Consider the following 57,671-nt stretch of genomic DNA (forward strand, 5'->3'; position numbering starts at 1 on the left):
GCCCCGCCGGATGGCCGCACCGGGTGCGGTTCACACCGCTGCGGGCGGCTGGGCCGCCCAGGGGGCGGCACGGGCGGGCGCAGCGGCCCCGCACCCAAGAGGCCCCCGGGACCACGGCGGCGGGCGGCGAGCGTGGGCACCGCCGTGCGGGCGGGACACGGGCGAGGCAGGTGGCCCCTGCCAAGGGGCGGTGGGGCCAGCGCACGCCCGGGGGCGGGCCCGGGCGGCCGAGGCGCCGACCGGCCTACGCGCCGCCCCCCGGCGCCCGCCCCGCCGCGGCCGGCGCCTCCGCCGGACCGAGGCTCAGCATCTGCCGCAAAAGGTCCGCGCGCCGCAGCAGCCACCGCACCACGGCCTCAGGGTCGCCATCGCCGTCCTGGCGGGGGAGACACCCTCCGTCACTACGCGTCATCGGACGCCACCTGGTCCCTTCCGGACTTCTCTCCCATTCCCCCGCGACCACGTGGACTCACCGCCCCCACGGAAGGTTGTACGCACTGGGCCGAACGAGACCCACCCGACACACCGCCACGGGCCTGGGCAAACGGCAAACGGCAAACGGCAAACGGCCTCAGGGCTCGAAGCGGTACCCCATCCCCGGCTCCGTGACGAAGTGCCGGGGATGGGCGGGATCGCCCTCCAGCTTCCGGCGCAACTGCGCCACGTACACCCGCAGGTAGTTCGTCTCCGTCCCGTACGACGGCCCCCAGACCTCCTGGAGCAGCTGCTTCTGGCTGACCAGCCGCCCCGAGTTGCGGACGAGCACCTCCAGCAGATGCCACTCCGTCGGCGTCAGCCGCACGTCCGCCCCGTTGCGCCGCACCTTCTTCGCGGCGAGGTCGACCGTGAAGCTCTCCGTCTCGACCGTGACCGCCCCCTCCGCCGCGGACACGGGCTCCGCCCGCCGCACCGCGGCCCGCAGCCGCGCCAGCAGCTCGTCCATCCCGAAGGGTTTGGTGACGTAGTCGTCCGCCCCCGCGTCCAGCGCCGCCACCTTCTCGTCGGAGGAGTGCCGCGCCGACAGCACCAGGATCGGCACCCGGGTCCAGCCGCGGATGCCGCGGATCACGTCCACGCCGTCCATGTCCGGCAGTCCGAGGTCCAGGACCACCACGTCGGGATGGCGCTCGGCCGCCAGCCGCAGCGCGGTCGCGCCGTCGTACGCGGAGTCCACCTCGTACTTCCGCGCCTTCAGGTTGATGACCAGCGCCCGCACGATCTGCGGCTCGTCGTCGACCACCAGCACCCGGTGCATCGCACCCGCCTTCCGTCGCTCAGCCCGCCACCCGCGCGGGCACGTCGCTGTCCGCCGCCTCGAGAGTGAGCACCATCGTCAGTCCCCCGCCGGGGGTGTCCTCCGCCGCCAGTGTCCCGCCCATGGCCTCGGTGAAGCCACGCGCCACGGCGAGCCCCAGCCCGACCCCGGCGCCGCGCGGCGCGTCGCCGTACCGCTGGAACGGCTCGAAGATCCGGTCCTTCCCGGCGTCCGGGACGCCCGGCCCCTGGTCCAGCACCCGCAGCTCCACCCGGTCCGCCAGCGCGCTGGCCTTGACCAGCACCTTCTCTCCGGCCGGACTGTACTTGACGGCGTTCTCCACCACGTTGGCGACCGCCCGTTCCAGCAGCCCGGGGTCGACCCGGACCAGCGGCAGGCTCTCGGGGACGTCCAGCACCACACTGTCCTCCGGCACTCCGGCCAGCGCCATCGGCACGACCTCGTCGAGCGCGGCGGGACGCAGCAGCGGCGCGAGGGTGCCGGTCTGCAGCCGGGACATGTCGAGCAGGTTCCCGATCAGCGCGTCGAGCCGGTCGGCACCCGCCTCGATGCTCTCCAGCAGCTCGGCCTCGTCCTCGTCCGACCACTCCACGTCGTCGGAGCGCAGGGAGCTGACGGACGCCTTGATCGCGGCGAGCGGGGTGCGCAGATCGTGGCTGACGGCGGCGAGCAGCGCGGTGCGGATCTGGTTGCCCTCGGCGAGCTTGCGCGCCTCGGCCGCCTCCGCCTCCAGCCGCTGCCGGTCCAGCACGGTGGCCGCCTGCGCGGCGAACGCGCCGAGGACGCGCCGGTCCGCGGCCGGCAGTTTGCGGCCGGTCAGGGTGAGGGTGAGGCCGTCGCCGACGGGCAGGTCCACGTCCGCCTCGTCGGGGGAGCGCGGCGGCGCCTCGCCGGCCTTCCCCACGCAGACCCAGCCGTCGGGGTCCCCGCCGCGCTCCAGCAGGGCGGCGGAGTCCATGGAGAAGGTCACCCGCATCTGCTCCAGCAGCGCCTCCACGCTCGTCTCGCCCCGCAGCACCGTGCCGGCGAGGAACGACATCACCTGGGCCTCGGCCTGCAGCCGGGCCGCCTGGTCGGTACGGCGGGCCGCCAGGTGCACCACGGAGGCGACGGCGGCGGCCACGGCGAAGAAGACGGCGATGGCGACGATGTTGTGGGGGTCGTCGACCGTGAGCGTGTGCGTGGGTTCGGTGAAGTAGTAGTTCAGCAGCAGCGAGCCGAACGCCGCCGAGGCCAGCGCGGGCAGCATCCCGCCCAGCAGCGCGGCGCCGACCGTGGCGACGAGGAACGCCAGCACGGTGTTGGCGAACCCGAAGTCGCCGCCCGCGCCGAGCAGCAGCGGGGTGAGCAGCGCGGGCCCGGCGAGCCCGGTCAGCCAGCCGGCGACGATCCGCCCCCGGCCCAGCCGCGCACCCCGGGCCACCGGCAGGCCGCGCCCCTTGGCCACCTCGTCGTGCGTGACGATGTGCACGTCCAGGTCCGCGCCCGAGTCCCGGGCCACGGTGGCCCCCACGCCCGGCCCGAGGACGTACTGCCAGGGCCTGCGCCGGCTGGAACCCAGCACGATCTGCGTCGCGTTCACCCCGCGCGCGAACTCCAGCAGCGCGGTCGGTACGTCGTCACCGATCACATGGTGGTAGGTCCCGCCCAGGTCCTCCACCAGCGTCCGCTGCACCGCCAGCTCCTTCGGCGAGGCGGCCGCGGCCGACAGCCCGTCGCCGCGCGACACGTGCACGGCCATCACCTCGCCCCCGGACCCCTTGGTGGCGAGGCGTTTGGCCCGGCGGATGAGCGTGCCGCCCTCCGGGCCGCCGGTCAGGCCGACGACGATCCGCTCGCGGGCCTGCCAGGTGGTGCGGATGTCGTGCTCGCTGCGGTACTCGCGCAGGTACTCGTCCACCCGGTCGGCCACCCACAGCAGCGCCAGCTCCCGCAGCGCGGTCAGGTTCCCCGGCCGGAAGTAGTTCGACAGGGCGGCGTCCACCCGGTCCGGCGCGTAGATGTTGCCGTGCGCCATCCGCCGCCGCAGCGCCTGCGGCGACATGTCGACCAGCTCGATCTGGTCCGCCCTGCGCACGACCTCGTCGGGCACGGTCTCGCGCTGCCGCACCCCGGTGATGTTCTCCACCACGTCGCCCAGCGACTCCAGATGCTGGATGTTGACGGTGGAGATCACGTCGATGCCCGCGGCCAGCAGCTCCTCGACGTCCTGCCACCGCTTCCCGTTCCGCGAACCGGGCACGTTGGTGTGCGCCAGCTCGTCGACCAACGCCACCTCCGGCCGCCGTGCCAGCACGGCGTCCACGTCCATCTCCGTGAAGGAACTCCCCCGGTACGCCAGCTCCCGCCGCGGCACCTGCTCCAGCCCGTGCAGCATCACCTCGGTCCGCGGCCGCCCGTGGCACTCCACGAACCCGACCACCACGTCCGTACCCCGCTCCAGCCGCCGGTGCCCCTCGGAGAGCATCGCGTACGTCTTGCCCACGCCGGGAGCGGACCCGAGGTGGATCCGCAGTGTGCCTCGTCCCATGAGGCCATTGTGCGTCGCGCCGAGGAGCTTCGAGGCGGCCCGCCGCGCACTGCCGCGACCTGCGGTTTCACCTGCTCCCGGGGGCTGAAACCGCGCTGAAACCCCGCTGAGCCCGGTGCGCCGCAGGCTTCGGGGCATGACAACGACGACGCACACCGCACCCGCCATCGCGGCCACCGGGCTGCGCAAGGCCTACGGGGACAAGACGGTCCTCGACGGAATCGAACTGCACGTGCCGGCCGGCAGCATCTTCTCGCTGCTCGGGCCGAACGGGGCCGGCAAGACCACGGCCGTGAACATCCTGTCCACCCTGATCCCCGCCGACGCCGGCGACCTCCGCGTCGGCGGCCACGACGTCGCCGCCCGGGCGCAGGCGGTCCGCTCCGTCATCGGCGTCACGGGGCAGTTCTCCGCCGTCGACGGTCTGATCACCGGCGAGGAGAACATGCTCCTCATGGCGGACCTGAACCACCTCTCCCGCGCGGAGGGCCGCCGGGTGACCGCGGAGCTGCTGGAGCGCTTCGACCTCGTCGAGGCCGCGAAGAAGCCCGCCTCCACCTACTCCGGCGGTATGAAGCGCCGCCTCGACATCGCGATGACGCTGGTCGGCAGCCCGTCGATCATCTTCCTCGACGAGCCGACCACGGGTCTGGACCCGCGCAGCCGGCACAACATGTGGCAGATCATCCGCGAGCTGGTCTCGGGCGGCACCACCGTCTTCCTCACCACCCAGTACCTGGAGGAGGCGGACCAGCTCGCCGACCGGATCGCCGTCCTGCACGACGGGAAGATCGCCGCCGAGGGTTCGGCCGCCGAGCTGAAGCGCCTCGTTCCCGGCGGCCACATCCGGCTGCGCTTCGACGACCCCCAGGCGTACGAAGCGGCCGCAGGCGCCCTGCGCGAGGTGACGCGGGACGACGAGTCCCTGGTCCTGCAGCTGCCCTCCGGCGGCTCGCAGCGCGAGCTGCGCGCCGTACTGGACTGGCTGGAGGCCGCCGAGATCGAGGCGGACGAGCTGAGCGTCCACACCCCCGACCTCGACGACGTGTTCTTCGCCCTGACCGCCCGTCCCGCCGCCCCCGCCTCCCCGGCCGCCCAGAAGGAGAACGCCCGATGAGCACGACGCAGCTTTCCACCGGCCCGTCCCGGATCTCCCTCGCCGTACGCGACTCGAACACGATGCTGCGCCGCAACCTGCTGCACGCCCGGCGCTACCCGTCGCTGACCCTGAACCTGCTGCTCACCCCGATCATGCTGCTGCTGCTCTTCGTGTACGTCTTCGGCGACACGATGAGCGCGGGCATCACCGGCGGCGCCCCGGACCGCTCCGCCTACATCGCGTACCTCGTCCCGGGCCTGCTGCTGATGACGATCGGATCCACGGTGATCGGCACCGCGGTCTCCGTCTCCAACGACATGACCGAGGGCATCATCGCCCGCTTCCGCACCATGGCGATCCACCGTCCGTCGGTGCTGATCGGGCACGTGGTCGGCAGCGTGCTGCAGTCGGTCGCCAGCGTGGTCCTCGTCGGCGCGGTCGCCGTGGCCATCGGCTTCCGCTCCACCGACGCCACCGTCCTGGAGTGGCTCGCGGCGTTCGGGCTGCTCGCCCTCTTCGCCCTGGCGCTCACCTGGATCGCGGTCGGCATGGGTCTGGTCAGCCCGAGCGCCGAGGCCGCCAGCAACAACGCGATGCCGCTGATCCTGCTGCCGCTGCTGTCCAGCGCGTTCGTCCCGCTGGACGCGATGCCGGGCTGGTTCCAGCCGATCGCGGAGTACCAGCCCTTCACCCCGGCGATCGAGACCCTGCGCGGTCTGCTGCTCGGCACGGAGATCGGCCACAACGGCTGGCTCGCCGTCGCCTGGTGCCTGGGGCTGGCGGTGCTCGGCTACTACTGGTCCACCTCGAAGTTCAACCAGGGGCCGCGGAGCTGACCGTGGAGCGGTGGGTCAGCCCCGCTCCCGCAGCAGCTCCAGCGCAGAGCCGCGCAGGACCTCCATGTCCAGGCCGGCGTACGAGGAGAGCGCCTCCTCGTACGCCGGCCCGTCGGCGTCCCGGGCGGCCTCGCGGGCGCGGGCCGAGGACATGGTGGGCTGGAAGCTGTGCAGGAAGCGCAGCCGTTCGGCCAGGGCGATCATCCGCGCGGCGCGGGTGCGTACGGCCGCGTCGGCCGGCGCTGTACCGTCCGGCGCCGCCGCCAGGTCCGTGAAGGCGACGGCGAGCAGCAGGGCGCCGCACACCGGCAGGTCCATCACCGACGGGGGCCGCACGCCGGGGGCCAGCGTGCCCTCCAGCGCGCCGGGGAGGGCCTCGACCAGCTCCGGCACCAGGTCGAGCCGCCCGTGCTGGGCGTGCGCGATCACGGCGGCGGCCCGCAGCTCCAGGGCCCAGGGCTCTAGGTGCGCGCGGAGTTCGGCGAGGTCCACGCCCGGCTCCTCGACGCGCCGCACCGCCTCGCGCCACAGGCCGAGGCCCGCCGCGACGGAGCCGCGGGCCAGATGGATCTCGGCCTGCGCGCCCAGGTCGGGCACCAGCGCGGCGAGGGCCTCGTCCGTCTGCGGCAGCGACCGGGCCTGCTCCAGCCAGTACTCCGCCTGGTCGATCTCGCCCAGCTGCAGGCTGGTGAGGACCATCGCCCAGCGGATGCCGATCTCGTCGGCGCCGAAGCCGATGTCGTCCAGGATGCGCAGCGAGGCGAGCAGATGCCGCTGCGCCTCGTCGCCGCGTTCCAGCAGCATGCACAGCTCGCTCATCCGCGCGTGCGCGATGCCCAGCAGCCACGGGAAGCGGCCGCCCTCGAACGCCTCCAGGGTGCGCTGCGCGGTCTTCAGCGCGCGGTCCATGTCGTTGCGGCTCTGCCAGTAGAAGGTGGCGGCGCCGTTGGCGATGCCCGCCACCAGCCGGTCCGTACTGGCGCACAGCTCGTCGAGTACGGAGTCGTCCTGGCCCGCGGAGAGCTGGACGAGCACGACGGCCATGGCGCGCAGCGGGGTGTCGGGCGGCGCGGCCGGCAGCCGGCGCAGGGCCAGCAGATGGCGGGAGGCGAGCGGGCCGCGGACGTTGAAGAGGGTGGCGGTGCACAGGGCGGCGGCGCTGCGGGTCGCCTCGGTCAGCTCGTCGTCCGGGCGGTAGTGCGACAGCGGCCAGGCCGTGTCGCGTACGAGCCCCACCATGCGGCTGAAGTCGGACTCCACCGTCCACAGCGCGGCCAGCACACCCGATACGGCGGCGACCGTGGCGCGCTCGTCGCCGGCGATAGCCAGGCGCAGGGCGTGGGCCAGGTTGTCCTGGTCGGCCCGGATGAGCGTCAGGGCCGGCGCGGGGTCGGGGCCGAACAGCGCGTCGTGGTACGCGGCGCCGAAGTCCCGCGCCCAGGCCAGGAACCGGACCTGGGCGGGCAGGTCCTCCCCGGTCTCGGCGCGCTGGACCGCGCTGAACTCCCGTACGGTCTCCAGCATCCGGAAGCGCACCCCGGCCGGGGTGTCGGCGACCTGCAGCAGCGACTGCCCGGCCAACTGCTCGAGGACCAGCAGCACATCGGGGATGCCGCTGTCCGCCAGCACGTGTTCGGCGGCGTCCGCGCCGAAGCCGCCGGGGAAGAAGGCGAGCCGCCGCATCGCGCGCCGGCCGTCGTCGTCGAGCATGCTCCAGCTCCAGTCGACGACCGCGTGCAGCGTACGGTGGCGCTGCGGGGCGTCGCGGGAGCCGCCGCGGAGCAGGGCGAAGCGGTCCCGCAGCCGTCGGCTGACCTCGGCCACGGACATCACCCGCACCCGGGCGGCGGCCAGTTCCACCGCGAGGGGCAGTCCGTCGAGATGGGCGCACAGCTCGCGTACGGCGTCCTCGGGCAGCTCGATCCCCGGACGGGCGGCGCGGGCGCGCTGTGCGAACAGCTCGGCGGCGGTGGACGCGCTCAGCTCCGGCAGCCGGTAGACGGACTCGGAGCTGAGGTCGAGCGGGGAGCGGCTGGTGGTGAGGACGCGCAGCTCGCGGGTCGCGGAGACCAGGGCCTGTACGAGGTCGGCGGCGCCGCGCAGGACCTGCTCGCAGTTGTCGAGGACCAGCAGCGCGCCCTGGCCGCCGAGGGCGGCCGCGATGGCGCTGACGTGGTCCATCCCCGCCAACTGCCGGTTCTCGCTGACCCCGAGGACGGAGGCGACCTCCGCGGCCACGTCGTCGTCGGAGGTGACGGAGGCGAGCGGGACGACGTGTACGACGCGCTGCTCGGCGGCGCGGGCCACGGCGTACGCGAGCCGGGTCTTGCCCAGTCCGCCCGGGCCGACGATCGACACCACGCGCGCGGTGTTCAGCAGTCCGATGACGGCGGCCAGGTCCTCCTCGCGTCCGAGCAGCGGATTCGGCTCGTGCGGGACACCCTGCCGTATCGCCGGGGTCTCGGGGCGCAGCAGCTCCTGGTGGACGGCGCGCACGGCCGGGCCCGGGTCGGCGCCCAGCTCGTCGCGCAGCCTTCTGCGGTACGCGTCGTAGCGGGCCAGTGCGGCCGCGGGACCCTTGGCGGCGGCCTCGCAGCGCAGCAGCTCGGCCAGCACCTCCTCGTCGCGCGGCAGTTCGGCGGCCAGCTCCGCGAGCGGACCGGCGGCCTCGGCCCGTCGGCCGGTACGGGCGAGCGCGAGCGCGTGGGCCCGGACGAGGGCGCCGCGCGCGCTGATCCGCTCCGCGCGCAGCGCGGCCACGGGGTCGTACAGCTCGTCCCCGCCCGCCCCGCCCCCGTCCCACAACTCCAGCCCCTGTTCGGCCTCGCGCAGCGCCGCGGCGTGGTCGCCCTCGTGTGCGCGCCGGTCGCTCGCCTCGGCGTGCAGCAGCAGCGCGGCGCTGTCGACCTCGTCGGCGCCGAGCGTGAGCCGGTACCCGCTGGGGGTCGCCTCGACGACGTCGGCGCCGAGTTGCGCCCGGAGCCGGGAGACGAGGATCCGCAGCGCCCGCACGGGATTCTCGGGCTGCTCGTCGGGCCACAGCCCGTCCACGAGCGCGCCGGTGCCGCATCCGGCCCGCAACTCCCCGCCCAGCAGGGCCAGCAGCCCCCGCAGCCGCGGCGCGGTGATCTCCTGCCCCCGAAAGGACACCCCGGTGAGCAAACGCAGCTGGATGGTCACCCCCGCACCCTATCGGGGCTCCCCCACCATCCGGTTGGCCCGGTCACCGCCCTGGTAGCCGCGGCACTCCGTGTAGTTGATGCGTACTTGCCAAGTTTCTCGGGGCGTCGGTACCGTTTCCCCTCCCGGTCGACGCGACCTCCGCAACGGCCACCGCTGACGCCCCACCGCACCGCAGACCTCCCCGCGGCCAGGCCCGGGGAGAGACGGCAGGGTCGGCCCCACACGGCCCTGCCGTCCGGTGGAGCGACCGGCCCAACCCTCATCGCACCCCCCGGCACGGCGTGCCGCAGCACAGCGCCGGACTACGAGCGCCCCGGGGAAGCGGCCGCGCCTCAGCGGCGGCGGGCGCACGCCGCCTGCGCCTCGGCGACCAGCTCCCGGATCGCCTCGGCCGCCGAGGCGCGATCCCGCGCCGCCCGCGCGAACGGCAACCGCACGTCCTCGTACGTCCGCGACCGCTCGAGCCTCAGCACCAGCCCCCGCGCGTCCAGCGCGACGGGCACGACCCGCGCGACCCCCCGCCGCGCCCGCGGCCCGCACAGCGCCGTGAGGGTGCCGACCAGATCCGCGTGCGCGTCGGCGAGGTGCAGCAGCAGCGACGCCTCCACCGCGGCGAGCGGATCGGGGGCGACCCCCTCGAGGTCCTCCGGATCGAGTTCCACCTCCACCGAGGCCGTCGAGAGGACCGCCATCGCGAGATCGAAGTCGAGGAGGACCACGTCCTCCTCGCCCTGCCGCTCGGCCGGCGCCAGCCACCCGGAGAGCGCGACCCGCGCCCGCACCCGGTCCCGCACGGCCGTCGGCGCCACGTCCGTGAAGTCGAGCACCGCCGCCAGATCGCCGTCCGGCGCGCAGACCACCCGCGCGGCGAGCGCGCTGTCCGCGGGCACCCGCAGGGCGATCCGCCCCGAGTCGGAGACGTCGTGCAGGCCGACCAGATCGCAGCCGAAGCCGTCCAGGGTGAGGCGGAGCGAATCCGCCGTGGTGATCACCGAGCGGACACGTTCCGCGACGGTCGGGCCGGCCATGAGCACGCACCTCCAAAGAGTTAGGTAAGCCTTACCTTAGCTCACAAGACTCTCGTCGAGCAGCCCCTCCACCAGCTCACGCGGCAGCCCGTGCGTGTCGTGCAGGTAGAGGAAGTCCTCCGGCGTCAGCGACCGCCCCGAGAACCGAGGCCGCGAGAGCACGCTCCGCCCCCGCGTCAGCAGCCCCCGGAAGCGCCGCTCCTCGTCGAGCAGCACCCCGCGCACGTCGACCTCGCCGTCCTCCTGCCGGAAGTGCTGCCGCGTGTGCTCGACCAGCTCCCGCGGCAGATCGCCCAGCGTCCGCGAGGGGTCCTCACGCCACAGGACGGTCAGCAGCCGCCGTACCAGCCGCCGCAGCACATAGCCGCGGCCGGTGTTGGACGGCAGTACACCGTCGCCGATGACGACGATCGAGGAGCGCAGATGGTCGCTGACGATCCGCCGCGGCTCCTCCCCGCTCAGCCCCCACACGCCGGGGACCAGCCGCATCCACGGTTCGAAGAGGTCGGAGTCGTACACCGACCGCTTCCCCTGCAGCAGGGGGACCAGCCGCTCCAGCCCCATGCCCGTGTCGACGCTCGGCCGGGGCAGCGGGGTGAGGCTGCCGTCCTCGTGCCGGCGGTAGCCCATGAGCACGTGGTTCCAGATCTCGACCCAGCGCTCGTCGCCGGTCGGTGTCGATACGGGCGGACCGTCGCCGGTCCACACGAAGATCTCCGAGTCGGGACCGCAGGGCCCGGTGGGGCCGTTGGACCACCAGTTCTCGTCGCGGGTGAGCTCCACCGGTACGCCCAGCTCCTGCCACGTCCGCAGCGACGAGGTGTCCGGCCCGAGCCGTTCGTCGCCGCCGAAGACCGTGACGTACAGCCGCCCCGGGTCGAACCCGTAGCCGTCGGTGAGGAGTTCGTACCCCCAGCGCAGGCTCTGCGAGTGGCTGTAGTCGCCGAGCGACCAGGACCCCAGCATCTCGAAGACCGTCAGATGCGTGCCGTCGCCGACCTCGTCGAGGTCCGTCGTCCGCAGACATCGCTGGACGTTGGTCAGCCGGCCGCCCAGCGGATGCGGGCGGGTGCCCTCCAGATACGGCGTGAGCGGATGCATGCCGGAGGTGGTGAAGAGCACCGGGTCACCCGGCGGCGGGAGCAGGGTGCTGCCCGTGACGGGACGGTGCCCGCGCTCCCGGTAGAAGGAGGTGAAAGTGGAGAGGATCTGCTCGGAGTTCATGGTCTCGGCCCTTTCGGTTCGGGTTCGAAAGCGGCTCGCCGCCGGAGGAAAGGCGGGGGCCGCGGATACGACGAACCGGAAAAGGGGCCGGAGAAGGAGTGGTGGAACACAAAAAACCGGCGAACCGTTTCCGGTCGCCGGCGGATGGATGAGTGCGTCAGGCAGCGGCAACCGGGGAGCTGGTCGCTCGCGCGGTCACGGTACGGGTACAGGGCCTGACGTTCATGTTCCCCACCGTAGCAGCGGACGCCGCGCACACGCTCGATGTTTTCTGCGAGAGGTGCCCCGGAAGGGTTGTCTGCGGTCTGACTAAAACCCGCCCGGCACGTCTCGCGACGGCGACGGACCCGCTTACGGACACAGTGGCCCTTTGTCCGATTTCCGTTCGCGTGAGGAACGAGCTGTACATGAACCGCATTTCAGGTCTCCTGCACCGGCCCGTGCAGATGATGTGCGTGACCGTGGCCTTCGCCGGCCTCGGCGCGGTGCCCGGCTGGGCGGCCGAGGCGGGGCACCCGTCGTCCGTGGGCCCGGCGTCCGTCGGGGCCGTCGCCCCGGAGGTCCTCCCCGCCCAGGACCTCGACGAGCCGGTGGCCGGTTCGGGTGCGGGGAGCGGTGACTCGGCGGAGTCCGACGACGGGCCCGGCGCGGGTACGCGCGGCTCGGCCGAGGGCGAGGACGGCCCGGGCGAGGGCGCGGGGATCGGCATCTCGGCCGAGTCCGACGACGGCCCGGGCGCCCAGGCGGGCACCGGCGACGAGGTCGACGAGGTACCCACGCCGGCTGCCACGACGCCCGTGCCCGCGCCTCCGGTCGACGAGCCCGGCCCGCGACCGTCGTCGCCCGCCCCCAGCACCGTTCCCCCGGCGGCGGACCGCGGAGCCGTCGTCCCGCCGCAGAAGGACCTGGCGGACACGGGCAGCGACGCGGACACGGCGGTGGCCCTGGGCGCGGCGGGCTCGGGAGTCCTGCTGCTCGGCGTGGCGGCGCTCATGCACGCCCGCCGCAGGCGCGGCTGACCAGGTCCGGCCGCGCCACCGGGTCCGTGCGCTCCGCGCGACACGGGGGACGCGCGGGGCGCACGCGGCGGGAGGCGTACGTGGGGCGGCCGCATGCGCCCCGCGTGCATCGCGCGCCCCCCGCCAGCCCTTCGCCAGGGCCATTCGGCCCCATGCGCGCCGCCCTCGGGCGGGGGCATGCTGGGCGGGCCTCGGCGATCCGTGGCACTGGGGGGAAGACGGGCCGGTCCGGGCTCAGCTGGGGGGTGTGAGTCCGGACCGGCCCGAGCCATGCCCGCCTCCGGCGGCACGGCAGGCCCCCGGGCATGGGGCCGTTCGGCCCCAGGTGCGTACCCGCCCGGCCCTGGGCCCCCGTCCCCGTACCGCGGCAGAATGCACCGCGGGTGGCCGTGGCGGCCGGCAGACTCCCGCCGGATGACCTGGCCGACGGGCACTGCGTCCCGAACGGTCGCTACGGGCCCCCCGAACAGGAATCAGGGCGGCCGATGGCCGCCCTTTCGCCGTGGCGGGCTGCGCGCACCCCGGCAGGATCCGAAGGACAGGCCCTACGTCATCCCGTGCTTGCGCCGCCACTCGGGCCCGACCCGGGTCCACTCGTACTCCCAGGTCCGCAGGCGCGACCGGTCCAGCCGGCGCCCGACCAGGCACCGGGCCAGCCAGGTCAGCCCGGCGACGGTCACCGCCACCGACACACCCGTGAGCGTCGCCTGCAGCAGGGCGTCCGTGTCGCCGGGCGGGGGCGGGGTGACGCGCTCGCGGGCGGCGTCCGTCCACACCGTCGCCTTGTCACCGGCCTGGAGCCCCGCCGGGACGCGGGCCGTGGCGGTCACCGGCCGGCCGTCGGCGGAGGTGAAGCGGACGACGGCGCGGCGGCGGTCGTCGTGTACTCCGATGGTGCTGATCCTCGCCGGCTCGGGGTCCTCGACGAGCACGGCCCGCACCTGCTGCCGCTCCGCGCGCTGGTCGATCATCGCGTCGTACAGTCCGGCGCCGACGGCGACGCCCGCCGCCGCGCCGCCCACGATCGCGAACACGGCCGCGAGCAGCACGATCCAGGACTCGAGCACGTCGACGCGGCGCCTGAGCGGGTTGGTCCGCCAGCGCCACAGCAGCACTTTCGACTTCATCGCACGCTCCCAAGTCGAGTGTCCCACCGCCCGCCCCCCGGCGGTAGGCGCCACACCCCCTGTACGGATCCGACCACCGCGTACCCGGCCCCGGTTGCCGCACTCTCCCGGGAGGGCGCACGGGACGAGTACCGTGGCGGCTTCGGGCCCGTTCGGCCCTAGTCGTCGGGGGCGGCGTCGTCAACGATCTGGTGGGGACACCGATTCGGCACGAGGGAGCCACTGTGAGTCACACGATTCCGGCGCGGCGCTTCGACGCGGAGGAGCCGATCCGTGTCTTTCTGCTGGACGACCACGAGGTGGTACGCCGCGGACTGCGCGATCTGCTCGACGGGGAGCCGGACATCGAGGTGGTGGGTGAGGCGGCCGGCGCCGCCCAGGCCCTGGCCCGCGGCCCCGCGCTGCGCCCGCACGTGGCCGTGCTCGACGTCCGGCTCCCGGACGGCGACGGCATCAGCGTCTGCCGCGAGCTGCGGTCGAGGATGCCGGACCTGGTGTGCCTGATGCTCACGTCGTTCGACGACGACGACGCGCTGCTCGACGCGATCATGGCGGGTGCGTCCGGTTACGTACTGAAGCAGATCAAGGGATCCGACCTCGTCTCCGCCGTACGCACCGTCGCCTCCGGTCAGTCGATGCTGGACCCGGCGACCACGGCCCGGCTGATGAGCTCGCTGCGCGGCGGTGAGGCCGAGCCGGAGCCCGCGAGCGAGGTGCTGGCCGCGCTGTCGCCGCGCGAGCGGGAGATCCTGGCGCTGATCGGCGAGGGGCTGACCAACCGGCAGATCGGCAAGCAGCTGTACCTGTCGGAGAAGACGGTGAAGAACCACATCTCCCGGCTGCTGGCCAAGCTGGGCGTGGAGCGCCGGATCCAGGCGGCCGTCCTGGCCAGCCAGGCGATGCCGGGTCACGACGCCCAGCAGCACGGCCCGGTGCGCTGACCTGCGGGGCCGGCCGGTTTCCTCGCCCGCTCAGAACCCCAGCGGCAGCGGCACCCGCCACACCAGGCGCGTGCCGCCGCCCTCCGGCGTGCTGAGCAGGCACTGGCCGCCGAGCTGACCCGCCCGCTCGGCCAGGTTCTTCAGACCGCTGAGCCGGCCGCGCTCGGGCATCCCGACGCCGTTGTCGGTGACCGTGAGGGTGAGCTGGTCTGCGGCGACGCTGAGCGTGACCGTCACCGTCGAGGCGTGGGCGTGCCGCGCCGCGTTCGACAGGGCCTCGCCCAGCACGGCGACGACCTGGTCGGCGATGCCGCCCGGCACGTTGGTGTCGAGCAGGCCCTCCGTCTGCAGGACCGGGGTGAAGCCCAGCGTCGGCACGGCCCGTTCGACCGTCTGGAAGACCCGCATCCGCAGCCCGCGCGGCTGTGCGTCCGCCTGGTGCGCGCGCAGCCCGAAGATCGTCGTACGGATGATCTTTATCGTCTCGTCGAGGTCGTCCACGGCGCGCAGCAGCCGCTCCTCCCCCTCGGCCGAGGTGACGAAGCGCACCGCGCTCTGCAGCGTCATCCCGGTGGCGAAGAGCCGCTGGATGGCCAGGTCGTGCAGATCGCGGGCGATCCGGTCGCGGTCCTCGTAGAGGGCTATCTGCTCGGCGTCGATGCGCCGCTCGGCCAGCTCCATGGCGAGCGCCGCCTGGCCGGCGAAGGCCAGCAGCGGCGCCGTCTCGTCGTCGGAGAACCCGGGCTTGCCGTCGGCCCGGGCCAGCATCAGCACGCCGCGCAGCCCGTGAGTGCCGCCCATCGGGACGGCGACGGCGGCGCCGAGACCGGAGTCCTGCAGCCGGCTCTCCCCGATCCGCTCGTCGCTGTCCACATCGGTGCTGAGGACGAGCTCGCCCGTGGAGTAGGCGAGCCCCGCGAGCGTGCCCTGGGCGCTGATCAGCTGGCCCACGTGCCGCTCGCCGCCCAGGCCCAGGGCCAGCGCGACCCGCAGCTCACCGGAGCCGGGCACGGGCAGGGCGACCGTGCCGAGGTCCGCGTCGAGGTTGTAGCGGGTGCGCTCGACGATCAGCTCCAGTACGACGGACTGGTCGGCGCCGGAGAGCAGGGTGTTGGTGACCTCGCCGGCCGCCTCCAGCCAGCGCTGCCGGCGCCGGGTCTGCTCGTACAGCCGGGCGTTCTCGATCGCGACGCCGGCGGCGACGGCGAGCGTCGTCAGCACCGCCTCGTCCTCGCTGTCGAACTCCTTGGCGCTGCGCTTCTCCGTCAGGTAGAGGTTGCCGAAGACCTCGTCGCGTACGCGGATGGGCACGCCGAGGAAGGAGTGCATCGGCGGATGGCCGGGCGGGAAGCCGTACGAGGAGGTGTGCTCGGAGATCTCCTCCAGCCGCAGCGGCTCGGGATGGCGGATCAGCTCGCCGAGGATGCCGTGGCCCTCGGGGAAGTCGCCGATGCCGCGGATCTCGTCGTCGGTGAGGCCGATGGTCAGGAACTGCGCGAGTTTGGCCTCGTCGCCGATCACGCCCAGCGCGCCGTACTCGGCGTCGACCAGTACGACCGCGGCCTCGACGATACGGCGCAGCACCTGGCGCAGGTCCAGCTCGCTGCCGATGGAGAGCACCGCCTCGAGCAGGCTGTGGACCCGGTCGCGGGTCCCGCGCACCTCGTCGATCCGCAGCTGCAGCTCCTCCAGCAGCTGGTCCAGCTGCAGTCTGGGCAGCCCCGCCCCCTGTGGCCTGTCAGCGACCATCGCCCACCCTTTCGGCCTACCCCTTGATGTCTTACGTTAGCGAGCCCCACTCCTAGAATCGGGCGTATGGCCAGGAACGAGACGCTGCGCAGGCATGCCGAGGCCCTCGACTTCTTCACCCGGCGGGTGCATCTGGTGCGCCCGGACCAGTGGGACGCCCCGACCCCGTGCACGGAGTGGTCCGTGCGGGATCTGGTGAACCACCTCACGGTGGAGCAGCTGTGGGTTCCCCCGCTGGTGGAGGGCGCGACCATCGCCGAGGTCGGGGACCGGTTCGACGGCGACCAGCTGGGCGACGACCCGGTGGCCACGTGGGACCGGGCCGCCGCCTCGGCGCTGAGCGCCTTCAACGAGCCCGGTGCGATGGAGCGGACGGTGCACCTCTCGGTCGGTGCGACACCGGCCGAGGCGTACTGCTCGCAGATGACGACGGACGCGGCCGTGCACGGCTGGGACCTCGCCCGGGCGATCGGTGCGGACGAGCAGATGCCGCCCGCGCTCGCGGAGTTCACGCTGCGGGAGGTGGAGCCGTACGCGGCCGACCTCGCCGCGAGCGGGCTCTTCGCCCCGGCGGTGGCCACGCCGCCGGACGCGGACGCCCAGACGAAGGTGCTGGGCCTGATGGGCCGAAGCGCCTAGCGGCTCTCCCGGACGGGGCGGATCACCGCCCCGTCCTCCGGCGCCCCGGCGAGGCCGGCATCGCCGCGCGCCGGGCGCGTCCGGACGGGCGGGCGCCGGGACAGCAGCCATCCCGTCAGCGCGGCGGCGAGGCCGGCCAGTCCGGCCGCCGCGAAGCCGCCCGCGGGTCCGGACGCGTCGATCGCCCCGCCGACGACCGGGACGCCGAGGGCGAAGCCCGCGCCCAGCGCCGAGGACTGCAGGCCCGTCGCCTCGCCGCGCACGCTCGCGGGTGCGAGTCGGCTCACCGCGTCGGACAGCGCGGAGAGCGTCGGTGCGGCGAGCAGCCCGGCGCCGCAGCCGGCCACGCACAACCAGCGCCAGTCGTCGGCCAGTCCGGCGGGAACGGTCACCAGCCCGAGCAGGCCGAGCAGCAGCCAGGTGGGCAGCGGTCGCGGAAGCGCGCCGTGCAGCAGACCGCCGGCGATGGAGGCCGCGCCGTACACGGCCACCACGACCGCGGCCCAGGAGACCTGGCCGGCTTCCTCGAGCGTGGCGACGATGGCCAGGTCGGTACCGTTGAGCACGATCGTGGCGCCGAACGCCATCACCAGCGCCGCGATCATTCCTGGGCCCAGCCACTCCCGGCGGCGGGGGCGGTCGGCCGGTTCTACCGGCACCTCGCCCGCGGCCCGCACGGGCGGGTCGAGCAGGGCGATCCCCGCTCCGCCCGCCACGATCGCGGCGCCGACACCCCAGGCCACCACGCCGGAGGGCAGGTGTGCCGCGCAGAGGATCACGAGGGGCGGGCCCGCCATGTAGGACAGCTCGCCCTGCACCGCTTCCAGCGCGAAGGCGGCCCGGCGCTGTCCCGCCTCCGTCGTCGCGCCGATCGCCTGCCTGGTCACGATCGGGGCCGGCACCATCAGCAGACCCGCCACGAAGGCGACGGCCAGCAGGGCCGGATACGGCAGCATCGCGACGCTCAGCCAGCACCCGGCCTGCGCCACGACGGTGATCAGCAGCACGAGGCGCGCGCCCCGCCGGTCGATCATGCGGCCCAGCAGCGGCCCGCCCAGCGCCAGACCCGTGGTCATGGCCGCCGCCGCTCCTCCCGCTGCCGCGTAGCTCATGTCCAGGCCCAGCACGACGTGCAACGTCAGCGCCATCCCGGAGGCGGTGATCGCGATGCGGGCGAGCAGCGAGACGCCCAGCAGCGATGCCATCCCGGGTACGGCGAGGACCTGTCGGTATCGAGTCACCCTTGTGACGCTAGAACCCGGATCCTGCCATAGGAAGTGGCCAGTTGACTGGAGCCGATATAATGGATTCTTATGGCCAGGGATCTGGAGATCGTCCTGCTGCGTTCGTTCGTCGCCGCTGTGCGGGCGGGCAGCATCAGCCGCGCCGCCAGCGCGCTGGGGCAGAGTCAGCCCGCGCTCAGCCAGCAGTTGCGCAAGCTCGAGAGCGCCGTCGGCAGCCCCCTGCTGCGCCGGTCCACGACCGGCGTCTCGCCGACCCGCGCGGGTGACGAACTCCTGCCGTACGCGGAGCGCATCCTCTCGCTCTCCGCGCAGGCACTCACCGAAGCCGGCCGCGCGCTGACCGGCCACTGCGGTGTCGGGCTGCTCGAGGACCTCGCCGCGTCCCAGCTGCCGCAGGCCCTCGCCGACCTCGCCCGGCTGCATCCGGGGGCGACGCTGGAGGTGCTCAGCCTCTCCGGCGACGCGCGGCGCGAGGCGTACGACGCGGGACGCGTCCAACTCGTGCTCGACGAGGCGGCGGACATCCCCGGCCGGCCGCGCTGGACGGTACGCCGGCCGCTGGTCTGGGCGGTCGGCCAGGGCGTGGACCTGGCCGCCGATCCGCTGCCCGTGGTGCTGTTCTCGGGCCCCTGCACCTGGCGCACCTCGGTGCTGGAGGCGCTGGAGAGCGCCGACCGCCGCTGGCGGGTGGCGTTCGAGAGCAACAGCCTCGTCGGCGTGCTCGCCGCGGTACGGGCCGGGCTCGGCGTCACGGCGGTGCTGCCCGGGAACCTCGAACCGGCCATGGCGTGCCACGACGCGGACGTCCTGCCGGGGCTGCCGGACATCGAACTCGGCCTGGCCCGGCACCCGCGGACCGAGGGCGATCCGCTGGTCGACGCGGTGGAGACCGCGCTGCGACGCGTGGTCTGAGGGGCTCAGGCCCGCAGGTCCCCGGCCGTCAGCAGCGACAGCAGGGCGACGTCCTGCGCGGCCAGCGCCTCCGTGCCGCCGGACTGGCGGTCCACGACGCACAGGGCCGCGTCGACGCGGGCGCCCAGGGCGCGCAGGTCGGCCGTGGAGAGGACGATCTGGCCGCCGCTGGTGACCACGTCCTCGACCACGAGCACCTGCCGGCCGGCGACCTCAGCGCCCTCCGCGAGGCGGCACGTGCCGTAGGGCTTCGCCTGCTTGCGGACGAACGCCGCGGGCAGCCCCGTGTGCCGGGAGAGCGCGGTGACGACGGGGATGCCGCCGAGTTCGAGGCCGGCGAGGACCTCCGTGCCCGCGGGGACGAGCGGGGCCATCGCGGAGGCGATGTCGTCGAGGAGGACGGGGTCGGACTCGAAGCGGTACTTGTCGAAGTACTCGGTCGTGGTGCGTCCTGACCGCAGGACGAACTCCCCGGTCAGGTGCGAACTCTTGTGGATACGGCGGGCCAGGGCGGAGCGCAGTCGGATCAGCCACCTCTCGTCTCGGGTACGGGCGGCCCCATCCTGCCTTACGCCGTGTGCGCGCTCAGCGCTCGGGTACGCGCATCTCGAACCACGTCGACTTGCCCCGGGGCATCAGGTCCACGCCCCAGCGGTCCGCGAGCTTGTCGACGAGGAACAGCCCCCGGCCGCTCGTGTCGAGCTCCCGTACGGGCAGCAGGCACGGCAGCCCGCGCGACGGGTCGCGGACCTCGATCCGGATCCAGCCGCGGCGGCGCATCATCCGCAGCCCGAAGGTCCGTGCGCCGGTGTGGCGTACGGCGTTGCCGACGAGCTCGGAGACGAGTAACACCGCGTACTCGGTGTGCTGGGCGCCGAGTCCCCAGGTGCCGCGGACGACGGACTCGGTGAGCCGGCGGGCGGTGGCGGCGGACTCCGGCCGCGACGGCAGCCGGACCTCGTCGACGGACGGGTCGCCGCACAATTCCAGTGCGCGGGCGGCGACTTCGTCGATGCCGCCGGGTCGGCGCTGCAGTACGGCCGAGGACGCCGGTGCGGACACGTGCCGCCCGGGCTGCTGCATTCCCTCCGGTCCCGCCATGCCCCAATCATGGCGGCGCAACGCCGCCCGTGAAGGGGTTCCACGCGATTCCCCTCAGCGGAACCCCGGGTTCCACACCCGGCTCCAGGCATATGCCAGAAGCATCTGTACGCAAGGAGGCCCCACCTGACCTGCCCAAACCCCACCCCCCACACCGCGGGCGCCGCCCCAACACCCCCAAACCACTTAAGGTTCTCTTAAGGTCACCCTAAGGCCCCCCACCCCCACACCCCCGGGCTCACCACGCCCCTGGACACCCCCGTGGGTACGGGGGACGCCCCATGACGGCGAGGGGGAGCCCCAAGGTCCAGGCTGAGGCCCCCGGAGGCCCGGGACGAGCCGCACCCGCCATGCTTACGCGACCGCCCCGGCCCCGCGGAAGTTCGGGGCGGAGCACCCAGGAGGTCCGGGGGCGGGGGCCCAAGAAGCCCGGAGCAAGCCACACCCGCCATCCTTACGAGACCACCCCGGCTTCGCGGAAGCTCGGGGGCAGAGCGCCCAGGAGGCCCGGGGCAAACCCCCGCCGCGCCCACGCGGCCACCCTGACCCCACCGGGATCCGGGGCGAAGCCCCCCAGTGGTCCGGGGTGGAGGACGCAGGCGGTCTCGGGCGAAGCCGTAGGGGTTTCGGGGCGGAGCCCCGGGAGGTCCGGGGCGAAGCCGTAGGGGGTTTCGGGGCGGAGCCCCGGGAGGTCCGGGGCGAAGCCGTAGGGGGTTTCGGGGCGGAGCCCCGGGGCGAGCCACACCCGACGTGCTTACGCGACCACCCGGCCCCGCGGAAGCTCGGGGCGGAGCGCCCAGGAGGTCCGGGGTGGAGCCCCGAGAGGCCCGGGGCAAGCCGCCCGCCGCGCCTATGCGGCCACCCTGACCCCACCGGGATCGGGGGCGAAGCCCCCCCAGTGGTCCGGGGTGGAGGACGCAGGCGGTCTCGGGCGAAGCCGTAGGGGTTTCGGGGTGGAGGCCCGGGAGGTTCGGGGCGAGCCGCACCCGACGTGCTTGGGCGACCGTCGTGGCCCCGTGGGGTCCGGGCGAAGCCCCCGAGAGGTCCGAGGGCGGAGAACCCAGGGGGTTCGGGGCGGAGCCCCAGGGAGCTCCCGGGGTTCGGGCGGAGCCCCGGGAGCGCTGGGGGTTTCGGGCGGAGCCCCGGGAGCGCTGGGGGTTTCGGGCGGAGCCCCGGGAGCGCTGGGGGTTTCGAGCGGAGCCCCGGGAGCGCTGGGGGTTTCGAGCGGAGCCCCGGGAGTGCTGGGGGTTTCGGGCGGAGCCCCGGGAGTGCTGGGGTTGGCCGCGCCCGCCGTGCCTACGCGACCACTCTGACCCCACGGGGGATCGGGGCGCAGCCCCGGAAGCTCCGGGAGCCCCGGGAGCTTCGGGGCGGTCCGTGCCCGGGCGTGCTTGGCCGACCGCCCCGGTCTCGCGGGGGTCCGGGGGCGGAGCCCCCGAGGTGTTCGGGGTGCGCGCCGCCCGGGGTGGTTAGCGGAACTTTGCCTTGCCTGGGCCCTCTTCGACGAACGAGCGCATGCCGATTTCGCGGTCCTCCGTTGCGAACAGGCTCGCGAACCACGTGCGTTCGAGGGCGAGGCCCGAGTCGAGGTCGGTCTCGAGGCCCGCGTCGACGCACTCCTTCGCCGCGCGGAGCGCGATCGCCGGGCCCTGGGCGAGCCGTGCGGCCCAGGCGCGGGCCTCGGTGTAGACGTCCGCGTCGGGGACGACGCGGTCGACCAGGCCGAGGGTGAGGGCCTCGGCGGCGGTCACCATCCGGCCGGTGAAGATGAGGTCCTTCGCCTTCGACGGACCGATCAGCCGCGACAGCCGCTGCGTACCGCCCGCACCGGGGATCAGCCCGAGCAGGATCTCCGGCTGGCCGAGCTTCGCCGACTCCCCCGCGAAGCGGACGTCCGCGCACAGCGCGAGCTCGCAGCCGCCGCCCAGCGCGTAGCCGGTCACCGCGGCCACGACGGGCTTGGGGATCCGCGCCACCGCGGTGAACGCGTCCTGCAGGCCGCGGGACCGGGCGACCATCGCCGCGTGGTCCATGACCTGCATCTCCTTGATGTCGGCGCCGGCCGCGAAGACCCTCTCCCCGCCGTACACCACGACCGCGCGGACGTCCTCGCGGCGCGTCGCCTCCTCCGCCAGCTCGCGGATGCGGTCCTGCATGGCGATGTCCAGCGCGTTCATTTTCGGGCGGTCGAGGCGGATGGTGCCGACGCCCTCGGAGACCTCAAGGTGTGCAGTCATGCACCAGAGGTTAGCGGCCATTAACCCGGGCGGGCCCGGTGCGCTTCCTCACACGGACGGGACACACACGACACAGACGGGACACACACGCCGGAGCCCGGCACCTTCAGAAGGCACCGGGCTCCATGCGACACGACGTACAACCAAAGACCCAGCGTCAGCTCTGCGGGGCCGTCCACTCCGCCCAGGACAGGTTCCAGCCGTTGAGGCCGTTGTCCGGGCGCACCGTCTTCTCCTGGGAGTTCTTCACGATCACCACGTCACCGATGATCGAGTTGTTGAAGAACCACGCCGCCGGCATCGAGGCGTCCCCCGCCCCCCGCACGTCCTGCAGGCCGACGCAGCCGTGGCTGACGTTCGCCGAGCCGAAGGTGGAGGCCCCCGCCCAGTAGCTGCCGTGCACGAAGGTGCCGGACGTGGTCAGCCGCATGGCGTGCGGTACGTCCTTGATGTCGTACTCGCCCTTGCCGTCGTCGTCGGTGAAGCCGACGGTCGCGCCGTTCATGCGGGTGACCTTGAGCTTCTCGGTGATCACCATCTGGCCGTTCCAGGTCGGGTTCTCCGGGGAGCCCGACGTGATCGGGACGGTCTTGATGATCGCGCCGTCGCGCTCGACCTTCATCATGTGGGTGGCGGCGTCGACCCTGCTGACCTGGCGGCGGCCGATGTTGAAGGTCACGTCCTTGGACTGCTTGCCGTAGACGCCCTTCTCGGCCTGTATCCCGTCGAGCCGGAGGCTCAGCGTGACCTTGGTGCCCGCCGCCCAGTACTCCTGCGGGCGGAAGTCGAGGCGCTGGTTGCCGAACCAGTGGCCCTGGACGTCGACCGGCGGGTCGGAGGTCACCTTGATGGCGTTCTCGACGGCCTCGCGGTTGTCGATGGGCCGGTTGAAGTTGATCGACACCGGCATGCCGACGCCCACGGTCTGGCCGCTCTCGGGCGTGAAGTAGCCGATGAAGGTGTTGGCCGGCACCACCGTGGTGAAGCTCGTGGTCCTGGCGGCCTGGAGCCCGTCCGTGTCCTTGGCGACGGCGTTCACGGTGTACTTGGTCTGGGTGCGCAGATTCCCCGCCGGCTTCCAGACCGTGTCGCCCTCGCTGAGCGCGCCCTCGACCTCGGTGCCCTTGGCGTCGGCGACCTTGACGGAGACCAGCGTGCCCTTCTTGGCCCGGACCTTCAGCACACCCTCGGTGCCGACGTTGTCGGCGCCGTCCTTGGGATAGATGGAGACGACGGCCTGCGAGACCTTCTTCGCCTCCTTGGCGCCCCCGTCGCCGCCGGCGCCGGACCCGCTCTTCCCGCCGGAGTCCGAATCGCCGCCACTGCAGGCGGCCGCCAGGACGAGCACCAGGCCGGTAAGCAGCGCGACAACGCCCCGCCCCGCCCGTGACCTGCGCCGGGCCGCCCGCATGCCCGTTATCGGATCCCTGTTCAAAACCGCGCTCTCCCCTCGACCGCCCCGTGGGCTCGCCGCCCTGTACACGCCCCGCGTGCACCTCGACAAGATAACCACACGGATGAGGGGGCTCAGGCCTGCTCTATGTCACCGTTCGGTCCCAAGTCACCGGTGCCCCGGGCGCAGCGCGGAACCCTTCCGCCACCTGGGCCAGGACAGGTTCCAGCCACCGAATCCGTTGTCCGCGCCGACCGTCCGTTCCGGGGAGTTGACGACCCGGACGACGTCCCCCGGAAGCGAGTTCTGGAAGAACCAGCCGGCGGGCGTCTTGCCGCTTCCGCCCTTCTTGTCCTCCAGGCCCACACAGCCGTGGCTGGTGTTGGCCGAACCGAAGACGGAGGGCGGGGTCCAGTAGTTGCCGTGCAGGAAGGTCCCGGAGTGGGTGAGCCGGATGGCGTGCGGCACGTCCTTGATGTCGTACTCGCCCTTGCCGTCGTCGTCGGTGAAGCCGACCGTCGCGCCGTTCATGCGCGTGACGTCGAGGCGCTCCATGACCACCATGTATCCGCTGTACGTCGGGGTCTTGGCGGCTCCGGCGGAGACGGGCAGCGCCCGGACGAGCCGGCCGTCGCGGACGACCGCCATCGTCATCGCGCGGGCGTCGACCTCGCTGACCATCGACCGCCCGATGGTGAAATGTAGCTGTTTGTCCTGAATGCCGTAATAACCCCGGGCGCCCCGCACGCCCTTCAGCCGCAGCCCCACGGTGACGGTGGTGCCCGGGCGCCAGAACTCCTGGGGGCGCAGGTCGAGCCGGGTGCCGCCGAACCAGTGGCCGACGACCTCGACGGGTGGATGCGTGGTGACGGTGACGGCGCGCTCGACCGCCGCGCGGTCCTCGATGGGCCGGTCGAAGCTCAGGGAGACGATCGTGCCGACGCCGTTCACGGACCGGTGCTCCGGGGAGAAGTACGCGGTGAAGCGTCCGGCGGGCGGTTTCGTCGCGAACGTCGCGGTCCGTGCGTGGCGCCGCCCGTGCGAGTCGAGCGCCACGGCGTGCACGGTGTAGCGGCTGCCGACCTCGAGCCGCCCCGTCTGCGGCCGCCAGCTCATTCCGTCGCCCGCGACGGCCCCGGCCACGGGTGCGGACCGCCCGTCCGTGGTCCGCGTCACCTCCACGCGCTCCAGCCGCCCCTCGGTGACGCGTACCGCCAGCCGCGCGTCCTCGCGCACCCCGGCGGCGCCGGCCGCCGGGGTGATCCGGATGTCCGCGTCTCCACCACCCCCGGCGCATCCCGCCACGGCCAGCGCGATCAGTGCCATCATCCCGGCGCCCGCCCGGCGCCACGCTCCACGTCTCACGCCTGCCCTCAACGATCGAGGAGCCCCCGGGAAACGTCCCACCGGCGCATACGGGCCGCCGGACCCTTCGGACGACAACGCGGCAGATGGGCGGGCCGGGCGGCGCGCACCCCGGCAAGATCCGAAAGTCGGGCCCCGGGGCGGCAGGGGCCGCCCGTGCCCGTGTTCGACCCGGCCCCGGTGGGCAGAACAGCTGGGAGGACGGGACTCCTCGGACACCGATCACCGCGTACACCACGCACGACCAGGGACCACGACGTACAACGCCGAGCCGCCGGAGGGCAACACGTGTCGAGCGCCCACGAGGACGTCCGTACGCCCCCGGAGACGACGGAGCGGCCCCCGTCACCCCGTACGCCCCCGGAGGCCGCGGAGCGCCTCCCCGCGCCCCGCGACGGCGCCCCCTGGCCCGGCAGCCCGCAGCCGCTCGGCGCCCGGTTCCACCGCGGCCCCGGCGGCGTGGAGGGCACGAACTTCGCCCTGTGGGCCGGCGGCGCCGAGGGTGTGGACCTCTGCCTGTTCGACGAGGAGGGGCGGGAGACCCGGCTGCCGATGGCGGAGCTGACGCACGAGATCTGGCACGGCTTCGCCCCGGGGGTCCGCCCCGGCCACCGCTACGGATTCCGGGTGCGGGGCCGCTGGGACCCGTGGACGGGCGCCCGCTGGAACCCGGCGAAGCTGCTGCTGGACCCGTACGCCCGGGCGGTCGACGGCGAGTTCCGCGACGTACCGGAGGTGTTCGGGCACGTCCGCGACTGGCCGCAGCGGCATCTCGCCGACACCGTCCGCGACGACCGGGACTCCGCGCCGTACATGCCGAAGGGCGTCGTCGTCCACGACGACACCGACGGGCTCGGCAACGACGAGTGGACCGACGACCGCCGCCCGAAGACGCCGTGGGCGGACTCCGTCATCTACGAGCTGCACGTCAAGGGCTTCACCCGGCTGAACCCCCGGATCCCCGAGCACCTGCGCGGCACCTACGCCGGCCTCGCCCACCCGGCCGCCGTCGAGCACCTGACGCGGCTGGGCGTCACCGCCGTGGAACTGCTCCCGGTCCACCAGTTCGCCACCGAGGGCACGCTGCTGACGCGCGGGCTGACCAACTACTGGGGCTACAACTCGGTCGGCTACTTCGCCCCGCACGGCGGCTACGCGGCGACGGGCACGCGCGGCCAGCAGGTCGGCGAGTTCCGCCGGATGGTCCGCGCCCTGCACGACGCCGGGATCGAGGTGATCCTCGACGTCGTCTACAACCACACCGCCGAGGGCAGCGAACTCGGCCCCACCTACAGCCTGCGCGGCATCGACAACCGCGGCTACTACCGCCTCGCCCTCGACGCCCGCCGCTACGCCGACTACACCGGCTGCGGCAACACCCTGCACGTCGTGCAGCCGCAGGTGCTGCGCCTGATCACCGACAGCCTGCGCTACTGGGTGACGGAGATGGGCGTGGACGGTTTCCGCTTCGACCTGGCCGCCGCGCTGGCCCGCTCGATGCACGACGTCGACATGCTCTCCCCGTTCCTCGCCGTGATCGCCCAGGACCCGGTGCTCAGAAGGGTCAAGCTGATCGCCGAGCCCTGGGACGTCGGCTCCGGCGGGTACCAGGTCGGGTCCTTCCCCCCGCTGTGGACCGAGTGGAACGACCGCTACCGGGGCGCGGTGCGCGACTACTGGCGCGGCGCCCTGCCGGACGTGCGCGACCTCGGCTACCGGCTGTCGGGCTCCTCCGACCTGTACGCCTGGGGCGGCCGCCGCCCGTACGCCTCGGTCAACTTCGTCACCGCCCACGACGGCTTCACCCTGCGCGACCTCGTGTCGTACGAGCGCAAGCACAACGCCGCCAACGGCGAGGACGACCGCGACGGCACCGACGACAACCGCGCGTGGAACTGCGGCCGCGAGGGCGAGACGGACGACCCCGGCACCAACGCCCTGCGCCGCCGCCAGATCCGCAACCTGCTGACCACCCTGCTGCTCTCCACCGGCGTGCCGATGCTGGTCGCGGGCGACGAGATGGGCCGTACCCAGGGCGGCAACAACAACGCGTACTGCCAGGACAACGAGGTCAGCTGGGTCGACTGGTCGCTGCTGGAGCAGCCCGGCTGGCGGGAGGTCCAGCGGCTGACCGCCCGGCTGATCGCGCTGCGCCACGACCATCCCGTGCTGCGCCGCCGGGCGTTCTTCTCCGGCCGGCCGCAGGGGGACGGCGGGCTGCGCGATCTGGCCTGGTTCACCCCGCACGGACGGGAGATGACCGAATCCGACTGGTACGCCCCCACCGCCACGTTCGGCATGTATCTGTCCGGGCAGGACATCCCGCAGCGCGATCCGCACGGCCGCCCGGTGCGGGACGACAGCTTCCTGGTGGTTCTCCACGCGGGCGCGCAGCCGGTGGAGTTCACCCTGCCCGGCCCGCCGTGGGCCCGGGCGTACGAGCTGGTCGTCGACACCGCGCGGGAGGAGCAGGGCGAGGCGCCCGAGGTCAAGCACCCGGGCGGCGAGCCCGTCACGGTCGACGGGCGGTCGGTCCTCCTGCTGCGCGTACTGCCCACTGTTTTTTCCGGGGGATGACCCCCGGACCCCCAGCCGGACAAGCAGGTCGGCCGGGGTGGCCGGCACGGACATCGACGGGGGGAGCAGACCTGACTAATTGATTTGCCGCGCCGGGCCGCGACGGGAAACGATGTCAGACCTATGACAAGTGCCTCCCGGGACAAGACACACATACCGTCACCGGGTCTGCAGACCGCCGAGCCGCGCGGTCTGTGGTCCCGGAACTTCACGCTGTTCTTCGCCGCCCGCGGCGTCACCCGGCTCGGCGACGTGATGGCGCCGGTCGCCATGGCCGCCGGGCTGGTGCTGAACGGCCACGGAGCCGGGGCCGTGGGTGCCGCCATGGCCTCGATGACCGCCACCTTCGCCGGGTTCGTCGTCTTCGGCGGGGTGATCGCGGACCGGTTCAGCCCCAGATCGCTGATGATCGGCTCCGATCTGGTCCGGGTGGTCAGCACGGGCCTGATCGCCGCGCTCTTCTTCTCCGGGCACGTGGTGCTCTGGCAGCTGTGCGTGCTCTCCGCCGTGAACGGCACCTGCGCCGCCCTCTTCCAGCCGGGCATCGCCGGCACCATCCCGCGCATCGCCCGCGACGTGCAGTCCGCCAACGGGGCGATCCGCACGGTCGAGTCGGTGATGAACCTGGCGGGGCCCGCGGTCGCGGGCGCGCTGGTCGGCCTCACCGAGGCCGGCGGGGTGTTCGTGGTGCACGCCACGACGTATCTGCTGAGCGCGCTGTGCCTGATGGCGATGCGGCTCGCCCCGCCGAACGGGCGGGAGGTGCGCGGTGGCACCTTCCGGTCGGACCTGGTCGAGGGGTGGCGCGAGTTCCGGTCCCGGACCTGGCTGTGGGCCGTGATCGTGGTCTGGATGGTCTTCATGATCGCGTCCTGGGGACCGAGTGTGCCGCTGATCGCCACCAAGCTGGTCACCGAACACGGCGCGGGCGCCTTCGGCTGGATCAACTCCGCGGCGGGCGGCGGGATGGCGGTCGGCGGACTGCTCGCGATGCGGCTGCGCCCGGTGCGTCCGCTGCGGGCCGGCGCGATCGCCCTGCTCGGCCGCTGTCTGGGCGTCGGCTCGATCGTGGCGGGGCTGCCGGCCGGCTGGATCGCGGCGGCCATGGCCGTCGACGGGGCGTGCATGGCGTTCTGGGGCGTGATGTGGACGACCAGCATCCTCACCCAGGTGCCGCGGGAGGTGGTGGCCCGGGTGCACGCGTACGACGTGGCCGGATCCATCGCGATGATGCCCGTCGGCCAGGCCCTCGCCGGCCCGGCCGCGGCGGCCTTCGGTGCCACCCACGTGCTGGCGGTCAACGCGGTCGTGGCGCTCGCGGCGCCGATAGCGCTGCTCGCGGTACCCGCCATCCGCAATCTGCGCCGGGCGGAGGCCACGTGAGCGGCGCCGGGCGGGACGCCGTGTCTGGGCCGTGACGTTCCGGGAATCTCCGTAATCGGCTCGTGGCCAAAACCAGATGAGCTCACCGGCTCCGCGAACGTAAGGTCGGGATCGATGCCTGATGCAACGATAGAACGCCCGGACTCCGACCGCTCCGCCGTACGCTCCCTCCTCAGACTCTGGCCCTATGTCCGCCCCGTGCGGGCGCGCCTCGGCACGGCGGCGGTCGTCGCGGTCGTCGCGTCCTGCACCGGCCTGGTCATCCCGCTCGTCCTGAAGTGGATCGTGGACGGCCCCGTCGCCGACCGCGATCCCGCCGGTGTGTGGCTGGGCGGCGGTCTGCTGCTCGCCCTCGGTGTCGCCGAGGCCGCGCTCTTCGGACTGCGGCGCTGGCTGGTGGCCCGCCCGCTGGCCGGGGTCGAGGCCGGCATGCGCGCCGACCTCTACCGCCATCTGCAGCGGCTGCCGGTGTCGTTCCACGACCGCTGGGCCTCCGGCCAGCTGCTGTCACGCGGTACGACGGACCTGATGCTGCTGCGCATGTTCCTCGCCTTCCCGCTGACCTTCCTGCTGGTCAACGGGGTCACGATCCTGGTGGGCTTCGCGATCCTGCTCTCCCAGCAGTGGATGCTGGGGCTGATCCTGCTGGCTCCGGTGCTGCCGCTGGTGGCGCTGTGCTCGGCGTTCGAGCGGAAGTTCTTCGTCGCCGCGCGGCGGGCCCAGGACCAGGTCGGCGATCTGACCACCGTGGTCGAGGAGTCGGTGCTGGGCATCCGCATCGTCAAGGGCTTCGGCCGGCACCGCGCCCAGGCCCGCGCCTTCCGCGAGCTGGCGCAACGGCTGCGCGGCACGGAGCTGCACAAGGCGCGGCTGCTGGCGGGCATCTGGACGCTGATCATGACGCTGCCGGAGCTGGCGATCGGCGCGGCGCTGATCGTCGGCACCACGCAGGTCTCCGACGGCGAGCTGTCGGCGGGCACGCTGGTGGCGTTCCTGTCGACGGCGCTGGCACTGCGCTGGCCGGTGGAGTCGATCGGCTTCCTGCTCGCGATGAGCAACGAGGCGGCCACGGCGACGGACCGGTTCTTCGAGGTGATGGACGAGCCCGAGGCGGACGCCGGGGACACCGCCCTCACCCCGGCGGGCGCCGCGGCCGTGCCGCGCCAGGACACCGGGCTGCGCTTCACAGACGTCACCTTCCGCTTCCCCGACGCCGACCGGCCCACCCTCGAGGGCATCGACCTGCACGTGCGGTCCGGCGAGACGATGGCGCTGGTGGGCGCGACAGGCAGCGGCAAGACGGCGCTCACGGCGCTCGTACCGCGGCTGCACGAGCTGTCGTCCGGGCACATCACCCTGGACGGGCGGGACATCCAGGACCTGTCGCGCGACGAGCTGCGCACGCTGGTGGCCGTGGCGTTCGAGGAGCCGACGCTGTTCTCCGCCACGGCCGCGGAGAACGTGCTGATGGGCTCGGACGCCGCCGGCGACCCGGAGCTGCGGCGCGCCCTCGACGTGGCCCAGGCCGGTTTCGTACACGAGCTGCCGGAAGGGCCGGACACCCAGGTCGGCGAGCAGGGCCTCAGCCTGTCCGGCGGGCAGCGGCAGCGGCTCGCGCTCGCGCGGGCGATCGTCGGACGGCCCCGGTTCCTGGTGCTGGACGACCCGCTGTCCGCGCTCGACGTGCACACCGAGGCGCTGGTGGAGGCGGCGCTGCGGCAGGTGCTGTCCCAGACCACGGCGCTGGTCGTGGCGCACCGCCCGTCGACCGTGCTGCTCGCCGACCGCGTGGCGCTGCTCTCGGGCGGCCGGATCGCGGCGGTCGGCACCCACGAGGAGCTGCTGCACACCAACGCCGAGTACCGGCTGCTGATGTCGGGCGTGGACGCCTCCGCGAACGACCCGCAGCACGCCGGCGGCGCCTCCGCCGAGGACCCGCACCACGCCGGGGACGCCGCCGCGAGCGACCCGCACCACGCCGAGGGGGGCGTACCCGCATGACCACCGAGACCACGGCCGCGGCCGGAAAGGCCGACGGGAAGCAGGCCGCCCAGGACGGCGGCACACCCACCGACCCCTTCGACCAGGACGTGCTGCCCGCGCCCAGGGGCGCCTCGCTGCAGCTGCTGCGCGGCCTGCTCGCGCCGCGCCGCGGCCGGGTGGCCGTGGCGGCGCTGCTCATCCTGCTGCAGCAGGCCGCCGTGCAGGCCGGACCGCTGCTGGTGGCGTTCGCCCTCGACCGCGCGGTGCCCGCGCTGCGCCGCGACGACCACGGCCCGCTGATCGCCGTGGGCGCCGCCTATCTGGGCTGCGCGCTGGCGTCGGGCATCCTGCAGTACTGCTTCGTCCGGGCGGCGGCCCGCGTCAACCAGGACGTGCTGCTGGACCTGCGCGGCCGGATCTTCCGGCACGGCCAGGCCCTGTCGGTGGACTTCCACGACCGCTACACCTCGGGCCGGCTGATCTCCCGCGCCACCAACGACGTCGAGGCGCTGCGGGAGCTGCTCAGCGAGGGCCTGCAGGAGCTGATCGCCCTCGTCCTGGCGACGGTCTACATCGGCACCATGCTGCTCGTGCTCGACCTCGGTCTGGGCGCGGCGGCGCTGGCCTCCTTCTTCCCGCTCTACCTGCTGATCCGCAACTTCCAGAAGCGCTCGATGCGGATCTACAAGAAGCGCTCGACGGCGATCGCCCGGGTGATCGTGAAGTTCGTCGAGACGATGAACGGCATCCGCCCGGTGCAGGCGTTCCGCCGCGAGCAGGCCAACGACGGCGACTTCGACAAGCTGAACCGGCACCACGAGCAGGTCAACGGCGACTCCATCCTGGAGATGGCGCGTTACGTCGTCTCCTCCCGGCTCACCGCGAACTTCGCGATCGCGGCGATCGTGGTGTGGGGCGCGTACCGGGTGGCGGACGGCGGGCTGGCGCTGGGCGTCCTGGCGGCGGCCGTGCTGTATCTGCGCCGGCTGTACGACCCGATCGACCGGCTCGGCATGTTCCTGAACTCCTACCAGTCGGCGGCGGCCTCCCTGGAGAAGATCGCGGGCCTGCTGGCGCAGTCGCCGTCCGTGCCGGAGCCCGCCGAGCCCCGCGAACTCCCGGCCCGCCCGGCCGAGACGCCCGGCCGCGAGGTGGTCTTCGAGGGCGTGGACTTCTCCTACCGGACCGGCGGCGAGGTGCTGCCGCGCTTCGATCTGACGATCCCGGCCGGTCAGACGGTCGCGGTGGTGGGCTCCACGGGCGCGGGCAAGTCCACGCTGGCGAAGCTGCTGGCCCGCTTCTACGACCCCACGCACGGCCGGGTGCTGCTGGACGGCACGGATCTGCGGGACGTCCCGAACGCGGAGCTGCGGAAGGGCGTCGTGATGGTCACCCAGGAGGCGTTCCTGTTCTCGGGCACGGTCGCGGAGAACATCGCGATCGGCCGGCCGGACGCCACCCGCGAGGAGATCGAACAGGCCGCGCGGGCCATCGGCGCCCACGAGTTCATCGCCGCGCTGCCGGACGGCTACGACACGGACGTGCGCAAGCGCGGCGGCCGGATCTCGGCGGGCCAGCGCCAGCTGGTCTCGTTCGCCCGCGCCCTGCTGGCGGACCCGGCGGTGCTGATCCTCGACGAGGCCACCAGCTCCCTGGACATCCCCGGCGAGCGCGCGGTCCAGCGCGCCATGCACACGGTGCTGCGGGGACGTACCGCGATCGTGATCGCCCACCGGCTGTCGACGGTGGAGATCGCGGACCGGGTGCTGGTGATGTCCCAGGGCCGGGTGGTCGAGGACGGCCGGCCCGAGGACCTCATCGAGGACCGCGGCCGGTTCGCGGAGCTCCACCAGGCGTGGCAGGACAGCGTGGTGTAACTCCCCTCGCTTCGACGGCCCCGGACGCCACGGGGGTTGCCTTTCGGCCAAGGGCAGCCTCGAACGGTGTCCGGGGCCGTCGCGTGTGCGGCTGGTCCCTCTTCGGGGGACAACCGCTTGCTCGGCGTCCGGGTTTCGAACAGCGCTGTTCTCCTGGCGGACGAAATCCGGCCAACCTGACGAGGCGTACATGACATGTACGTGACGCAGGTGGGACGCTTCCCGAAGCCCAGTGGGCTTCCCCGTATGTCCGCACCACCGCTTGTTCTGCCCGGACGGCACGACCGGTCGTTCGGTCCGTTGACGGCCCGCGCCCCACCACGGCGCGTGGCCCCGCAGAAGGAGTCCGTGTGAGACGCACCCCCCACCGCCGTACGACGGCACTCGCCCTGATCGCGGCATCCGCCCTCGCCGTCACGGGACTTGCCACCGCGACGGCCGCACCCGCGCCCGAGGCCGCCACGACCAAGGCGCCCGCCTTCGAGAAGCCCGACCCGGGAGCGCTGCCCGTCAAGCTCTCCCCCGCCCGGCGCACCGAGCTGATCCAGGCGGCCGACGCCGGCAGGTCCGCCGAGGAGCGGCGCATCGGCCTCGGCGCCAAGGAGAAGCTGGTCGTCCGCGACGTCACCCTGGACGCCGACGGCACGACGCACACCCGGTACGAGCGGACGTACGCCGGTCTGCCCGTGCTCGGCGGCGACCTCGTCGTCGCCGAGTCGAAGAGCGGGGAGCTGCAAGGCGTCACCCGCGCCCGGAAGTCGGGCATCGCGCCCGCCACCACGACCGCCGCGAAGAGCGCGGCCGGCGCGCGGACGTACGCCGTCGCCGAGGCCCGCGCGGAGGGCAGCGCCAAGACCGCCGCGGACAGCGTCCGCAAGGTCGTCTGGGCGGCCGGCACCGGCGCGCCCGTGCTGGCCTGGGAGACCGTCGTCGGCGGACTGCAGCACGACGGCACGCCCAACGAGCTGCACGTGGTCACCGACGCCACCTCCGGCAAGGAGCTCTTCCGCTACCAGGGCGTGGAGACCGGCACCGGCAACACCCAGTACAGCGGCACCGTCACGCTCGGCACCGCGCTCTCCGGCAGCACCTACTCGCTGAACGACACCGGCCGCGGCGGCCACAAGACGTACAACCTCAACCACGGCACCTCCGGCACCGGCACGCTGTTCTCCGGCACCGACGACGTCTGGGGCAACGGACTGGCGTCCAACCTGGAGACCGCGGGCGCCGACGCCCACTACGGCGCCGCGCTGACCTGGGACTACTACAAGAACACCCATGGCCGCACCGGTATCCGCGGCGACGGCGTGGGCGCGTACTCCCGGGTCCACTACGGCAACAACTACGTCAACGCCTTCTGGAGCGACAGCTGCTTCTGCATGACGTACGGCGACGGCTCGGGCAACGCCAAGCCGCTCACCTCGATCGACGTGGCCGCCCATGAGATGACGCACGGCGTCACCTCCGTCACCGCGGGCCTGACGTACTCCGGCGAGTCCGGCGGTCTCAACGAGGCGACCTCCGACATCTTCGCCGCGGCCGTCGAGTTCGCCGCGAACAACTCCAGCGACGTGGGCGACTACCTCGTCGGCGAGAAGATCGACATCAACGGCAACGGCACGCCGCTGCGCTACATGGACAAGCCCTCCAGGGACGGCGCGTCCAAGGACTCCTGGTACTCCGGCATCGGCTCGATCGACGTGCACTACTCCTCCGGTCCGGCCAACCACTGGTTCTACCTGGCCTCCGAGGGCAGCGGCGCCAAGGTCGTCAACGGCGTCTCGTACGACAGCCCCACCTCCGACGGTCTGCCCGTCACCCCGATCGGCCGCGCCAACGCCGAGAAGATCTGGTACCGGGCGCTGACCACCAAGTTCGGCTCCAGCACCAACTACGCCGGGGCCCGTACGGGCACGCTGGCCGCCGCCGCCGAGCTCTTCGGGCAGGGCAGCGCCACGTACAACAACGTCGCCAACGCCTGGGCCGCCATCAACGTCGGCGCCCGGATCGCCAACGGCGTCACCGTCACCAACCCCGGCCCGCAGAGCTCCGTGGTGAACACGGCGGACACGCTGCAGATCCAGGCCACCTCCACCAACCCGGGCGCGCTCTCCTACGCCGCCTCCGGGCTGCCGGCGGGGCTCACCATCAACTCCTCCACCGGTCTGATCTCCGGTACGCCCACCGCGATCGGGTCCTCGAGCGTCACCGTCACGGTGACGGACTCGGCGAGCAGCACGGGTACGGCGTCCTTCACCTGGACCGTGGGTGACGGCAGCCAGACCGTCTTCGAGAACACCACCGACTACCCGATCAACGACAACTCGACGACCGAGTCCCCGATCTCGGTGACCCGGGCCGGCAACGCCCCCTCGGCCCTGCAGGTCGGCGTGAACATCGTGCACACCTGGCGCGGTGACCTCGTCATCGACCTGATCGCGCCGGACGGCACGGCGTACCGGCTGAAGAACTCCTCGTCGAGCGACTCGGCCGACAACGTCGTCGCCACCTACACGGTCAACGCCTCCAGTGAGGTCGCGGCCGGCACCTGGAAGCTGCGCGTCCAGGACGTGGCGACGTACGACACGGGCTACATCAACAGCTGGAAGCTGACCTTCTGATCCGGTTCCGGGAGGTCCGTCCTCCCGGACCGTCCGGTGCCGCCCGGCCCCACCCGGGCGGCACCGCGCTGCGCCCGGGGACGGAATGCGCCCGGGTACGCGCTTGCCCAGGGCCGTCCGCGTAAAGGTTCGGTCATCTTGCAGACTTGTCGCCTTTGCCCCACTGACATTCCCCCGTTCCGGTGCCAAGATCCGTTAGCCCTCCGGCACCAACCTCATCTGCCACCGCAGTTCGAAGGAGTTCCAGCGTGCGCGTGTCCTCCCGTACGGCGATATCCCTGGCGACAGCAACCCTGCTCGCCGCCGGCCTGAGCGCCGTGACCGTCCCCGGGGCGGGCGCCGCCCCCGCGCAGCCCGACCCGGGCGCGAGGCCGGCGAAGCTGACCCCGGCCGAGCGCACGGCGCTCATCGGCGCCGCCGACGCCGGCAAGTCGGCCGAGGCGAAGCGCCTGGGGCTGGACGCCAAGGAGCGGCTGGTCGTCCGCGATGTCCAGAAGGACGCGGACGGCACCCTGCACACCCGCTACGAGCGGACGTACGAGGGTCTGCCGGTCCTCGGCGGCGACCTGGTCGTGCACACCGCCAAGTCCGGCAAGGCCCTGGGCCAGACCCGGGCGTTCCAGGGCAGCGTGGCGGTCGCCGACACCAAGGCGCTGACCGCGCCCGGCGGCGACTCCCGCAAGGTGATCTGGGCGGCCGACGGCAAGCCGGTGCTGGCCTGGGAGACCGTCACCCGCGGCACCCAGCACGACGGCACGCCGAGCGAGCTGCACACGGTCACCGACGCGAGGACCGGCGCGAAGCTCTACGACTACGAGGCCGTACGGACCGGCAGCGGCGAGTCGATGTACAGCGGCACCGTGCAGCTCGGCACCACCCCGGTGAACGGCGCGTTCTCGCTGAAGGACGCGGGCCGCGGCGGGCACTCCACGTACAACCTGAACGGCGGCACCAGCGGCCAGGGCACCCTGTTCACCGACGCCGACGACGTCTGGGGCAACGGCACCGCCGGCAACGCGCAGACCGCGGCCGTGGACGCGCACTACGGCGCCGCGATGACCTGGGACTACTACCAGAACACCTTCGGCCGCAACGGCATCCGCAACGACGGCGTCGCCGCCTACTCCCGGGTCCACTACGGCAACGCGTACGTCAACGCCTTCTGGAACGACAGCTGCTTCTGCATGACCTACGGCGACGGCGCGGCCAACCAGCACCCGCTGACCTCGCTGGACGTGGCCGGCCACGAGATGTCGCACGGCGTCACGGCCGCCACCGCGGGCCTGGTCTACTCCAAGGAGTCCGGCGGCCTCAACGAGGCGACCTCCGACATCTTCGGCACCGCCGTGGAGTTCAGCGCGAACAACTCCACGGACACCGGTGACTACCTCATCGGCGAGAAGATCGACATCAACGGCGACGGCACCCCGCTGCGCTACATGGACAAGCCCTCCAAGGACGGCGCGTCCGCGGACAACTGGAGCCGCAGCCTCGGCCGGCTCAACGTGCACTACTCGTCCGGTCCGGCGAACCACTTCTTCTACCTGCTGTCCGAGGGCAGCGGCGTGAAGACGGTCAACGGCGTGACGTACAACAGCCCGACGTACGACGGGCAGGCGGTGACCGGGATCGGCCGCGCGGCGGCCGAGCAGATCTGGTACCGGGCGCTGACCGTCTACATGACCTCGCGCACCGAGTACGCGGGCGCCCGCACGGCCACCCTGTCGGCGGCGGCCGACCTGTACGGCGCGGGCAGCACCCCGTACGCGGCGGTCGACCGGGCGTGGGCGGCGGTCAACGTCCACTGACCGGTCACCTGTAACCCCACGCACACCACCGGCACCGCCCCTCACATCACGGGGCGGTGCCGGTTCGCGTCGGCCCCGTGACAGAGGGCCGCGGCGGATGCCAGGATCGCGGAGCCCCCCGCACCGATGCACCACCCAAGTACCTCTGCCACCGCAGCCAAAGGAGTTCCGAGCGTGCGCATACCATCCCGCACGGCCATAGCCCTGGCGACGGCGACCCTGCTCGCCACCGGCATGACCGCCCTCAGCGGAACCGGCGCGGGCGCCGCCCAGTCCCAGCCCGACCCGGGCAAGCTGCCCGCCAAGCTCACCCCCGCCCAGCGCACCGCGCTGATCAAGTCGGCCGACGCGGGGAAGTCCGCGACGGCCCGTTCCCTGAAGCTGGACGCGAAGGAGCAGCTCGTCGTACGCGACGTGCTGAAGGACCGCGACGGCACCGTCCACACCCGCTACGAGCGCACCTACGCCGGACTGCCCGTCCTCGGCGGGGACCTGATCGTGCACACCGCGAAGGACGGCAAGGCCCTCGGCGTCACGAAGAAGCTGAAGGGCAGCACCGCGGTCGCCTCCACCAAGGCGTCCGTCACGCCCGCCGGCGACTCCCGCAAGGTGGTCTGGGCCGCCGACGGCAAGCCCGTACTCGCCTGGGAGACCGTCACGCACGGCACGCAGGCGGACGGCACCCCGAGCGAACTGCACACCGTCACCGACGCGAGGACCGGCGCGAAGCTGTACGAGTGGGACGCCGTCCACACCGAGGGCACCGGCGAGTCGATGTACAGCGGCACCGTGGCGCTGGGCACGACGGCCGTCACCGGCGGCTTCGCGCTGACCGACGCCGGGCGCGGCGGGCACGGCACGTACGACCTGAACCACGGCACCAAGGGCCAGGGCACCCTGTTCACCGACGCCGACGACCACTGGGGCGACGGCACGCCCGCCAACGCGCAGACCGCGGCGGTCGATGCCGCCTACGGCGCCGCGGCGACCTGGGACTACTACCAGAGCGTGCACGGCCGCAACGGCATCCGCAACGACGGCGTGGCCGCGTACTCCCGCGTCCACTACGGCGTGGCGTACGTCAACGCCTTCTGGCAGGACTCCTGCTTCTGCATGACGTACGGCGACGGCGCGGGCGACATGAAGCCGCTCACGTCGATCGACGTGGCCGGCCACGAGATGAGCCACGGCGTCACCGCGTCCACCGCGGGCCTGATCTACTCCAAGGAGTCCGGCGGCCTCAACGAGGCGACCTCGGACATCTTCGGCACCACCGTCGAGTTCAACGCGAACAACGCCAACGACGTGGGTGACTACCTGATCGGCGAGAAGATCGACATCCGCGGTACGGGCGCCCCGCTGCGCTTCATGGACAAGCCGTCGAAGGACGGCCGGTCGGCGGACTACTGGGATCCGAAGCTCGGCAAGCTCAACGTGCACTACTCGTCGGGTCCGGCGAACCACTTCTTCTACCTGCTGTCCGAGGGCAGCGGCGTGAAGACGATCAACGGCGTGACGTACGACAGCCCGACGTTCGACGGCGCGCCGGTGAGCGGCATCGGCCGCGCGGCGGCGGAGCAGATCTGGTACCGGGCGCTGACGGTCTACATGACCAAGCGCACGGACTACGCGGACGCGCGGCTGGCCACGCTGTCGGCTGCCGCCGACCTGTTCGGCGCGGACAGCGCCCAGGCCGCGGCGGTCGACAAGGCGTGGGCGGCGGTCAACGTCCACTGACGGCCGGGGACGGCGGCCACCCTATTCGGATGGGGGGCCGCCGTCCCTCACCGCTCGGCAAGCGTCGCCGTCCCTCACCGCATGGTCAGCGCCGTGCACTCTCACCGCATGATCAGCCCGGACTCCTCGCTCGTGCTCTCCGTGGGGGCCGCCACCAGCCCCATCTCCGCGGGCGCCGCGAGGAGCCGGTGCGCGGGCAGGATCCGCACCGTGTAGCCGAACGGGCCGGTGCGGTCCAGGGCCAGCGGCCCCTCGTACAGCCACCGTCCGTCGGCGTCCGGCCCGGACGCCGGCTTCAGCGGCACCATCTCCGGATCGGTGATCACATCACCGGTGTCCACCCGGCCGGAGGCCGCCTGCACCTCCACGTCGTCCGGCGCCAGCTCGCCGAGGCGGACGCGCACCCGCAGCCCGATCGTGGCGCCCAGCTCCGCCGAGCTGTCGCCCGCCTCGACGTGCTCCACGGCCACCTGGTGCCAGGCGCCGCGCACCCGCTGCTTGAAGGCGGCCAGTTCGCGGGCCGTGGGCGGGTCGAGCGTGCGGTGGGCGCGGGCGGCGGGGGCGTACAGCTTCTCGACGTACTCCCGCAGCATCCGGCCCGCGAGGACCTTCGGGCCCAGGTTGACCAGGGTCTGGCGGACCATCTCGATCCAGCGGTCGGGCAGTCCGGAGCGGCCCTTGTCGTAGAACCGGGGCGTGATGCGCTCCTCCAGCAGCTCGTAGATCGCGCCGGCCTCCAGCTCGTCTCGGCGCGCCTCGGAGGTGGCGGTGCCGTCGGCCGTGGGGATCGCCCAGCCGAAGTCGGGCTCGTACCACTCGTCCCACCAGCCGTCCAGGACGGAGAGGTTGAGGCAGCCGTTGAGGGCCGCCTTCATGCCGGAGGTGCCGCACGCCTCCAGCGGGCGCAGGGGGTTGTTCAGCCAGACGTCACAGCCGGTGTAGAGCTTCTGCGCCATCGCCATGCCGTAGTCCGGCAGGAAGACGACGCGGTGGCGCACCCGCGGGTCGTCGGCGAACCGGACCAGCTCCTGGATCAGGCGCTTGCCGCCGTCGTCGGCGGGGTGCGCCTTGCCGGCGACGACGATCTGCACGGGCCGCTCGGGGTGCAGCAGCAGCTCCATCAGCCGGTCGCGGTCGTTGAGCATGAGCGTGAGCCGCTTGTACGACGGGACGCGGCGGGCGAAGCCGATGGTCAGCACGTCGGGGTCCAGCACGCCGTCGATCCAGCCCAGCTCCGCCTCGCCGGCGCCGCGCTGCCGCCAGGAGGCGCGCAGCCTCGCGCGGACCTCCTCGACGAGCTGCTCGCGCAGCACGCGGCGCAGCTCCCAGATGTCGGCGTCGGGGATGGCGGCGACGGCGTCCCAGCGTTCGCCGGTGCCGACGGTGAGGGCGTCCTCGGTGCGCTGGGCGCCGATCTGGCGGGCGCCGAGGCGGAACACCTCGGGGGCGACCCAGGTGGGGGCGTGGACGCCGTTGGTGACGGAGCCGATGGGCACCTCGGCCGGGTCGAATCCGGGCCACAGGCCGTTGAACATCCCGCGGCTGACGCCTCCGTGGAGGGTGGAGACGCCGTTGGCGCGCTGGGCGAGGCGCAGTCCCATCACGGCCATGTTGAACAGGTTGGGCTCGCCGCCGGGGTAGGACTCGTGGCCGAGCCGCAGGACCTCGCCCACGTCGATGCCGGGCAACTCGGCGTCGTCGCCGAGGTGGCGGGCGACCAGTTCGCGGTCGAAGCGGTCGATGCCGGCGGGGACGGGGGTGTGGGTGGTGAAGACGGTGCCGGCGCGGACGGTCTCCAGGGCGGCGGCGAAGCCGAGGTCCGCGCCGTCGGTGATGAGCTCGCGGATGCGCTCCAGGCCGAGGAAGCCGGCGTGGCCCTCGTTGGTGTGGAAGACCTCGGGGGCCGGGTGGCCGGTGAGCCGGCAGTACGTCCGTACGGCACGGACGCCGCCGATGCCCAGCAGCATCTCCTGCAGCAGCCGGTGCTCGCTGCCGCCGCCGTAGAGGCGGTCGGTGACGTCGCGTTCGCCGGGCGCGTTCTCGTCGACGTCGGAGTCCAGCAGGAGCAGCGGGACGCGGCCGACCCGGGCCAGCCAGACGGAGGCGTACAGGGAGCGGCCGCCGGGCAGGGCGAGGCGGACCAGGCAGGGGGCGCCGCTCTCCTCCTGCAGGCGGTTCAGCGGCAGCTCGTTGGGGTCGAGGACGGGGTAGTGCTCCTGCTGCCAGCCGTCGCGGGAGAGGCTCTGGCGGAAGTAGCCGTGGCGGTACAGCAGGCCGACGCCGATCAGGGGGACGCCGAGGTCGCTGGCGGCCTTGAGGTGGTCGCCGGCCAGGATCCCGAGGCCCCCGGAGTACTGGGGCAGGGCGGCCGTGATGCCGAACTCCGGGGAGAAGTAGGCGATCGCGGCGGGCAGGTCGTGGTGGCCGGCCTGCTGGTACCAGCGCGGTCCGGAGAGGTAGTCCTGCAGATCGCCGGCGACGGAGCCCAGCCGGCGTACGAACCGGCGGTCCGCCGCCAGCGCGGCCAGGCGCTCGCTGGAGACGCCGCCGAGGAGCCGTACCGGGTCTCCGCCGGTGGCGCGCCAGCCCTCGGGGTCCACGGACTCGAACAGCTCGCGCGTCTCCGGATGCCAGGACCAGCGCAGATTCCGGCTCAGCTCGCCGAGCGCGCGCAGCGGCTCGGGCAGGACGGGGCGGACGGTGAACCTACGGATAGCCTTCACGGTTTCGACGGTAGTGCCCAGCGCGCGGAGGGCAACAGAACGCCTCATTTCGGCCAACGGTATTTCACTGTCCGAAAGTTGACGGCCACTCTCGGTGATCTCGCCAGCTCCGCGCGCCGGCGACCGGTCTGGACCACAGAGGGTGCGTGGCGGCCCTTCCCAAGGCCTGCGACCCGTGGGTAACTCGTAACGCGCCTGTTCCAGGGCGCAAGTTCCGCCCCGTACGGCTTTCCGGCACCGCCTCACCACCTCACCCCACTGAGCCCCAGGAGGCCCCCGTGACGCAGTACAGATTCCCCGCGCCCAGCTCGCTGTTACGCCGCTCCGCCGGCCTGGCCGGCGTGCTCGCCGCGGCCTTCGCCCTGCTGCTGACCTCGCCCGGCGCCGCGAGCGCCGCGGGCGGGCTGCCGCCGGCGGACCAGGTGCCCGTCGGGGACGCCTGGATGGGCTCCGGTGTGCGCGAGGAGCAGACGCCGCCGTCCGGCGGGATCGGGATCGAGAGCCACGGTGACGGGGTCCAGGGGATCGACGTCTCGCACTGGCAGGGCTCGATCAACTGGACGTCGGTGCGGAACGCGGGCATCCAGTTCGCCTGGATCAAGGCGACGGAGGGCACCAGCTACAAGGACCCGCAGTTCAACGCCAACTACACCAACGCCTACTACGCGGGTGTGATCCGCGGCGCGTACCACTTCGCGCGGCCGAACCTCTCCAGCGGCGCCACGCAGGCGAACTACTTCGCGTCCAACGGCGGGGCCTGGTCCCGGGACAACCTGACCCTGCCCGGGGTGCTGGACATCGAGAACAACCCGTCGGGCTCCGCGTGCTACGGGCTGTCCCAGACCTCGATGCGCAACTGGATCCTGGACTTCTACAACACCTACAAGTCCCGCACCACCCGTGACGTCGTGATCTACACCAGCCCCTCCTGGTGGAACACGTGCACGGGCAGCTGGTCGGGGATGGCCACGCGCAGCCCGCTGTGGGTCGCGCACTGGACGTCGAACCACACCCCGAGCCTGCCGGGCGGCTTCTCGGTCTGGACGATCTGGCAGTACACCAGCTCCGGCACGGTCTCCGGCGTCTCGGGCAACGTCGACCGCGACAAGTTCAACGGCGACCGCTCCCGACTGCTGGCCCTGGCGAACAACACGGCGTGACGCCCGCGGGTGGGGCCGGCGCGGCCGGTCCCACCTCCCCGGCGGAGCGGGTGCCGCGCAGGGGATCCACAAAACGTGAACATTGCTCTACTCTTCCGCCATGCCGAGGATCCGTAAGAGCCTGGTCGCGCTGGCGGCCTTTCTGGCCGTGTTCGCCGGGGCCGCGCCCGCCGTGGCGCACGAGGAGCGACCCGTGGACTTCCCCGATGGGTCGGGGAGTGTGCCGACGTACCGGGCGGAGGAGCCCGATCTCGTCGTGTGCAAGACCGACCGGGCGGACTTCGAGCGCCGGATATCCGGCTTTCCGGCGGAGCTGAGGCAGCGCAACCTCGCCCTCTTCGACCAGTGCCAGAAGAGCGGCTTCCGGCATGTGCAGGAGGCCGTGAACGCGGTCGACAAGGCCGGCATGAACATCGCGGTCCTGCCGGGGCTGTATCTGGAGGAGCCCACGCAGCCGGGGCCTGAGGGCGCGTGCGCCGAACTCAAGGCGCCGAAGTCGTCGTTCGGGTACCAGATCCTGTCGTACGAGCAGCAGAAGCAGTGCCCCACCAACCAGAACCTGATCGCGATCCTGGGCAAGCAGGACCTGCAGATCGAGGGCACCGGCGCGAGCCGCAACGACGTGATCATCGACGGGCAGTACAAGAAGCTGAACGTGATCCGCGCGGACGGCTCCGACGGGATCTACCTCAAGAACTTCACCGCGCAGCGCTCGACCTTCAACTCCGTGTACATCCTGGCCGGCGACGGCTTCGCCATCGACGACGTGCTGACCCGCTGGAACGACGAGTACGGCTTCCTCACCTTCGCCAGCGACCACGGCCTGTACAAGGACTGCGAGTCCTACGGCAACGGCGACTCCGGCATCTATCCGGGCAGCGCCTCCGACGTCAACAGCGACCGCGGCTACGACGTGCGGCGCTACTCGATGGAGATCACCGGCTGCCGCAGCCACCACAACATGGTCGGCTACTCCGGCACGGCGGGTAACTCCGTCTGGGTCCACGACAACGAGTTCGACCACAACATGGCCGGCGCCACCATGGACAGCGCCTTCCCCGGCCACCCCGGACTGCCGCAGGACCACGCGAAGTTCGAGCGGAACCTGGTCCACGACAACAACCAGGACTACTACCGCTACGTCCGCGACGGCACCTGCGCCAAGCCGCCCGCCGAGCGCGGCTACGAGAAGGGCGTCGTCTGCCCGCAGATCTCCGTGCCCGTCGGCACCGGCTTCATCGTCGCCGGCGGCAACTACAACCTCTTCCAGGACAACTGGATCTACGGCCAGCAGCGCGCCGCCTTCGTCCTGCACGCGGTGCCCGCGTTCATCCGCGGCGAGAACGCCTTCGGCAAGCAGTGGGACACCTCCCACCACAACCGCTACATCGGCAACCACCTCGGCGTGGACCGCGAGGGCGCGTCCCGCCCCAACAAGACGTCCGTGTGGTGGGACGGCCAGGGCGAGGGCAACTGCTGGTCCGGGCTGGCCGGCCAGTCCAACCCGCCCGCGCTGCCCTCCTGCGGCGACAAGCCGGGCGAGGTGTCGGGGGGCGGCGACCGCGTCGTCGGCGAGCCGGTGAAGCTGGCGCAGCTGCTGGTGTGCGCGGAGTACGACGCCGGGGCGCGCAAGCTGCCGGCAGGCTGCGACTGGTACGGGGCACGGGGCGTCGAGCGGATCGAGACGCAGCTGGCGCTCGCCGTGGCGGCCGTGCTGGGGCTGGTCGGCGGGGTGCTGTGGTGGCGGCTGCTGCGCCGTGACCGGTGGGGCACGGTCGCCGCCGGGGCGGGGCTGGCGGGGCTGGTGCTCGACGTGGTCGGGTCGGCGAGCTCGTACGCCCATACGGCGCTCCCGTGGGTGGCGCTGGTGCTGCTCGGCGGCTGGTGGGCCGGGACGGGGTGGCTGCTGCGGGGGCGGCGGCCGGTGTTCGGGTGGGTGACGCTGGGCCTGGGGGTCCTGACCATGGCCGACGCCTTCGACAAGGCCGTCGTGATGATCCCGTGGATCCCGCTCAGCCCGGCCTGGATCCGGACCGTCGTGGGCCTGGTGTGGGTGCTGTGGGGCGTGGTGGCCGCGGCCCGCCAGCCACTGCGGGCCGACGCGGGCGCGGACGCTGGGGAGCCGGACCGCGGGGCGGCACCCGACGGCGGCCCGGTGGCGCCCGGGCCGGAGCCGACGGCGGCGACGGCATGAGGCGCACCGCGCCGGGGGCGGCCGTCGCGCTGGCCGCCGCCCTCGCCGTGGCCCTGGCGGTGGCCGGCTGCTCGCGGCCGACCACCCACCACCGGCCGGGCACCAGCCACGACACCGCGACGGCCCCGGTCGCCCCGGCCACCCAGCCGCCGGACGAGTCGGGCAGCGATCTGCACGACCAGGGCGAGGAGGGCCACGACGCCGACTCCGGCTCGGGCTCCGACTCGGGCTCCAAGAACGGCGACACCGACCCGCAGGCGGCGGGGACGCAGGCGGACGAGACCGTGCGGATCACGGTCGCCGACGGCAGGGTCAGCCCGTCCCCCGGCCGGGTCGAGGTGCGCGAGGGCGACCGGGTCGCCCTGGTCGTCACCAGCGACACCGCCGACGAACTGCACGTCCACGGCCTGGACAAGACCGCCGCCCTGGCCGCCGGGCGGACCACCACGCTGACGTTCACCGCCGACCGTACGGGCGTGTTCGAGGTCGAGACGCACGAGTCCGGCCTGGTCCTCACCCAGCTGCTCGTCCGGTGACGCGGCAGCCTGCCCATCCGGTGACCGACACCCCATGACCCCCACTCTCCCCATGACACTCACCCCGGCTCACACCCTCGACCTCGCCCACGGCATCGGCAGCCGTCAGGACCTGCCGATCTCCGCCTTCTACGCCTACGCGGGCGCGTTCACCGCCCTGTTCGTCTCCTTCCTCGCCCTCGGCCTGCTGTGGCCCTCGCCCCGCTTCGCCGGCGCCACCGCGGGCCGCGCCCTGCCCGCCGCGGTGCGCCGCGCCGCGGACAGCGCCGCCCTGCGCCGCACCCTGCGGGTGCTGGGCCTCGCCGCGGCCGTGTTCGTCGCCGGCCACCTCCTCCTCGGGCCGGACGACCCCGACCGCAATCCCGCACCGGGCGCCGTGTACGTCCTGCTGTGGGTGGGGCTCGTCCCCGCCTCCCTCCTGCTGGGCCCCGTCTGGCGGCTGCTCAACCCCCTGCGCACGCTGCACGCCGCCGGCTGCCGCGCGCTCGGCCGCGATCCGGCCGCGGGCCGGCCGCTGCCCGGGTGGCTGGGCTACTGGCCCGCGGCCGCCGGGCTGTTCGCGTTCACCTGGCTGGAACTCGCCTCGGCCGAGCCCGCCTCCCGCTCCTCGCTGCTCACCTTCCTCTCCCTCTACGCCGTCGCCCAGCTCACCGCCGCCGCCGTGTACGGCGCGGGCTGGTTCGACAAGGGCGACGCGTTCGAGGCGTACTCCTCGCTCCTCGGCCATCTCTCGCCGCTGGGCCGCCGCGCCCACGACGGCCGTCTCGTCCTGCGCAACCCCTTCCACAGCCTGGACGCCGTGCCCGTCGCCCCCGGACTCGCCGCCACGGTCTGCGCGATGCTGGGCAGCACCGCGTACGACGGCTTCTCCAAGGCGCCGTGGTGGATCGACACCCTGCAGACCTCCTCCCTCGGCCGCACCGGTGCCGCCACCCTCGGCCTCAGCGCCGCCTGCGCCCTGGTCGCCCTGCTCTACACCGGCTGCGCCCTCGCCGCCCGGCTGATCTCCGGCCGCCGGCCGGGACCTGCGGTGCGGCGCCCGGTCAACGCCTTCGCCCACTCCCTTCTGCCCATCGCCACGGGCTACTTGATCGCCCACTACTTCTCACTCTTCGCCATCGAGGCCCCACGTACAGTCACCATCGCATGGGGCACTGACAATCCGCCCCCACCTGCGGATCTCCTCTCCCCGGGGGGCCTGGCCACCCTCCAGGTCGGCGCGATCGTCCTCGGCCACGTCCTCGGGGTGATCGCCGCCCACGACCGCTCGGTGCGCCTCTTCCCGCCCGCCCGCGCGGTCGCCGGACAAGTCCCCCTGCTCGTCCTGATGATCTGCTACACCACCGGCGGGCTGACCCTGCTGCTCCAGGCCTGACGGGGCATGACGGACAATGGACCGGATGGAAGCACCGACCGACGCGCCCACGCTGCGCCGCACCCCCGTCCAGCAGCGCAGCGCCGAACGCCTGGTCCGGATCCTCGACGCCTGCGCCGCCCTGCTGGACGAGTCCGGTTACGAGGCCCTGTCCACCCGGGCCGTCGCCGAACGCGCGGGCGTGCCCATCGGCTCCGTGTACCGGTTCTTCGGCAACAAGCGGGAGCTGGCCGCCGCCCTGGCCCACCGCAATCTGGACGAGTTCGCCGTCCGCATCCAGGCAAGGCTGGACCGCGACCCCGACACGGACGGCGACGCGGCCACCGATACGGGCGGGAAGACGGACCGCCCCGGCGGCTGGCGCCGCGTCATCGACGCGATGCTCGACGCGTATCTGGAGATGAAGCGCACCGTCCCGGGTTTCGGCCTGATCGACTTCGGGGTACCCGGCCCTCCGGACCCGGCGGCCCCCGCCAACCTCCGTGTCGCCGCCCGGCTCTGCGAACTGCTCACCGCACGCCTCGGCATCCCGCCCACGGAGGCGATCGACCGCGCCTGCCTGGTCGCGGTCGAGGCCGCCGACGCACTGCTGCAACTGGCGTTCCGTACCGACCGGAACGGCGACCCCACGCTCGTCGCCGAGACGCGCACCCTGCTGCACGCCTACCTGGCGCGGACCCTGGACCCCGCCTGAGCCGACCGCCAAGCCCCGGCAAAACCTTTCTCCCCAACCCGACGGCGAGGCTCGCCGACGCCCGAGGTGTCGGTTAATGTCGCATCCAGGCAATGCGTCAGCAGCCGCACGCTACGCACGAGTAGTTCACCTGCGGCCGGATTGCGCCGCCTCCGGCCGTGGAAGGCTCACCGCATCCCCTTCGAGCACATCCAGCGTTTTACGAACAACCTTCACCAAAGCCCCCGAACCGTGACGCCAGGTGATCCGATTGTCCGCGCAGATCGGCCGTATACCCATCCGTGATGTCCACCCCCGCACCGACTGCGGGCTGCGCCCCGCGAAGGCGGTGACCGGCGAGTCCTTCCAGGTCACCGCCACCGTGTTCCGCGAGGGGCACGAGGCGGTCGCCGCGAACGTGGTGCTCGTCGACCCGCGGGGCAGACCCGGCCCGTACACCCCGATGCGCGAGCTGGCCCCCGGCACCGACCGCTGGGGCGCCGAGGTCACCCCGACCGGGGAGGGCCGCTGGACGTATACGGTCGAGGCCTGGGGTGATCCGCTCACCACCTGGCGGCACCACGCGGAGATCAAGATCCCGGCGGGGATCGACCCCGAACTCGTCCTGGAGGAAGGCGCGCTGCTGCACGAGCGCGCGGCCGAGGGCGTACCGAAGGCCCACCGCGGCGCCGTGCGCGAGGCCGTCGCCGCCCTGCGCGACGAGACCTGGCCGATAGCGGAGCGGCTGGCCGCCGCGCTCGGCCCGGAGCTGCTGGAGATACTCGGCCGCCATCCGCTGCGCGAGCACGTCACCGCCTCCGATCCGCTTCCGCTGCTGGTGGAGCGCCAGCGGGCGCTGTACGGCTCCTGGTACGAGCTCTTCCCCCGCTCCGAGGGCGCGAAGGTCGACCCGGCCGGGCTGGAACGCCCCGTCAGCGGCACCCTGCGCACCGCCGCCGAGCGGCTGGAGGCGGTCGCCGCGATGGGCTTCGACGTGGTGTACCTGCCGCCCGTCCACCCCATCGGCAGCGCCTACCGCAAGGGCCCCAACAACAGCCTCTCCCCCGGCCCTTACGACGTGGGCAGCCCCTGGGCGATCGGCTCCTCGGCCGGCGGGCACGACGCGGTCCACCCGGATCTCGGGACGATCGACGACTTCGACCACTTCGTGGCCACGGCCCGCCGCCACCGGCTGGAGGTGGCCCTGGACTTCGCGCTGCAGTGCTCCCCGGACCATCCCTGGGTCGAGAAGCACCCCGAGTGGTTCCGCCACCGGCCGGACGGCACGATCGCGTACGCCGAGAACCCGCCGAAGAAGTACCAGGACATCTACCCGGTCTTCTTCGAGACGGACTTCGACGGCATCGTCCGCGAGACGGTGCGGGTGCTGCGGCACTGGATGGACCACGGCGTACGGATCTTCCGGGTGGACAACCCGCACACCAAGCCGGTGTCCTTCTGGGAGGAGGTCATCGGGGAGATCAACGGCTCCGACCCGGACGTGGTCTTCCTCTCGGAGGCGTTCACCCGCCCCGCGATGATGCGCGCCCTGGCCCAGGCGGGCTTCCAGCAGTCGTACACGTACTTCACCTGGCGCAACACCAAGCAGGAGCTGACCGAGTATCTGACGGAGCTGGCGGGCGAGACCGCGAGCTATCTGCGGCCCAACTTCTTCGTCAACACCCCGGACATCCTGCACGCCTATCTGCAGCACGGCGGGCGCCCGGCGTTCGCCGTACGCGCCGTGCTGGCGGCCACCCTCTCGCCGAGCTGGGGCGTGTACGCCGGGTACGAGCTCTGCGAGAACGCGCCCGTGCGCCCGGGGAGCGAGGAGTACCTCGACTCCGAGAAGTACCAGCTGCGGCCGCGCGACTGGCGGCGCGCCGAGACCGAGGGGCTGGCCCCGCTGCTGCGCTTGCTCAACGAGGTCCGGCGCCGCCACCCCGCCCTGCAGTGGCTGCGCAATCTGCGCTTCCACCACACGGACGACGACCAGGTGATCGCGTACTCCAAGCGCCGGGGGCGCGACACCGTCGTCACGGTCGTGAACCTCGACCCGTACCACACCCACGAGGCAACCGTCTCGTTGGACATGCCGGAACTCGGCGCCTCCCTGGCCCAGGAGACCGGCAGTGAGCCCCTGCTGGTGCGCGATGAGCTCACCGGCGAGACGTACGCCTGGGGGCGGCACAACTACGTACGGCTGGACCCGGGCCGCGACCCCGCCCCGGCCCATGTTCTGACCGTGCTGCCGCCCAGGCACTGAAGCCCGCCCACCGCACCACACTCGCTGATCCCGTGATCGGAGGGTCCCCCGCACATGATCGTCAACGAGCCCGTCCCCGACACCTTCGAGGACACCCCCGCCGAGGAGCGCGACCCGGAGTGGTTCAAGCGCGCCGTCTTCTACGAGGTCCTGGTGCGCTCCTTCCAGGACAGCAACGGTGACGGCGTCGGGGACCTGAAGGGGCTGACCGCCAAGCTGGACTATCTGCAGTGGCTGGGCGTCGACTGCCTGTGGCTGCCGCCGTTCTTCCAGTCCCCGCTGCGCGACGGAGGCTACGACGTCTCCAACTACACAGCGGTGCTGCCGGAGTTCGGCGACCTCGCGGACTTCGTGGAGTTCGTGGACTCCGCGCACCAGCGGGGTATGCGCGTGATCATCGACTTCGTCGTGAACCACACCAGCGACCAGCACCCCTGGTTCCAGGAGTCCCGCAAGGACCCCGACGGCCCGTACGGCGACTACTACATGTGGGCCGACGACGACAAGCAGTACCAGGGCGCCCGCATCATCTTCGTGGACACCGAGTCCAGCAACTGGACGTACGACCCGGTGCGCAAGCAGTACTACTGGCACCGCTTCTTCTCCCACCAGCCCGACCTGAACTTCGACAACCCGAGGGTGCGCGAGGAGCTGCTCGCGTCACTGCGGTTCTGGCTGGATCTGGGCATCGACGGCTTCCGGCTGGACGCGGTCCCGTACCTGTACGCCCGCGAGGGAACCAACTGCGAGAACCTGCCCGAGACCCACGACTTCCTCAAGCACGTCCGCAAGGAGATCGACGCCGCTTACCCCGACACCGTGCTGCTCGCCGAGGCCAACCAATGGCCCGAGGACGTCGTCGACTACTTCGGCGACTACCCCGCCGGCGGCGACGAGTGCCACATGGCCTTCCACTTCCCCGTCATGCCCCGCATCTTCATGGCCGTCCGCCGCGAATCGCGCTACCCCGTCTCCGAGATCCTCGCCAAGACCCCCGAGATCCCCGCCGGCTGCCAGTGGGGCATCTTCCTGCGCAACCACGACGAGCTGACCCTGGAGATGGTCACCGACGAAGAACGCGACTACATGTACGCGGAATACGCCAAAGACCCCCGCATGCGCGCCAACATCGGCATCCGCCGCCGCCTCGCCCCCCTCCTGGACAACGACCGCAACCAGATCGAACTCTTCACCGCGCTACTGCTGTCCCTGCCCGGCTCGCCCATCCTGTACTACGGCGACGAGATCGGCATGGGCGACAACATCTGGCTCGGCGACCGGGACGCGGTGCGCACCCCCATGCAGTGGACCCCCGACCGCAACGCCGGCTTCTCCTCCTGCGACCCCGGCCGCCTCTACCTCCCCACCATCATGGACCCCGTCCACGGCTACCAGGTCACCAACGTCGAAGCCGCCATGTCCTCCCCCTCCTCACTCCTGCACTGGACGCGCCGGATGATCGAGGTCCGCAAGCAGAACCGCGCCTTCGGCCTCGGCACCTACCAGGAGCTGCCGTCGTCCAACCCGGCCGTGCTGGCGTTCTTGCGCTCGGCACCGCCCAACGGCGACGGCACCGACGACCTGGTGCTGTGCGTCAACAACTTCTCCCGCTTCGCCCAGCCCACCGAGCTCGACCTGCGGGCCTTCGCGGGACGGCACCCGGTGGAGCTGATCGGCGGGGTGCGCTTCCCGGCGATCGGGGAGCTGCCGTATCTGCTGACCCTGGCGGGTCACGGCTTCTACTGGTTCCGCCTCCGCCAGGAGTGAGCACACCGCACCGACCACCGCACCGCACCGCACCGCACCGACCACCGCACGGCACCGACCACAGCACCCCACCCGCACCGACCACCGCACGGCACCACCAGAGCCCGCGAGCCGAGGAGTGTGCAGACCATGGCGGACAGCATCCGGAACGTCGCGAGGACCCCCGCTCCCCGAACCCCGGACGCCCCGCCCGGCCCACGCGCGGCCGAACGGCCGCCCGCGGAACGCGGGGTGGCGCCGTCCCTGGTGCCGCTGCTGAGCGAGTGGGTTCCGCGCCAGCGGTGGTTCGCGGGCAAGGGCCGGCCGGTGACCGAGCTGGCGCTCGCGTCGGTCACGGAGCTGCTCCCTTACCAAGGCGCCGCGCCCGGGCTGCTCCATCTGCTGATACGCGTCGAGCAGCCCGGCCCGGTGACGGACGTCTACCAGCTGCTGCTGGGCCTGCGCCCGGCACCGCTGCCGCCTGTGCTGGCGCCGTGGGCGGTCGGCGTGGCCGGGGACGGACCGCTGCGCGGGGCCGGGGTGTACGACGCGCTGGGCGACCCGCGACCGACGGGGATGCTGCTGGAGCGGCTGAGGCTGCCGGGACGGCTCGGACCGCTGGTGTTCTCCCGGGAGCCGGGCGCGCACATACCCGCCGGCCTGACCTCCCGCCCACTCTCCGCCGAGCAGTCGAACTCCTCGGTCGTGTACGGCGACCAGCTCATCCTGAAGCTCTTCCGCCGCGTCCACCCCGGCGCGAACCCGGACCTCGAACTGCCCCTGGCCCTCGCCCGCGCGGGCGCCGCGTGCGTGCCGGCGCCGGCCGCGTGGTTCGAGTCCACCGACCTGGCGGACGCGGACGGCGGCCCGGCGACGCTGGGCGTGCTGCAGCCGTTCCTCGCCGGGGCCACGGACGGCTGGGAGCTGGCGCCGGCCGCGGCGGCCCGCGGCGACGCCTTCCTCGCCGAGGCGCGGGAGCTGGGGCGGGCCACCGCCGAGGTGCACACCGCGCTGGCGCGGGTGCTGCCCACGATGGTGCTGCGCCGACAGCAGATCGAGCACCTCACCGCGCTGATGACGGAGCGCCTCGACGCCACGGCCGCCGCCGTCCCCGCCCTGCTGCCGTACCGCGACGCGCTGGCCGCGAACTTCGCCCGGCTCACCGCCCTCGGCGACGCCGGCCGCACCTGGCACGCCCAGCGCATCCACGGCGATCTGCACCTCGGCCAGGCGCTCTGGAGCCCGGCCGCGTCCCGCTGGTCCGTCATCGACTTCGAGGGCGAACCCGCCCGCCCCCTCGCCGAGCGCCGCCGCCCCCAGCCACCCGCCCGCGACGTCGCCGGCATGCTGCGGTCCTTCGACTACGCCGCCCGTTCCGTGGACGCCGGCCCCGACTGGGCCCGGCGGACCCGCGACGCCTACTGCGCGGGCTACGCGGCGGCGGCCGGCGCCGATCCGCGCCGGGAGCCGGAGCTGCTGACCGCGTACGAGGCGGACAAGGCGGTGTACGAGGTGCTCTACGAGGCCCGGCACCGCCCGGACTGGCTCGACGTACCGCTGTCCGCGATCCGCCGTCTCGCCGCCGCCTGACCGTCGCCCACGCCGCTTAGGAGTCAGCATCGTGTCCGTTCACCTCCCGCCCGACAGTCCCGGTGGCACCGGTAGCACTGGTGGCACCGGTCGCTCCCGCAGCTCCGGCGTACGTCCCCGGGCCGCCGCAGCGCCCGGGCCGTCCGCCCCTACCCCTCAGACCACCGTTTCCGCGGACGAGGTTGCCCGCCCCGCGAAAAAGACCCCGGCCAAGCGCGTGGCCAGGAAGGCCCCAGCGGCGAAGCCCACCCCTGCCGGGAAGACCACCCCTGCCGAGAAGCCCCCCACCACCCCCCGCCCCGCCCCTCCCCTCCCCGACCACGACCGCCACCGCCTCCTCACCGGCCGGCACCACGACCCGCACGGCGTGCTCGGCACCCACCCCGCCCCCGGCGGGGTCGTGATCCGCGTGCTGCGCCCGTACGCCACCGCCGTGACCGCCGTGACCGTCGAGCGCGGCCGGGACAGGCCGGTGGAGCTGTACGACGAGGGCGACGGGTTCTTCGCCGTGCTCCTCCCCCGCAAGCGCAAGCTCCCGTCGTACCGCCTGCGCGTCACCTACGGCACCGCTGAGGACGGCGCGGACAGCGTGGCCGACGTGGTCGAGACCCACGACCCGTACCGCTTCCTCCCCACCCTCGGCGACCTCGACCTGCACCTGATCCGCGAGGGCCGCCACGAACGCCTCTGGGAGGCGCTCGGCGCGCACCCCATGACGGTCGACGGCGTCGCCGGCACCCGCTTCACCGTCTGGGCCCCGAACGCCCGGGGCGTGCGCGTCGCCGGGAACTTCAACTACTGGGACGCCACCGTCTACCCGATGCGCTCCCTCGGCAGCTCCGGCGTCTGGGAGGTGTTCCTCCCCGGCGTCCACGAGGGGGAGGCGTACAAGTTCGACATCGCCAAGGCCGACGGCGGCCACACGATGCGCGCCGACCCGATGGCCCGCCGCACCGAGCCGCCGCCCGCCAACGCGTCCATCGTCACCTCCACCCGCCACCGCTGGTCGGACGCGGACTGGCTGGAGCACCGCGCCGACGTCCCGACGCACGAGGCGCCCTTCTCCGTCTACGAGGTCCACCTCCCCTCCTGGCGCCCCGGCCTCGGCTACCGCGAACTGGCCGAGCAGCTGCCCGCGTACGTCAAGGACCTGGGCTTCACGCACGTCGAGCTGATGCCCGTCGCCGAGCACCCCTTCGGCGGCTCCTGGGGCTACCAGGTCACCGGCTTCTACGCCCCCACCGCCCGCCTCGGCACCCCCGACGACTTCCGCCACCTCGTCGACACCCTGCACCAGGCCGGCATCGGCGTCATCCTCGACTGGGTGCCGGCGCACTTCCCGAAGGACGACTGGGCGCTCGCCGAGTTCGACGGCCGACCCCTGTACGAGCACGAGGACCCGGCGCGGGCCGCGCACCCCGACTGGGGGACGCTGGAGTTCGACTACGGCCGGGCCGAGGTGCGCAACTTCCTCGTCGCCAACGCCGTGTACTGGTGCGAGGAGTTCCACGTCGACGGCCTGCGCGTGGACGCGGTCGCCTCCATGCTCTACCTCGACTACTCCCGCGAGGAGGGCGAGTGGACCCCGAACGCCCACGGCGGCCGGGAGAACCTCGACGCCGTCGCCTTCCTCCAGGAGATGAACGCCACCGTCTACCGCCGCTGCCCCGGCGTCGTCACCGTCGCCGAGGAGTCCACCGCCTGGGACGGCGTCACCCGCGCCACCCACCACACCGGCCCCTCCGGCTTCGGCGGGCTCGGCTTCGGGCTGAAGTGGAACATGGGCTGGATGCACGACTCGCTCGGCTACCTGGCCCACGAGCCGGTGCACCGCAAGTACCACCACCACGAGATGACCTTCTCGATGGTGTACGCGTACAGCGAGAACTACGTGCTGCCCATCTCCCACGACGAGGTCGTGCACGGCAAGCGCTCGCTGGTCTCGAAGATGCCCGGCGACTGGTGGCAGCAGCGCGCCGACCACCGGGCCTATCTGGCCTTCATGTGGGGCCATCCGGGCAAGCAGCTGCTCTTCATGGGCCAGGAGTTCGCGCAGGGCGCGGAGTGGGCGGAGTGGCACGGGCCCGACTGGTGGCTGCTCGACCCGTCGTACTCCGCGGAGCCGGACCACCGGGGCGTACGCGATCTGGTCCGCGAGCTCAACCGGGTCTATCTGGCCACCCCCGCGCTGTGGCAGCGGGACACCGTGCCGGACGGCTTCGAGTGGATCGAGGGCGGGGCGGCGGACGACAACGTGCTGGCCTTCGCCCGCTTCGACGCGGACGGCTCCCCGCTCGTCGCGGTCAGCAACTTCGCCCCGGTGGTACGGCACGACTACCGGATCGGGACGCCCGGCCACCACCCGGCGTGGCAGGAGGTCCTGAACACCGACGAGCGCCGCTTCGGCGGCAGCGACACCGGGAACCCCGATCCGCTGAAGCCGGAGCACGTCGCCTGGCACGGGCAGCCGACGAGCGTCACGCTCACGCTGCCGCCGCTGGGGACGGTGTGGCTGCGGCCGGCGTAGCGCGGACGCGGCGGTGCCCCGGCCGGGAGGTCCCGGCCGGGGCACCGTCGTTCAACGGACTGTGATCACCCCGCCGGAGGCGGAGTGACCGCGATCACCCCGCCGGAGGCGGAGTGACCTTGATCAGCGCCCACTGGTGGTTGAGCGCGTCCCAGCGGATCTCGAACTTCACTCCCATGGCGACACCGTCGTCCGCGGGGTTGCCCGTGCCGAGCGGCTGGCCCAGACCGAGGTCCGTGCCGTACAGATCGGGCAGCGGGTTGCCGTCGGCGTCCGTCACCCGCACCGAGTACGGCTGGTTGCCGGCGGACGGGACGACCGTCGAGGCGTCGGCGTCCTTGTAGAAGACACGGTTGCCCCGGATCTCCATACCCGGGTACCAGCCCTTGCCGTCGGTGAAGGTGGAGACCCCCGCCTGCGGGCCGAACTTCGTGCAGTACTCGCTGAACGGCTCGCCCGGCGCCTCGAGGCACTCCGTGAAGGGGTACGTCTTGCCCCGGGTGAACGCGTTGTTGGAGGACTGCGGCCGCCCCGGCAGGTTGTTCAGCGTCGACGGGTCCTTGTCCGCCGCGGTTCCGGTCCGCCGCAGCGGATCGAAGTGCGAGTCCACCAGCAGCAGCCCGCCCTTGGCGCCGTGGCTGGGCAGTCCGCCGAGGTTGTTCAGCGTGAGGTTGGTGAAGTTCAGCCCCTCGCCGAACGTGGGGTCGCGGTACCAGACGAGCATGCCGGGCGCGTTGTACGGCGTGCGCTCGACCTTCCACGCGCCGTCGCGCGAGTAGGTCGTGTCGTACGCGTACTTCAGGCCCTTGTCGAAGCCGTCCAGGTTGCGCCATTCCGTCAGGTAGTAGTGCTCGGCCCGCAGCTCGCCGTCCATGATGTGCCAGCCGGCACCGGTGGAGCCGACGAAGGAGCCCTTGGCCGGCGTCCAGCCGTTGTCCCCGGACTCGGCGTCGTCGCTCCATACCGTGGTGGTGCCGTTGGTCACGGAGTAGTCGTCGGAGAACCAGCCCCGGTCCTCGAACGCCGCGTCGGTGGCGTACCGCAGCCGCAGCTGGACCGTCTGTCCGGCGTACGGGGTGAGGTCGACGTAGTCGTGCCGCCAGGCACCGTCGGTGCTGCCGGTGAGGCCGTACTTCTTGCCGCCGTAGTCGCCCAGGCGGCCGTTGGGGTCCGGGTAGTCGTCGTCGGTCGAGACCAGGTTGCCGGCCTCGTCGCGGACCTTCAGCTCCGTGAACGTGTTGCCGCCGTCGGTGGACACCTCGACGAAACCGAAGTCCCAGTCCGCCTCGATCGAGTAGTTGTTCCACGACCAGAAGCGGACGTCCGAACCGCTCGGCACGTCGATGGACCGGGTCAGCTTCACGTCGGCCCAGGACTGGTCGCTGCTGCTCCACCACATCCCGCTGCCGCTGTGCGGTTCGGCCAGCTTGGTGACCTTGGTGGGCAGTTTGACCAGTACGCCGTCCTCGGTGCCCTTCGGAGTACGCGAGGACTGGCCGACGGCGACGCTCCGGGCCGCGTCGCCCGGTTCGAACACCTTGGGCTCGGCGTAGCCCAGGGCGAACTTCTCCCACAGGCCCATGTGCGTGGGCAGGCTCTGGAAGATCGGGCCGGTGTGCGAACCCGAGGACATCAGGTCCCAGAAGTCGACGTCGGACTCGCCGCCCGAGCCGATGTCGTACACGTCGGGCAGGCCCAGGTCGTGGCCGTACTCGTGGGCGAAGACGCCCACACCGGAGTCCTCGGGCTGGACGATGTAGTTGCTGATCGCCTTGTCGGTGCCCGGGATGGTGAAGCCCGGGACGACCGCGGAGGAGTGTGCCCAGATCGCGAACGGGCCCTGCGCGCCGCCGCCGCCCGACTTGTCCTCGCCCGCGTGGACGAGCACCAGGTGGTCGACGATGCCGTCGGGGACGCCGAAGCCGCCGTCGGGAAGCGACGGGTTCTCGATGTCGTAGTCCTCCCACGGGAAGTCCGGCTGCGCCGCGG

37 protein-coding genes (1 of these 37 running past the window's edge) are annotated in these 57,671 nt (G+C 72.7%); 22 read left to right on the forward strand and 15 right to left on the reverse strand.

The annotated features are described in order from the left end of the window. Positions 1-571: 571 nt before the first annotated feature. On the reverse strand, positions 572-1,255 hold the full coding sequence (locus AB0M28_RS08290) for a response regulator (protein ID WP_365399705.1): 684 nt from the start codon (positions 1,253-1,255) through the stop codon (positions 572-574). 19 nt (positions 1,256-1,274) lie between these two features. Beyond that, positions 1,275-3,806, reverse strand: a complete 2,532-nt coding sequence (locus tag AB0M28_RS08295; RefSeq protein WP_365399708.1) for a sensor histidine kinase KdpD — start codon at positions 3,804-3,806, stop codon at positions 1,275-1,277. 136 nt (positions 3,807-3,942) lie between these two features. Between AB0M28_RS08295 and AB0M28_RS08300 the strand changes: the two genes are divergently transcribed. Together AB0M28_RS08300 and AB0M28_RS08305 are read left to right on the forward strand one after the other, a co-directional pair. After that, positions 3,943-4,923: an ATP-binding cassette domain-containing protein gene (locus AB0M28_RS08300; RefSeq protein ID WP_365399711.1), complete on the forward strand. Its 981-nt coding sequence runs from the start codon at positions 3,943-3,945 to the stop codon at positions 4,921-4,923. Next, positions 4,920-5,741 (forward strand): ABC transporter permease, encoded by an 822-nt coding sequence (locus AB0M28_RS08305; protein ID WP_365399714.1) that lies wholly within the window; start codon positions 4,920-4,922, stop codon positions 5,739-5,741. Before AB0M28_RS08300 ends, AB0M28_RS08305 begins: the two co-directional genes overlap by 4 nt. Positions 5,742-5,756: 15 nt before the next feature. Here the strand turns inward: AB0M28_RS08305 and AB0M28_RS08310 are convergent, their stop codons facing one another. The 3 genes from AB0M28_RS08310 to AB0M28_RS08320 all read right to left on the reverse strand — a co-directional run bounded on the left by AB0M28_RS08310 (position 5,757) and on the right by AB0M28_RS08320 (position 11,176). Then, positions 5,757-8,921, reverse strand: coding sequence for a BTAD domain-containing putative transcriptional regulator (locus AB0M28_RS08310; RefSeq protein ID WP_365399717.1), 3,165 nt, complete (start codon positions 8,919-8,921; stop codon positions 5,757-5,759). 335 nt (positions 8,922-9,256) lie between these two features. Further along, positions 9,257-9,952: a DUF2470 domain-containing protein gene (locus AB0M28_RS08315; protein ID WP_365399720.1), complete on the reverse strand. Its 696-nt coding sequence runs from the start codon at positions 9,950-9,952 to the stop codon at positions 9,257-9,259. 36 nt (positions 9,953-9,988) lie between these two features. Then, a complete protein-coding gene (locus AB0M28_RS08320; RefSeq protein WP_365399723.1) occupies positions 9,989-11,176 on the reverse strand; it encodes an alanine--tRNA ligase-related protein in 1,188 nt (395 codons plus the stop codon). A gap of 407 nt (positions 11,177-11,583) precedes the next feature. Here AB0M28_RS08320 and AB0M28_RS08325 point away from each other — a divergent pair, with 407 nt between their 5' ends. Continuing rightward, positions 11,584-12,195: an LPXTG cell wall anchor domain-containing protein gene (locus AB0M28_RS08325; protein ID WP_365399726.1), complete on the forward strand. Its 612-nt coding sequence runs from the start codon at positions 11,584-11,586 to the stop codon at positions 12,193-12,195. A gap of 545 nt (positions 12,196-12,740) precedes the next feature. On the opposite strand, the gene AB0M28_RS08330 is transcribed toward AB0M28_RS08325, so the two are convergent. Beyond that, positions 12,741-13,322, reverse strand: a complete 582-nt coding sequence (locus AB0M28_RS08330) for a hypothetical protein (RefSeq protein WP_365399729.1) — start codon at positions 13,320-13,322, stop codon at positions 12,741-12,743. Between the two features lie 224 nt (positions 13,323-13,546). On the opposite strand from AB0M28_RS08330, the gene AB0M28_RS08335 reads away from it, so the two are divergent. Beyond that, positions 13,547-14,263 carry a response regulator transcription factor gene (locus tag AB0M28_RS08335; RefSeq protein ID WP_365399732.1) on the forward strand — a complete coding sequence of 239 codons (717 nt, stop codon included), beginning with the start codon at positions 13,547-13,549 and terminating at the stop codon, positions 14,261-14,263. A 30-nt stretch (positions 14,264-14,293) separates the two neighbouring features. On the opposite strand, the gene AB0M28_RS08340 is transcribed toward AB0M28_RS08335, so the two are convergent. Then, positions 14,294-16,012: a GAF domain-containing protein gene (locus tag AB0M28_RS08340; RefSeq protein ID WP_365399735.1), complete on the reverse strand. Its 1,719-nt coding sequence runs from the start codon at positions 16,010-16,012 to the stop codon at positions 14,294-14,296. A 66-nt stretch (positions 16,013-16,078) separates the two neighbouring features. Here AB0M28_RS08340 and AB0M28_RS08345 point away from each other — a divergent pair, with 66 nt between their 5' ends. Continuing rightward, on the forward strand, positions 16,079-16,651 hold the full coding sequence (locus AB0M28_RS08345) for a TIGR03086 family metal-binding protein (protein WP_365399737.1): 573 nt from the start codon (positions 16,079-16,081) through the stop codon (positions 16,649-16,651). Here AB0M28_RS08345 and AB0M28_RS08350 read toward each other — a convergent pair. Next, on the reverse strand, positions 16,648-17,892 hold the full coding sequence (locus AB0M28_RS08350; RefSeq protein ID WP_365399740.1) for an MFS transporter: 1,245 nt from the start codon (positions 17,890-17,892) through the stop codon (positions 16,648-16,650). The genes AB0M28_RS08345 and AB0M28_RS08350 overlap by 4 nt on opposite strands. Before the next feature lie 72 nt (positions 17,893-17,964). On the opposite strand from AB0M28_RS08350, the gene AB0M28_RS08355 reads away from it, so the two are divergent. Beyond that, complete coding sequence (locus AB0M28_RS08355; RefSeq protein WP_365399743.1) at positions 17,965-18,807, forward strand: LysR family transcriptional regulator; 843 nt, start codon at positions 17,965-17,967, stop codon at positions 18,805-18,807. Positions 18,808-18,812: 5 nt separating this feature from the next. Here AB0M28_RS08355 and pyrE read toward each other — a convergent pair whose 3' ends face one another. The 5 genes from pyrE to AB0M28_RS08380 all read right to left on the reverse strand — a co-directional run bounded on the left by pyrE (position 18,813) and on the right by AB0M28_RS08380 (position 24,867). Then, complete coding sequence (gene pyrE, locus AB0M28_RS08360) at positions 18,813-19,337, reverse strand: orotate phosphoribosyltransferase (protein ID WP_365399893.1); 525 nt, start codon at positions 19,335-19,337, stop codon at positions 18,813-18,815. A 55-nt stretch (positions 19,338-19,392) separates the two neighbouring features. Next, positions 19,393-19,908: an ATP-binding protein gene (locus AB0M28_RS08365; RefSeq protein ID WP_365399746.1), complete on the reverse strand. Its 516-nt coding sequence runs from the start codon at positions 19,906-19,908 to the stop codon at positions 19,393-19,395. A gap of 1,469 nt (positions 19,909-21,377) precedes the next feature. After that, positions 21,378-22,145 (reverse strand): enoyl-CoA hydratase-related protein, encoded by a 768-nt coding sequence (locus AB0M28_RS08370; protein ID WP_365399749.1) that lies wholly within the window; start codon positions 22,143-22,145, stop codon positions 21,378-21,380. Between the two features lie 157 nt (positions 22,146-22,302). Further along, the gene (locus AB0M28_RS08375) at positions 22,303-23,556 is read right to left on the reverse strand and encodes an Ig-like domain-containing protein (RefSeq protein WP_365399752.1); all 1,254 of its coding nucleotides are present in this window, start codon (positions 23,554-23,556) and stop codon (positions 22,303-22,305) included. A gap of 150 nt (positions 23,557-23,706) precedes the next feature. Continuing rightward, positions 23,707-24,867, reverse strand: a complete 1,161-nt coding sequence (locus AB0M28_RS08380; protein ID WP_365399896.1) for an Ig-like domain-containing protein — start codon at positions 24,865-24,867, stop codon at positions 23,707-23,709. A 324-nt stretch (positions 24,868-25,191) separates the two neighbouring features. On the opposite strand from AB0M28_RS08380, the gene glgX reads away from it, so the two are divergent. From glgX to AB0M28_RS08415, 7 genes are all read left to right on the forward strand, one after another. Next, positions 25,192-27,480, forward strand: a complete 2,289-nt coding sequence (gene glgX, locus AB0M28_RS08385) for a glycogen debranching protein GlgX (RefSeq protein WP_365399755.1) — start codon at positions 25,192-25,194, stop codon at positions 27,478-27,480. Between the two features lie 192 nt (positions 27,481-27,672). Then, on the forward strand, positions 27,673-28,863 hold the full coding sequence (locus tag AB0M28_RS08390; RefSeq protein WP_365399899.1) for an MFS transporter: 1,191 nt from the start codon (positions 27,673-27,675) through the stop codon (positions 28,861-28,863). A gap of 114 nt (positions 28,864-28,977) precedes the next feature. Continuing rightward, positions 28,978-30,864 carry an ABC transporter ATP-binding protein gene (locus AB0M28_RS08395; protein WP_365399757.1) on the forward strand — a complete coding sequence of 629 codons (1,887 nt, stop codon included), beginning with the start codon at positions 28,978-28,980 and terminating at the stop codon, positions 30,862-30,864. Further along, positions 30,861-32,723 carry an ABC transporter ATP-binding protein gene (locus AB0M28_RS08400; protein WP_365399760.1) on the forward strand — a complete coding sequence of 621 codons (1,863 nt, stop codon included), beginning with the start codon at positions 30,861-30,863 and terminating at the stop codon, positions 32,721-32,723. Before AB0M28_RS08395 ends, AB0M28_RS08400 begins: the two co-directional genes overlap by 4 nt. Positions 32,724-33,073: 350 nt before the next feature. Continuing rightward, entirely contained in the window at positions 33,074-35,347 is a 2,274-nt protein-coding gene (locus tag AB0M28_RS08405; RefSeq protein ID WP_365399763.1) for a M4 family metallopeptidase, read from the forward strand. Positions 35,348-35,655: 308 nt separating this feature from the next. Then, positions 35,656-37,155, forward strand: a complete 1,500-nt coding sequence (locus AB0M28_RS08410; RefSeq protein ID WP_365399902.1) for a M4 family metallopeptidase — start codon at positions 35,656-35,658, stop codon at positions 37,153-37,155. A gap of 234 nt (positions 37,156-37,389) precedes the next feature. Next, the gene (locus AB0M28_RS08415; RefSeq protein WP_365399904.1) at positions 37,390-38,892 is read left to right on the forward strand and encodes a M4 family metallopeptidase; all 1,503 of its coding nucleotides are present in this window, start codon (positions 37,390-37,392) and stop codon (positions 38,890-38,892) included. A gap of 101 nt (positions 38,893-38,993) precedes the next feature. Here the strand turns inward: AB0M28_RS08415 and glgP are convergent, their stop codons facing one another. Beyond that, positions 38,994-41,615, reverse strand: coding sequence for an alpha-glucan family phosphorylase (gene glgP / locus AB0M28_RS08420; protein ID WP_365399765.1), 2,622 nt, complete (start codon positions 41,613-41,615; stop codon positions 38,994-38,996). Positions 41,616-41,893: 278 nt separating this feature from the next. On the opposite strand from glgP, the gene AB0M28_RS08425 reads away from it, so the two are divergent. The 9 genes from AB0M28_RS08425 (at position 41,894) to glgB (ending at position 55,682) form a co-directional block, all read left to right on the forward strand. Beyond that, complete coding sequence (locus AB0M28_RS08425; protein ID WP_365399767.1) at positions 41,894-42,775, forward strand: GH25 family lysozyme; 882 nt, start codon at positions 41,894-41,896, stop codon at positions 42,773-42,775. Positions 42,776-42,875: 100 nt separating this feature from the next. Beyond that, the gene (locus AB0M28_RS08430) at positions 42,876-44,969 is read left to right on the forward strand and encodes a right-handed parallel beta-helix repeat-containing protein (RefSeq protein WP_365399770.1); all 2,094 of its coding nucleotides are present in this window, start codon (positions 42,876-42,878) and stop codon (positions 44,967-44,969) included. Beyond that, on the forward strand, positions 44,966-45,505 hold the full coding sequence (locus tag AB0M28_RS08435) for a cupredoxin domain-containing protein (RefSeq protein WP_365399773.1): 540 nt from the start codon (positions 44,966-44,968) through the stop codon (positions 45,503-45,505). Before AB0M28_RS08430 ends, AB0M28_RS08435 begins: the two co-directional genes overlap by 4 nt. Positions 45,506-45,557: 52 nt before the next feature. Further along, positions 45,558-46,880, forward strand: a complete 1,323-nt coding sequence (locus AB0M28_RS08440; RefSeq protein WP_365399776.1) for a hypothetical protein — start codon at positions 45,558-45,560, stop codon at positions 46,878-46,880. Between the two features lie 25 nt (positions 46,881-46,905). Next, positions 46,906-47,574, forward strand: coding sequence for a TetR/AcrR family transcriptional regulator (locus AB0M28_RS08445; RefSeq protein WP_365399779.1), 669 nt, complete (start codon positions 46,906-46,908; stop codon positions 47,572-47,574). A gap of 244 nt (positions 47,575-47,818) precedes the next feature. Beyond that, a complete protein-coding gene (locus AB0M28_RS08450; protein WP_365399907.1) occupies positions 47,819-49,819 on the forward strand; it encodes an alpha-1,4-glucan--maltose-1-phosphate maltosyltransferase in 2,001 nt (666 codons plus the stop codon). A 54-nt stretch (positions 49,820-49,873) separates the two neighbouring features. Continuing rightward, positions 49,874-51,586 carry a maltose alpha-D-glucosyltransferase gene (treS, locus tag AB0M28_RS08455; protein WP_365399782.1) on the forward strand — a complete coding sequence of 571 codons (1,713 nt, stop codon included), beginning with the start codon at positions 49,874-49,876 and terminating at the stop codon, positions 51,584-51,586. 129 nt (positions 51,587-51,715) lie between these two features. After that, positions 51,716-53,155 (forward strand): phosphotransferase, encoded by a 1,440-nt coding sequence (locus AB0M28_RS08460; RefSeq protein ID WP_365399785.1) that lies wholly within the window; start codon positions 51,716-51,718, stop codon positions 53,153-53,155. 217 nt (positions 53,156-53,372) lie between these two features. Next, positions 53,373-55,682 carry a 1,4-alpha-glucan branching enzyme gene (gene glgB / locus AB0M28_RS08465; RefSeq protein ID WP_365399787.1) on the forward strand — a complete coding sequence of 770 codons (2,310 nt, stop codon included), beginning with the start codon at positions 53,373-53,375 and terminating at the stop codon, positions 55,680-55,682. A 94-nt stretch (positions 55,683-55,776) separates the two neighbouring features. Here glgB and AB0M28_RS08470 read toward each other — a convergent pair whose 3' ends face one another. Further along, a protein-coding gene (locus tag AB0M28_RS08470; RefSeq protein ID WP_365399790.1) for an immune inhibitor A domain-containing protein crosses the window boundary here: on the reverse strand, positions 55,777-57,671 show its 3' portion. It continues 967 nt past the right edge of the window; 1,895 of the gene's 2,862 nt are visible here — the last part of the coding sequence; the start codon falls outside the window, past its right edge; the stop codon is at positions 55,777-55,779.

Origin of the sequence: Streptomyces sp. NPDC051940 (genome assembly GCF_040680895.1) — a bacterium.
Lineage (GTDB): Bacteria > Actinomycetota > Actinomycetes > Streptomycetales > Streptomycetaceae > Streptomyces.

Excerpts from the sequence above, each read along its gene's own strand:
- AB0M28_RS08290 (WP_365399705.1), bottom strand. The coding sequence starts at position 1,255 with ATGCACCGGGTGCTGGTGGTCGACGACGAGCCGCAGATCGTGCGGGCG.
- AB0M28_RS08295 (WP_365399708.1), bottom strand. The coding sequence starts at position 3,806 with ATGGGACGAGGCACACTGCGGATCCACCTCGGGTCCGCTCCCGGCGTG.
- AB0M28_RS08300 (WP_365399711.1), top strand. The coding sequence starts at position 3,943 with ATGACAACGACGACGCACACCGCACCCGCCATCGCGGCCACCGGGCTG.
- AB0M28_RS08305 (WP_365399714.1), top strand. The coding sequence starts at position 4,920 with ATGAGCACGACGCAGCTTTCCACCGGCCCGTCCCGGATCTCCCTCGCC.
- AB0M28_RS08315 (WP_365399720.1), bottom strand. The coding sequence starts at position 9,952 with ATGGCCGGCCCGACCGTCGCGGAACGTGTCCGCTCGGTGATCACCACG.
- AB0M28_RS08320 (WP_365399723.1), bottom strand. The coding sequence starts at position 11,176 with ATGAACTCCGAGCAGATCCTCTCCACTTTCACCTCCTTCTACCGGGAG.
- AB0M28_RS08325 (WP_365399726.1), top strand. The coding sequence starts at position 11,584 with ATGAACCGCATTTCAGGTCTCCTGCACCGGCCCGTGCAGATGATGTGC.
- AB0M28_RS08330 (WP_365399729.1), bottom strand. The coding sequence starts at position 13,322 with ATGAAGTCGAAAGTGCTGCTGTGGCGCTGGCGGACCAACCCGCTCAGG.
- AB0M28_RS08340 (WP_365399735.1), bottom strand. The coding sequence starts at position 16,012 with ATGGTCGCTGACAGGCCACAGGGGGCGGGGCTGCCCAGACTGCAGCTG.
- AB0M28_RS08345 (WP_365399737.1), top strand. The coding sequence starts at position 16,079 with ATGGCCAGGAACGAGACGCTGCGCAGGCATGCCGAGGCCCTCGACTTC.
- AB0M28_RS08355 (WP_365399743.1), top strand. The coding sequence starts at position 17,965 with ATGGCCAGGGATCTGGAGATCGTCCTGCTGCGTTCGTTCGTCGCCGCT.
- AB0M28_RS08365 (WP_365399746.1), bottom strand. The coding sequence starts at position 19,908 with ATGGCGGGACCGGAGGGAATGCAGCAGCCCGGGCGGCACGTGTCCGCA.
- AB0M28_RS08370 (WP_365399749.1), bottom strand. The coding sequence starts at position 22,145 with ATGACTGCACACCTTGAGGTCTCCGAGGGCGTCGGCACCATCCGCCTC.
- AB0M28_RS08375 (WP_365399752.1), bottom strand. The coding sequence starts at position 23,556 with ATGCGGGCGGCCCGGCGCAGGTCACGGGCGGGGCGGGGCGTTGTCGCG.
- AB0M28_RS08380 (WP_365399896.1), bottom strand. The coding sequence starts at position 24,867 with ATGATGGCACTGATCGCGCTGGCCGTGGCGGGATGCGCCGGGGGTGGT.
- AB0M28_RS08395 (WP_365399757.1), top strand. The coding sequence starts at position 28,978 with ATGCCTGATGCAACGATAGAACGCCCGGACTCCGACCGCTCCGCCGTA.
- AB0M28_RS08400 (WP_365399760.1), top strand. The coding sequence starts at position 30,861 with ATGACCACCGAGACCACGGCCGCGGCCGGAAAGGCCGACGGGAAGCAG.
- AB0M28_RS08415 (WP_365399904.1), top strand. The coding sequence starts at position 37,390 with ATGACCGCCCTCAGCGGAACCGGCGCGGGCGCCGCCCAGTCCCAGCCC.
- AB0M28_RS08430 (WP_365399770.1), top strand. The coding sequence starts at position 42,876 with ATGCCGAGGATCCGTAAGAGCCTGGTCGCGCTGGCGGCCTTTCTGGCC.
- AB0M28_RS08435 (WP_365399773.1), top strand. The coding sequence starts at position 44,966 with ATGAGGCGCACCGCGCCGGGGGCGGCCGTCGCGCTGGCCGCCGCCCTC.
- AB0M28_RS08440 (WP_365399776.1), top strand. The coding sequence starts at position 45,558 with ATGACACTCACCCCGGCTCACACCCTCGACCTCGCCCACGGCATCGGC.
- AB0M28_RS08445 (WP_365399779.1), top strand. The coding sequence starts at position 46,906 with ATGGAAGCACCGACCGACGCGCCCACGCTGCGCCGCACCCCCGTCCAG.
- treS (WP_365399782.1), top strand. The coding sequence starts at position 49,874 with ATGATCGTCAACGAGCCCGTCCCCGACACCTTCGAGGACACCCCCGCC.
- AB0M28_RS08460 (WP_365399785.1), top strand. The coding sequence starts at position 51,716 with ATGGCGGACAGCATCCGGAACGTCGCGAGGACCCCCGCTCCCCGAACC.